General features: G+C 71.5%; 54 protein-coding genes (1 of these 54 cut by a window edge). 28 read left to right on the top strand and 26 right to left on the bottom strand.

What is annotated here, in order from left to right:
• From HLK59_RS10765 to HLK59_RS10745, 5 genes are all read left to right on the top strand, one after another.
• A protein-coding gene (locus HLK59_RS10765; RefSeq protein ID WP_171141113.1) for an extracellular solute-binding protein crosses the window boundary here: on the top strand, positions 1-646 show its 3' end. The gene continues 674 nt to the left of window position 1, outside the view; the window shows 646 of its 1320 coding nt (coding positions 675-1320); its start codon lies beyond the left edge, outside the window; the stop codon is at positions 644-646.
• 120 nt (positions 647-766) lie between these two features.
• The gene (locus HLK59_RS10760) at positions 767-1678 is read left to right on the top strand and encodes a sugar ABC transporter permease (protein ID WP_171141112.1); all 912 of its coding nucleotides are present in this window, start codon (positions 767-769) and stop codon (positions 1676-1678) included.
• Positions 1675-2577, top strand: a complete 903-nt coding sequence (locus HLK59_RS10755; protein WP_171141111.1) for a carbohydrate ABC transporter permease — start codon at positions 1675-1677, stop codon at positions 2575-2577. The genes HLK59_RS10760 and HLK59_RS10755 overlap by 4 nt, the downstream gene beginning before the upstream one ends.
• A 2-nt stretch (positions 2578-2579) precedes the next feature.
• Positions 2580-4304, top strand: a complete 1725-nt coding sequence (locus HLK59_RS10750) for a hypothetical protein (RefSeq protein ID WP_171141110.1) — start codon at positions 2580-2582, stop codon at positions 4302-4304.
• Between the two features lie 13 nt (positions 4305-4317).
• Positions 4318-6147 carry a hypothetical protein gene (locus tag HLK59_RS10745; protein ID WP_171141109.1) on the top strand — a complete coding sequence of 610 codons (1830 nt, stop codon included), beginning with the start codon at positions 4318-4320 and terminating at the stop codon, positions 6145-6147.
• A gap of 1 nt (position 6148) precedes the next feature.
• Here HLK59_RS10745 and HLK59_RS10740 read toward each other — a convergent pair whose 3' ends face one another.
• Together HLK59_RS10740 and HLK59_RS10735 are read right to left on the bottom strand one after the other, a co-directional pair.
• Complete coding sequence (locus HLK59_RS10740) at positions 6149-6739, bottom strand: hypothetical protein (RefSeq protein WP_171141108.1); 591 nt, start codon at positions 6737-6739, stop codon at positions 6149-6151.
• Positions 6740-6749: 10 nt separating this feature from the next.
• A complete protein-coding gene (locus HLK59_RS10735) occupies positions 6750-7595 on the bottom strand; it encodes an NAD(P)H-binding protein (RefSeq protein WP_171141107.1) in 846 nt (281 codons plus the stop codon).
• A gap of 103 nt (positions 7596-7698) precedes the next feature.
• On the opposite strand from HLK59_RS10735, the gene HLK59_RS10730 reads away from it, so the two are divergent.
• Positions 7699-8064 carry a helix-turn-helix domain-containing protein gene (locus HLK59_RS10730; RefSeq protein ID WP_171141106.1) on the top strand — a complete coding sequence of 122 codons (366 nt, stop codon included), beginning with the start codon at positions 7699-7701 and terminating at the stop codon, positions 8062-8064.
• Here the strand turns inward: HLK59_RS10730 and HLK59_RS10725 are convergent.
• Positions 8049-8711: a nucleoside/nucleotide kinase family protein gene (locus HLK59_RS10725; RefSeq protein ID WP_171141105.1), complete on the bottom strand. Its 663-nt coding sequence runs from the start codon at positions 8709-8711 to the stop codon at positions 8049-8051. The two genes, HLK59_RS10730 and HLK59_RS10725, sit on opposite strands and share 16 nt — an antisense overlap.
• 84 nt (positions 8712-8795) lie before the next feature.
• Here HLK59_RS10725 and HLK59_RS10720 point away from each other — a divergent pair, with 84 nt between their 5' ends.
• The 4 genes from HLK59_RS10720 (at position 8796) to prcB (ending at position 12745) form a co-directional block, all read left to right on the top strand.
• Positions 8796-9191, top strand: a complete 396-nt coding sequence (locus HLK59_RS10720; RefSeq protein WP_171141104.1) for an SgcJ/EcaC family oxidoreductase — start codon at positions 8796-8798, stop codon at positions 9189-9191.
• A 173-nt stretch (positions 9192-9364) separates the two neighbouring features.
• Positions 9365-10840, top strand: coding sequence for a hypothetical protein (locus HLK59_RS10715; protein WP_171141103.1), 1476 nt, complete (start codon positions 9365-9367; stop codon positions 10838-10840).
• Positions 10837-11781, top strand: a complete 945-nt coding sequence (locus tag HLK59_RS10710; RefSeq protein ID WP_171141102.1) for a lysylphosphatidylglycerol synthase domain-containing protein — start codon at positions 10837-10839, stop codon at positions 11779-11781. Before HLK59_RS10715 ends, HLK59_RS10710 begins: the two co-directional genes overlap by 4 nt.
• 109 nt (positions 11782-11890) lie before the next feature.
• Entirely contained in the window at positions 11891-12745 is an 855-nt protein-coding gene (gene prcB, locus HLK59_RS10705) for a proteasome subunit beta (RefSeq protein WP_171141101.1), read from the top strand.
• 12 nt (positions 12746-12757) lie between these two features.
• Here the strand turns inward: prcB and HLK59_RS10700 are convergent, their stop codons facing one another.
• The 3 genes from HLK59_RS10700 to sthA all read right to left on the bottom strand — a co-directional run bounded on the left by HLK59_RS10700 (position 12758) and on the right by sthA (position 16883).
• The gene (locus HLK59_RS10700) at positions 12758-13717 is read right to left on the bottom strand and encodes a hypothetical protein (protein WP_171141100.1); all 960 of its coding nucleotides are present in this window, start codon (positions 13715-13717) and stop codon (positions 12758-12760) included.
• 11 nt (positions 13718-13728) lie between these two features.
• Positions 13729-15201, bottom strand: coding sequence for an APC family permease (locus tag HLK59_RS10695; protein ID WP_171141099.1), 1473 nt, complete (start codon positions 15199-15201; stop codon positions 13729-13731).
• Between the two features lie 278 nt (positions 15202-15479).
• The gene (gene sthA / locus HLK59_RS10690; protein WP_171141098.1) at positions 15480-16883 is read right to left on the bottom strand and encodes a Si-specific NAD(P)(+) transhydrogenase; all 1404 of its coding nucleotides are present in this window, start codon (positions 16881-16883) and stop codon (positions 15480-15482) included.
• Positions 16884-16974: 91 nt separating this feature from the next.
• On the opposite strand from sthA, the gene HLK59_RS10685 reads away from it, so the two are divergent.
• The gene (locus HLK59_RS10685; protein ID WP_171141097.1) at positions 16975-18105 is read left to right on the top strand and encodes a sulfite oxidase; all 1131 of its coding nucleotides are present in this window, start codon (positions 16975-16977) and stop codon (positions 18103-18105) included.
• A gap of 39 nt (positions 18106-18144) precedes the next feature.
• Here the strand turns inward: HLK59_RS10685 and HLK59_RS10680 are convergent, their stop codons facing one another.
• The gene (locus HLK59_RS10680; RefSeq protein WP_171141096.1) at positions 18145-18351 is read right to left on the bottom strand and encodes a hypothetical protein; all 207 of its coding nucleotides are present in this window, start codon (positions 18349-18351) and stop codon (positions 18145-18147) included.
• Between the two features lie 141 nt (positions 18352-18492).
• On the opposite strand from HLK59_RS10680, the gene HLK59_RS10675 reads away from it, so the two are divergent.
• The gene (locus tag HLK59_RS10675) at positions 18493-20724 is read left to right on the top strand and encodes an MMPL family transporter (RefSeq protein WP_171141095.1); all 2232 of its coding nucleotides are present in this window, start codon (positions 18493-18495) and stop codon (positions 20722-20724) included.
• On the opposite strand, the gene HLK59_RS10670 is transcribed toward HLK59_RS10675, so the two are convergent.
• Positions 20711-21799 (bottom strand): PP2C family protein-serine/threonine phosphatase, encoded by a 1089-nt coding sequence (locus tag HLK59_RS10670; protein WP_346779697.1) that lies wholly within the window; start codon positions 21797-21799, stop codon positions 20711-20713. The two genes, HLK59_RS10675 and HLK59_RS10670, sit on opposite strands and share 14 nt — an antisense overlap.
• A gap of 222 nt (positions 21800-22021) precedes the next feature.
• Between HLK59_RS10670 and HLK59_RS10665 the strand changes: the two genes are divergently transcribed.
• The 3 genes from HLK59_RS10665 to HLK59_RS10655 all read left to right on the top strand — a co-directional run bounded on the left by HLK59_RS10665 (position 22022) and on the right by HLK59_RS10655 (position 24237).
• Positions 22022-22921, top strand: coding sequence for a GNAT family N-acetyltransferase (locus HLK59_RS10665; RefSeq protein WP_171141094.1), 900 nt, complete (start codon positions 22022-22024; stop codon positions 22919-22921).
• Positions 22922-22991: 70 nt separating this feature from the next.
• Positions 22992-23219, top strand: a complete 228-nt coding sequence (locus tag HLK59_RS10660) for a hypothetical protein (RefSeq protein ID WP_171141093.1) — start codon at positions 22992-22994, stop codon at positions 23217-23219.
• Positions 23220-23268: 49 nt separating this feature from the next.
• A complete protein-coding gene (locus tag HLK59_RS10655) occupies positions 23269-24237 on the top strand; it encodes a phosphotransferase (RefSeq protein WP_171141092.1) in 969 nt (322 codons plus the stop codon).
• A gap of 6 nt (positions 24238-24243) precedes the next feature.
• On the opposite strand, the gene HLK59_RS10650 is transcribed toward HLK59_RS10655, so the two are convergent.
• Positions 24244-25122: a Gfo/Idh/MocA family oxidoreductase gene (locus HLK59_RS10650; protein ID WP_171141091.1), complete on the bottom strand. Its 879-nt coding sequence runs from the start codon at positions 25120-25122 to the stop codon at positions 24244-24246.
• Between the two features lie 325 nt (positions 25123-25447).
• Between HLK59_RS10650 and HLK59_RS10645 the strand changes: the two genes are divergently transcribed.
• Positions 25448-26305, top strand: coding sequence for an aldo/keto reductase (locus HLK59_RS10645; protein WP_171141090.1), 858 nt, complete (start codon positions 25448-25450; stop codon positions 26303-26305).
• Between the two features lie 72 nt (positions 26306-26377).
• Complete coding sequence (locus HLK59_RS10640) at positions 26378-28150, top strand: ABC transporter ATP-binding protein (RefSeq protein WP_171141089.1); 1773 nt, start codon at positions 26378-26380, stop codon at positions 28148-28150.
• 14 nt (positions 28151-28164) lie between these two features.
• Here HLK59_RS10640 and HLK59_RS10635 read toward each other — a convergent pair whose 3' ends face one another.
• Entirely contained in the window at positions 28165-28497 is a 333-nt protein-coding gene (locus tag HLK59_RS10635; protein ID WP_171141088.1) for a hypothetical protein, read from the bottom strand.
• A 258-nt stretch (positions 28498-28755) separates the two neighbouring features.
• Between HLK59_RS10635 and HLK59_RS10630 the strand changes: the two genes are divergently transcribed.
• Positions 28756-29010: a DUF5133 domain-containing protein gene (locus tag HLK59_RS10630; protein WP_171141087.1), complete on the top strand. Its 255-nt coding sequence runs from the start codon at positions 28756-28758 to the stop codon at positions 29008-29010.
• 28 nt (positions 29011-29038) lie between these two features.
• Here HLK59_RS10630 and HLK59_RS10625 read toward each other — a convergent pair whose 3' ends face one another.
• Positions 29039-30010: a helix-turn-helix domain-containing protein gene (locus tag HLK59_RS10625; RefSeq protein WP_171141086.1), complete on the bottom strand. Its 972-nt coding sequence runs from the start codon at positions 30008-30010 to the stop codon at positions 29039-29041.
• 179 nt (positions 30011-30189) lie between these two features.
• Here HLK59_RS10625 and HLK59_RS10620 point away from each other — a divergent pair, with 179 nt between their 5' ends.
• Both HLK59_RS10620 and HLK59_RS10615 read left to right on the top strand, forming a co-directional pair.
• On the top strand, positions 30190-30645 hold the full coding sequence (locus HLK59_RS10620) for a DUF2269 family protein (RefSeq protein WP_171141085.1): 456 nt from the start codon (positions 30190-30192) through the stop codon (positions 30643-30645).
• Between the two features lie 102 nt (positions 30646-30747).
• The gene (locus tag HLK59_RS10615) at positions 30748-30963 is read left to right on the top strand and encodes a hypothetical protein (RefSeq protein WP_171141084.1); all 216 of its coding nucleotides are present in this window, start codon (positions 30748-30750) and stop codon (positions 30961-30963) included.
• Positions 30964-30966: 3 nt separating this feature from the next.
• Here the strand turns inward: HLK59_RS10615 and tgmB are convergent, their stop codons facing one another.
• The 3 genes from tgmB to HLK59_RS10600 all read right to left on the bottom strand — a co-directional run bounded on the left by tgmB (position 30967) and on the right by HLK59_RS10600 (position 32603).
• Positions 30967-31941 (bottom strand): ATP-grasp ribosomal peptide maturase, encoded by a 975-nt coding sequence (gene tgmB, locus HLK59_RS10610; protein WP_171141083.1) that lies wholly within the window; start codon positions 31939-31941, stop codon positions 30967-30969.
• 16 nt (positions 31942-31957) lie between these two features.
• Positions 31958-32149 carry a putative ATP-grasp-modified RiPP gene (gene tgmA, locus HLK59_RS10605; RefSeq protein ID WP_171141082.1) on the bottom strand — a complete coding sequence of 64 codons (192 nt, stop codon included), beginning with the start codon at positions 32147-32149 and terminating at the stop codon, positions 31958-31960.
• A 178-nt stretch (positions 32150-32327) separates the two neighbouring features.
• Positions 32328-32603 (bottom strand): YkvA family protein, encoded by a 276-nt coding sequence (locus HLK59_RS10600; RefSeq protein ID WP_171141081.1) that lies wholly within the window; start codon positions 32601-32603, stop codon positions 32328-32330.
• 266 nt (positions 32604-32869) lie between these two features.
• On the opposite strand from HLK59_RS10600, the gene HLK59_RS10595 reads away from it, so the two are divergent.
• On the top strand, positions 32870-33895 hold the full coding sequence (locus tag HLK59_RS10595; RefSeq protein ID WP_171141080.1) for a hypothetical protein: 1026 nt from the start codon (positions 32870-32872) through the stop codon (positions 33893-33895).
• Positions 33896-33954: 59 nt separating this feature from the next.
• On the opposite strand, the gene HLK59_RS10590 is transcribed toward HLK59_RS10595, so the two are convergent.
• The 5 genes from HLK59_RS10590 to HLK59_RS10570 all read right to left on the bottom strand — a co-directional run bounded on the left by HLK59_RS10590 (position 33955) and on the right by HLK59_RS10570 (position 38726).
• On the bottom strand, positions 33955-35022 hold the full coding sequence (locus HLK59_RS10590) for a hypothetical protein (protein WP_171141079.1): 1068 nt from the start codon (positions 35020-35022) through the stop codon (positions 33955-33957).
• Positions 35023-35275: 253 nt separating this feature from the next.
• Positions 35276-35671, bottom strand: a complete 396-nt coding sequence (locus HLK59_RS10585) for a universal stress protein (RefSeq protein WP_171141078.1) — start codon at positions 35669-35671, stop codon at positions 35276-35278.
• Between the two features lie 14 nt (positions 35672-35685).
• On the bottom strand, positions 35686-37185 hold the full coding sequence (locus HLK59_RS10580) for a tripartite tricarboxylate transporter permease (protein WP_171141077.1): 1500 nt from the start codon (positions 37183-37185) through the stop codon (positions 35686-35688).
• The gene (locus HLK59_RS10575; protein WP_171141076.1) at positions 37186-37725 is read right to left on the bottom strand and encodes a tripartite tricarboxylate transporter TctB family protein; all 540 of its coding nucleotides are present in this window, start codon (positions 37723-37725) and stop codon (positions 37186-37188) included. It lies immediately after the preceding gene.
• On the bottom strand, positions 37722-38726 hold the full coding sequence (locus HLK59_RS10570) for a tripartite tricarboxylate transporter substrate-binding protein (RefSeq protein ID WP_171141075.1): 1005 nt from the start codon (positions 38724-38726) through the stop codon (positions 37722-37724). The genes HLK59_RS10575 and HLK59_RS10570 overlap by 4 nt, the downstream gene beginning before the upstream one ends.
• Positions 38727-38823: 97 nt before the next feature.
• On the opposite strand from HLK59_RS10570, the gene HLK59_RS10565 reads away from it, so the two are divergent.
• Together HLK59_RS10565 and HLK59_RS10560 are read left to right on the top strand one after the other, a co-directional pair.
• Positions 38824-40473 (top strand): ATP-binding protein, encoded by a 1650-nt coding sequence (locus tag HLK59_RS10565; RefSeq protein WP_346779696.1) that lies wholly within the window; start codon positions 38824-38826, stop codon positions 40471-40473.
• Positions 40470-41147 carry a response regulator gene (locus HLK59_RS10560; RefSeq protein ID WP_171141073.1) on the top strand — a complete coding sequence of 226 codons (678 nt, stop codon included), beginning with the start codon at positions 40470-40472 and terminating at the stop codon, positions 41145-41147. Before HLK59_RS10565 ends, HLK59_RS10560 begins: the two co-directional genes overlap by 4 nt.
• A 231-nt stretch (positions 41148-41378) precedes the next feature.
• Here HLK59_RS10560 and HLK59_RS10555 read toward each other — a convergent pair whose 3' ends face one another.
• The gene (locus HLK59_RS10555; protein ID WP_346779695.1) at positions 41379-41972 is read right to left on the bottom strand and encodes a TetR family transcriptional regulator; all 594 of its coding nucleotides are present in this window, start codon (positions 41970-41972) and stop codon (positions 41379-41381) included.
• A 108-nt stretch (positions 41973-42080) separates the two neighbouring features.
• Here HLK59_RS10555 and HLK59_RS10550 point away from each other — a divergent pair, with 108 nt between their 5' ends.
• A complete protein-coding gene (locus tag HLK59_RS10550) occupies positions 42081-42797 on the top strand; it encodes an NAD(P)-binding domain-containing protein (RefSeq protein ID WP_171141072.1) in 717 nt (238 codons plus the stop codon).
• Positions 42794-43537 (top strand): dienelactone hydrolase family protein, encoded by a 744-nt coding sequence (locus HLK59_RS10545; protein WP_171141071.1) that lies wholly within the window; start codon positions 42794-42796, stop codon positions 43535-43537. The genes HLK59_RS10550 and HLK59_RS10545 overlap by 4 nt, the downstream gene beginning before the upstream one ends.
• A 2-nt stretch (positions 43538-43539) precedes the next feature.
• Here the strand turns inward: HLK59_RS10545 and HLK59_RS10540 are convergent, their stop codons facing one another.
• Positions 43540-44034, bottom strand: a complete 495-nt coding sequence (locus tag HLK59_RS10540) for a lamin tail domain-containing protein (protein ID WP_171141070.1) — start codon at positions 44032-44034, stop codon at positions 43540-43542.
• A gap of 94 nt (positions 44035-44128) precedes the next feature.
• Complete coding sequence (locus tag HLK59_RS10535; RefSeq protein ID WP_171141069.1) at positions 44129-45094, bottom strand: DUF1152 domain-containing protein; 966 nt, start codon at positions 45092-45094, stop codon at positions 44129-44131.
• A gap of 71 nt (positions 45095-45165) precedes the next feature.
• On the opposite strand from HLK59_RS10535, the gene HLK59_RS10530 reads away from it, so the two are divergent.
• Positions 45166-45801 carry a GNAT family N-acetyltransferase gene (locus tag HLK59_RS10530; RefSeq protein WP_171141068.1) on the top strand — a complete coding sequence of 212 codons (636 nt, stop codon included), beginning with the start codon at positions 45166-45168 and terminating at the stop codon, positions 45799-45801.
• Between the two features lie 213 nt (positions 45802-46014).
• On the opposite strand, the gene HLK59_RS10525 is transcribed toward HLK59_RS10530, so the two are convergent.
• Entirely contained in the window at positions 46015-47379 is a 1365-nt protein-coding gene (locus HLK59_RS10525) for an FAD-dependent oxidoreductase (protein WP_171141067.1), read from the bottom strand.
• Positions 47380-47592: 213 nt separating this feature from the next.
• On the opposite strand from HLK59_RS10525, the gene HLK59_RS10520 reads away from it, so the two are divergent.
• Positions 47593-48246: a sigma-70 family RNA polymerase sigma factor gene (locus tag HLK59_RS10520; protein ID WP_171141066.1), complete on the top strand. Its 654-nt coding sequence runs from the start codon at positions 47593-47595 to the stop codon at positions 48244-48246.
• The gene (locus tag HLK59_RS10515; protein WP_171141065.1) at positions 48239-49237 is read left to right on the top strand and encodes a CU044_5270 family protein; all 999 of its coding nucleotides are present in this window, start codon (positions 48239-48241) and stop codon (positions 49235-49237) included. The genes HLK59_RS10520 and HLK59_RS10515 overlap by 8 nt, the downstream gene beginning before the upstream one ends.
• Before the next feature lie 25 nt (positions 49238-49262).
• Here the strand turns inward: HLK59_RS10515 and HLK59_RS10510 are convergent, their stop codons facing one another.
• The 3 genes from HLK59_RS10510 to HLK59_RS10500 all read right to left on the bottom strand — a co-directional run bounded on the left by HLK59_RS10510 (position 49263) and on the right by HLK59_RS10500 (position 55404).
• Positions 49263-50063: a chitosanase gene (locus HLK59_RS10510; RefSeq protein WP_171141126.1), complete on the bottom strand. Its 801-nt coding sequence runs from the start codon at positions 50061-50063 to the stop codon at positions 49263-49265.
• 139 nt (positions 50064-50202) lie between these two features.
• Entirely contained in the window at positions 50203-52881 is a 2679-nt protein-coding gene (locus HLK59_RS10505; protein WP_171141064.1) for a SpoIIE family protein phosphatase/ATP-binding protein, read from the bottom strand.
• A gap of 72 nt (positions 52882-52953) precedes the next feature.
• Positions 52954-55404 (bottom strand): SpoIIE family protein phosphatase, encoded by a 2451-nt coding sequence (locus HLK59_RS10500; protein WP_171141063.1) that lies wholly within the window; start codon positions 55402-55404, stop codon positions 52954-52956.
• Between the last annotated feature and the right edge of the window lie 421 nt (positions 55405-55825).

Raw genomic sequence — 55825 nt, 5'->3', positions numbered from 1 at the left:
CGACTTCGGCAAGTTCTCGGTGGACGAGGCGACCAAGAAGGCCGTGAACACCTTCGTCGGATGGAACGACGACAAGGTCATGCCGAAGTCGGTGTGGACCAGCGGCGCCGACCCGTCGGCCATGTTCCAGAGCGGTGACGTCGTCGCCTACTGGTCCGGCGTGTGGCAGGTCGCCTCCTTCGCGGACAGCATCACGAAGTTCGAGTGGGCGAGCGTCCCGACCCCCGCCCAGCCGGTCCAGGCCAGTGACGTCAACAGCGGCGGCATGACGGTGGGCTTCAACAACAACGCCGACGCGGCCGCCGCCGCGAAGAAGTTCCTGTCCTGGCTGTACGAGCCGGCCCACTACCAGGCGCTGTGCGAGGCGTCCGGCTTCCTGCCCGTCGAGACCGGTCTGAACCCGACGTACCCCTTCAAGTCCGAGGCGGCGCAGGCGGCGTTCAAGCTCTACAACGAGTCGATCCCGCTCTACGACCCCATCTCCGGCTACTTCAACAAGGCCCAGACGAACTGGGTGCTGAAGGGCAAGAGCCTCGCCGACGACCCGACCAAGGCCGAGATCGGCAAGGCGATCAACGGTGAGCAGTCGGCCGACAAGGCCCTGGAGAACATCGTGGCCGGCTACAACCAGCAGGTCGGCGGCTGATCGTGGGCCGGCGGCCGGGCGGCGGCGACACGCCGCCCCCCGGCCGCCGGCGCCCCATGTGATGCCGGGCTCATGGCGTGAGCCCACCGCAATCCCATCCACCAGCACGGAGTCAGGAAGATGACAAAACGCGCCTCGGACGTGTCCGTGAGCCCGCCCAGGAGCCGCAGCAAGTACACCGTCGCGCCGCTCGTCCTCATCGCGGCCAATGTCGTGCTGTTCGCGCTGTTCTTCGTCTGGCCGGCGGTGATCGGGCTGGTCTACTCCTTCACGAACTACACCGGCGTGGGGGCGTTCCAGTTCATCGGACTGGACAACTACCAGAACCTGGCCGGGGACTCCACGTTCTACGACGCGCTGATCCGCACGCTGCTGTACACCGTGCTCTTCGTTCCCCTGAACTTCGTGCTCTCGCTGCTCATCGCCAACCTGCTGGTGAGCAAGCACGCCAAGGGCGCGTCGGTCGCCCGCGTCTTCTTCTTCATCCCGTGGCTGCTGTCGCCCATCATCGTGGGTGTCCTGTGGCGCTGGCTGTTCGGTGAGAACTTCGGACTGGTCAACTACCTCATCGAGAAGGTCGGCGGAAGCGCCGTTCCCTGGCAGTCGAACGCGGACCTGTCGCTGATCGTGGTCGTGGTGGCGGCGGCCTGGGCCTGGACGGGCTTCTCGATGCTGCTGTTCATCGCGGCGATCAAGAACGTACCGACGTCGTACTACGAGGCTGCGGCGCTCGACGGCGCCGGTCCGTGGCGCCAGTTCTTCAGCATCACCCTGCCGAGCATCGCGCCCACCTCCTTCATCGTCATCCTGCTCAACACGATCCACGCGATGAAGGAATACGCGGTGTTCGCCTCCCTCAACAACGGCGGACCCGGAACGTCGAACAACCTGCTGGTCCAGTACATCTACCAGACCGGCTTCAAGTCCGGCCAGATCGGCTACGCGAGCGCCGCGTCGTTCGTGCTCATGCTCATCCTGATGGGCGTCGCGGCCATCCAGATGATGGTCAACCGGCGGGTGGAGAACCGATGACAACCACAGACATGCCGCAGAAGGTCGATGCCGACTCCGCACGGGCCGTCTCCAAGAAGAGGCGCCGTGGCTCGGCGACCGGCGGGCTTCGGCGCGCGATCGCCCCGACGACTCTGCTGTGGTTCATGGCGGGCCTCTACGGGATTCCGGTGGCGTGGTTCGTCCTCAGCTCCTTCAAGCCGGCGGGAGACCTGTTCTCCCTGCCGCTGACGGTGTTCCCGGACAACCCCACCGTGTCGGGTTACAAGGAAGCGTGGGCGAGCGCCAACTTCGCCGGGTACTTCATCAACACGACCCTCGTGTGCGTGATCGCGACGATCCTCACGGTGGGAGTCAGCTGCTGCACCGGGTACGCGCTGGCCAAGTACGACAACAGATGGCTCAAGGCCTTCTTCCTCTGCATCCTGGCCACCACGATGCTGCCGGCCGAGGTCATGCTCGCCCCGCTGTTCCTGGTCGTCCGCGACCTCGGCTTCTACAACTCGCTCTCCGGCATCATCCTCCCGGCCCTGCTCACCGCGACCGGGTGCTTCATGTTCCGCCAGTTCTTCCTGACGGTCCCCGACGAGCTCATCGAGGCCGCCCGTATCGACGGCGCGAAGGAGCTGTCGATCTTCCTGAGGATCATGGTGCCGCTCTCCCGGCCCATCGCGCTGACGCTCGCCATCCTGTCGTTCCAGTGGCGGTGGAACGACTACATCTGGCCGCTGCTGATGCTGAACGACCCCGACAAGTTCACCGTGCAGATCGGCATCCAGAGCCTCGTCGGTGCGCAGAACATCAACTGGTCGGTGCTGCTGGGCGGTTCGGTCATCTCCATGATCCCGCTGATCGTCGTCTTCCTGGTGTTCCAGAAGTACGTCATGAACGCCGACATCAACGCCGGCCTGAAGGACTGACCTTGCCCGTCCCGCTCGACCACGAGTTCGGCCGCGCGGTGGCCCGCGCGGCCGACCGGCAGGCCGCCCCGCTGGCGGCCTGCCCGCTGGCGGACGGCCCGGACGTGGAACCCGTCGGCGTGACCCACCGCGTCCTGGCCCGCCGCGTGAAGACCCTGATCGCGGCGTACCGTTCCCCGGACTCGGTACTGCACGGCAGCGGCTGGGCCGTCGCCGCGGCGAAGACCCACCTCCGTGCCCTGCGGGCCGTGCAGACCGCCACCGGCCTCTTCGCGGGCGGCGACAACGTGCAGTCACCGCCGGACTCCGCCTTCACCGTCAACGACGTGTGCGACGCCCACGTCCTCGCCGCGGGCGCGGGTCCGGGACTGCGCGACGTCACGGACGCGCTCGCCGAGATCGCCGGCGCCGCCACCGAAAGTCTCCTCACCGGCGGGGTGCACACCCCCAACCACCGCTGGGAACTGAGCGCGGCGCTGGCCCGGCTGCACCGGTCCTTCCCCGACGGCCGGCTGCTCGACCGCGTCGAGGAGTGGCTCGCCGAGGGCGTCGACATCGACGCGGAGGGCCTCTACTCGGAACGTAGCGCCGTCTACGCTTCCCACGTGACGAACCCGTCGCTGCTCCTGCTGGCGGATGTGCTCGGCCGCGCCGACCTTCAGGACGCCGTCGAACGCAACCTCGCCACCACCCTGGACCTCATCAGGCCGGACGGCACGGTGGAGACCCTCCACTCGCGCCGCCAGGACCAGAAGCACCCGTTCCCGCTGGCGCCCTACCTGCCGCACTACCGGCTGCTCGCGATCCGCACCGGCCGGGGCGACTTCGCCCGCGCGGCGCTGCTGGCGGCCGCCGACGGCATCGACGACTCCGACCTGCTCGCCCAGACCCTCCTCACCCCCGACCTGTGCCGCACCCTGCCGGCCCCGGTGACGGAGACGCTCCCGCGCGACCGGTACCTCACCACCGCACGCCTCGCCCGACACGCCTCGGCCACCGCGCACACCGTGGTGTACGGCGGCTCCGACGTGCCCGAGCACCGGCGCATCCGCTCGGGCCTCGCCTGCAACCCCACCTTCCTGCGCCTGTTCGCAGGCGACGCCGTCCTCGACGCGGTCCGCCTCTCGCGCGGGTTCTTCGACCTGGGCCCGTTCCGTGCCGCCGACATGCGGCAGCTCGCCGACAACCGGTACCGGCTCACCCAGGCCCTCACGGCCGCCTACTACCAGCCGCTCGCGAAGAACGAGAGGCGGGACGACGGCGTCTACCGGCTGGTGGACGACGGACGCTTCTCGGCCTCGATGGCCTTCCCGGACCGGCCTCGGGACGAGGTCTCCCACACGACCCGCGTCGAGGTGGACCTGCGGGACGACGGGGCCGACCTGCGGATCGACATCAGCGGACCATCGGTGCCCTGGTCCCTCGAACTCACCTTCCGGCCGGGCGGCGAGCCGCAGGGCGCGATACCGCTCGGCGACGGACGCTGGTGCCTGACGACCGAGCCGATGACCTACCGCGTGGGTGACGACGAGATCCGGGTCGAGGCCGCCGTCGAGACGGGCGAACCCCTCGCGGGACCGGACCGGATCGACGTACTGCGCTACGACCCCGGGCAGGACCACACCGTGGTCGGCGGCACCGACGCGACGACCGGGAACCGCGTCTACCTCGGCGGGCACGGTCCGCAGACACTGACTCTCACACTGCGCGCCACCTCTCAGGCATGAAGGGCTGATCTCCTTGCACCTCCCACGCCAGCTCGGACCGCTGCACGACCTGCCGGACACCCCGCAGGCGTACGACGCCGTCCTCGCCGACGTCACCGAGCAGGCCCTCGCGCGCCTCACACCCGAGGGCAACCTCGAACACCCCGCCTGCGTCGACGACATCGGCGACACCTCGCTCGGCATCACCTCGCTCCTCGCACTCGACTGGCAGCGCGGCAAGGACCCGAGACTGCCGGAGGCGGTGAACGGCAGCCTCGCCTTCCATCTGCGGGAGCGGGTGTACACCGAGGACAACCCCGGCTACCCGAACCTGAAGGTGCGCGACTCCGGCCTCCCGTACGCCCGTTACACCCTCGCGGCGGGCGCCCACCCCATCGGCGACTGGCCGAGCACGGTGTGGGCGCTGCTCCAGGCCGTCAACGTGCTGGACCTCGCGGACGGCCTGGTCGAGGACGACGCGCGAGCCCAACTCCTCGACGTGGCACGCGGGTACTGGCGCTGGCTGACCGAGGCGACCTTCTTCAACCCGCAGGAGGCCGGCAACCAGGCCATCGGCTGCGTCGTCGGCGGCCTGATGCTGGCCCGCCATCTGCCGCCCGAGCAGGGGGAGTCGGTCCGGTCGCAAGCCGTCGAGCTGTACGTCGACGAGATCCGCGCCCACCGGGTCCGCGACCGGGGCGCGCTGCTGCCCCCCGAGCACGGTGGCGCCTACGACAACAACTACGGTCCGATCTCCCTCTCCTTCCTCGCCCAGGCCCACCGGATCAGCGGCGAGGAGATCTTCGCCGAGGACGGCGAGGCCCTCGCCCGCTACATCGACGCCCGCCTGACGGGCGGCGGCTTCGACAACGGCGGCCCCCGCTACAGCGAGCAGCACTCCGCCTTCGAATCGGTCCTGGGCCTGCGGTACTTCGGCGCCCGCATCGGCTCCGACCTGGGCCGCTACCGGGGCGACAGCCGCTGGGCGCGGCACGCGGTCAAGGAGGACGGCGGGGTCGACGGGCACTTCGCGTGGATGCTCGTCTGGCAGATCCAGGACAGCACGCGCTGGCACCGTACGCCCTCGGTCGCACCGGTCCGCCATCAACTCCGGGCAGGCACGGTGTCCGTGGCCTTCGACAGCCACCTGACGCCGGCGGTGGTCGAGGCGGGCGGCACCTACTACCTGCCCGCCGCCGTCAACCGCCAGCACGGCCACGGCCCGGTCGTCGACGGCTTCCTGTTCTGCCGGCCCATGGGCGAGGTCCGCGTCCGTGACGTCCGCGCCGAGGGCCTCGCGGCCAAGCTGGTCACCAAGCCGGTCGTCGGCCGCGACCACGTCCTGCGGCACGTGCGGTCCCTGTACGTCACCGACGGCACGAGCCTGTGGGTGACGGTCGCCGTGGAACGCCTCCCCGGCACCCCGTATCTGCTCGCCGGGATGCCGTACGCCACGGACGACGGCGACCGGGTCCGCCGGACCGCCGAGGCCCAGGTCGTCTCCGTCGGCGAACTCCGGCTGACCCATCCGCGGTCGGAGGGCGCCGACCACTTCGACGCCCGCTCCGACACCACCCAGGAGCAGGCCGCCTTCGCGCTGGCCGAGGACCCCCGTGGCTACGGAAACCCCGACGAGGGCTGGCGCCGTCTGGTCTCCTCGACGGCCCTGGAATCCGACCCGGCACCGGACGCCCCCGAGGACCTGCACGTCTTCGCCGTGCGCTACGGTCCCGGCGGCGCGCTCACGACGGTGGTCCGGCAAGGGGCCGAGGGCCTGACGGTCCGGACCGAGGCGTTCACCGCCCTGATCGGGGACATCGCGGGCGACGCCCACGGCGAACCGGAGCTGACGCTGCACGTCTGAGTCACAGCGGCAGGCCGACCAGCCCCCAACCCCGCCGGTCGGCCTCGCCCACCACCACCGCCCACTCGCGCAGCAGCACCGAGAACTCGTCGAAGTCCCCGATCCACCGTCCGGGACACGCGGCGTGCACGGCGAACGGCCCGCGCAGGGCCTCCAACAACGGTTCCACCAGGGCCCAGTGGGCAGCGAGCGCGGAGACGGCCGGCGGGGGACACACGAGCAGCAGCCCGGGGCGCCAGGGGTCGGGGTCGGCCGGGAAGAGGCCGGTGTCGTCCTCGTCCCAGAGCAACGGGCCCAGGAACCCGTTCAGTTGCTCGCGCACCACGGGGTCGGCGAAGTCGCGTACGTCCTCCCAGGCCTGTCCCGCCCAGAAGTGCGCCTTGTACGAGCCGCTGGTGCTGTGGAACTCGTACCGCCCGCACCACGGCACGTTCGGGGCAGCCGGCCACACCCAGCCCCGCCGCGGTTCCGCGTCCCAGTCGATCTCGTCCTCGGGAAGCGCCGCGTCCTCCAGCAGCCCGAGCCGCTTCTCGCGCGGTGTCGTCTCCAGCCGCTGCCAGTCGACGGCGAGCACGGTGATGTCCAACCCCATGCGGCAATTCCTACCGGAACGCGGCGGCGTTCCGCAGCGCCCAGTCGGCGAACGAGCCCGGGGCGCGGCCGGTGACGCGCTCGATGTCGGGGCTGACGCGCTGTTCGGCGGGGGTGGGGGCGCCCAGGACGTCGAGGGTGGTGTCGGCCACGGGTTCGGGCATGAAACGCAGCAGGTGGGTCCGGGCCTCGTCCCGGTCCAGCTCGACGAACCGGACCGGCTCGCCCAGCGACGCGCCGAGAGCCGCGGCCTGCTGACGGGGCGTCACCGCCGCCGGGCCGGTCAACTCGTAGACCTGTCCGGTGTGTCCGTCCTCGCGCAGCGCCACCGCGGCGACCGCGGCGATGTCCGCGGGGTCGACCGTGGGCAGAGCGACGTCGCCGAACGGGGCGGCCACGGTGCGGCCGGTGCGCACGGACTCGGCCCAGGCGAACGCGTTGGAGTGGAAACCGTTGGGCCGCAGGATTGTCCACTCCAGGCCCGACTGGCGTACGGCCTCGTCGATGGCCCGCCCGGTGCCGCCGTGCGAGACCGACTCCGGCCTGGTCACGACTCCGAGCGAGGACAGCAGCACGACCCGCCGGACCCCGCCCGCTTTGGCGACGTCCATGAGATGCGGAACGTCGAGCAGGTGCGCGGACAGACCGCCGTCATGCAGGAAGAGAGCGTCCGCTCCGTCGAGCACGGCCCTGAGACTCTCGGCGTCCGCCAGATCCGCCGGCCACGCGCGGACCCCCTGCGGCACGTCCCCGTCGGCGATCCGCCGGGACGTGGCGGTCACCAGCGTGCCATCGCCGACCAGCGCGCTCACGAGCTCCCGGCCGACGTTGCCCGTCGCCCCCGTCACCACGATCATGAACAACTCCCTTGTGAAATCAGCGTTGTTGCCGATGAAGGGACGCTAACAGCGTGGATATAGTAGGTACCTAGAGGAAAGTGGCTATCCCGGAGGGACGCGTATGAAGGCCGAGGCGACGACCGACCCCGCACTCGCCTGTCCCATAGGCCCGGTCGTGGACATCGTGTTCAGCCGCTGGACCACCCCGATCCTGTGGAGCCTGCACGCGCACGGCCGGCAGCGTTTCGTCGAGCTGGAGCGGCGCATCACGAAGATCACGCCGAAGGTCCTGACCCAGCGGCTGCGGCAGTTGGAGCGGGACGGGCTGGTCATCCGCACGTATCACCCCGAGGTTCCGCCCAGGGTCGAGTACGAGATCAGCGAGCTGGGCCGCAGCCTCGCCCCGCTCTTCGCCCACCTCGCCGACTGGTCCGCCGACCACCTCGACGAGGTCGAGCGGGCGCGGCAGGCCTACGACACCGCCTGACGGCGCTCCAGGATCCGGGTGGGGACGACGAGATCCGCGCGATCCCGGGTCGCCGCGACCAGGCCGGCGTTGCGCCGGTCCGTGCCCAGCGCCCAGGCCACGGCTTCGTCGTGCTCCTTGCCGAACCGCTCGTGCCGGGCCACCAGCCGCCGGACCCGCTCCGGCTCGTCCAACTCGCAGAACCACACCTCGTCCAACTGGCGCCGCACCCGCACCCACGCGCCCGTGTCCAGCAGCAGGTAGTTGCCCTCGGTCACCACCAGCCGGGCCGTCGGCGGCACCGGCAGAGCGCCCGCGATCGGCTGCTCAAGCACCCGCTCGAACCCGGGCGCGTACACGATGTCGTCGTCCTCCATCGCGCGCAGCCGGCGCAGCAGCGCGGCGTATCCCGCCGCGTCGAAGGTGTCCGGCGCGCCCTTGCGGTCCAGGAGACCGAGCCGCGCCAGTTCCACGTCGGCGAGGTGGAAGCCGTCCATGGGGACATGAGCGACCCATGGCTCACCGCCCGCGTTGAGCTCCCGCACCAGAACCTCGGCGAGTGTCGTCTTGCCGGCGCCGGGGCTGCCCGCGACACCGAGGATCGCGCGCCGGTCGTCGCGGGCCAGGGCCCGGGCGCGGAGGAGGAGGTCGTCGAGTGTCAGCGGCACACGCAGAGTGTGTCATCCCGCCGCCGGGCGGGGACCCGGACCGGCGGGGAGGATGGCGAGGGGACACAGGAGGGAGCCGCCACCGTGCCCGACGACGCCGCGCAGATCCGCGCCCTGATCACGAACTGGGCCGACGCCGTCCACCGGGGCGACCTCGACGGCGTACTCGCCGACCATGCCGAGGACATCGTCATGTACGACGTACCGCCGCCCCACCACGGCATCCATGGACTGGCCGCGTACAGCGCCGCCTGGCCGCCCTTCTTCGCCTGGCAGGCCCAGGGCGCCTGCTTCGACATCGAGCACCTCGACGTCACCGCCGGCTCCGAGGTCGCCTACGCCCACGCCCTCCTGCGCTGCGCCACCCCCGAGGAACTCGCCGAACACCCCGGCCTCCGGCTGCGCCTGACGTTCGGGCTGCGCAAACAGGACGGGCGCTGGCTCGTCGCCCACGAGCACCACTCGTTCCCGCACGACTGACGCATAGTTCGCACAGTTGCGCTGATTATCGGACGAAATATCAGGCACCTGGCCGAACTTCCCGCTGCGCACAGACCGGACGCGGGTTAATTTGTCCATGTTTTCTCTATTTCCCCAGCTCATGGCCGTGGGGTCTCGGAAACCCTGCGACGCGTAGGGGTAAGGGGTGGACGATGGTGCACGGCGCGAACGCGACGCTCGTGAGTGTGCGACGGCGCGACACGGCGACCGTGCCCGGCACGGACCGGCGGCGGCACGGTGACGTTCTGCTCGCCGTGGTGGCCGGTGCGTTCGTCCTCGCCCAGCTGGTGCTCGTACGGCCCTGGATGGGCCTCGGCTGGGACGAGACCGTGTACGTCAGCCAGGTCGGTGCCCAGGCGCCACCCTCCTACTTCAGCGCACCACGCGCGCGTGGCATCTCGCTACTGGTGGCGCCCATCGCGTCCTGGTCCACGTCCACCGCACTGCTGCGCGTCTACCTCGCCGTGCTGTCGGGCATCGGCCTCTACCTCGCCCTGCGCGTCTGGCGCGGCGTCTTCCCGTCCCGTGTCCTCGCCGGCGCCGGCGCGCTCTTCGCCTCCCTGTGGGTGACGCTCTACTACGGCCCGCAGGCCATGCCCAACTACTGGGTGGCGATCGGCGCCCTGGTCTGCGTCGGCTCCTTCCTGCGCGCCCCGGCCAACCCGTGGGGCATCGCGGCGGGCGCCGCCCTCATGGCACTCATGCGGCCCACCGACGCCGTCTGGGTGACGCTGCCCCTCCTCGTCCTCGCGATGGCGCTCCGCCACTGGAGGCTGCTCCTCGCCCTCTTCGCGGGACTGGCCCTCGGCGCCGCCCAATGGGTCGTCGAGGCGTACCTCAACTACGGCGGTCTGGCGCAGCGGCTGCACGACGGCTCCCGCATCCAGGGCGGACTCGGCTGGAACCTCGCCGTCGACGACCAGATGCGCAGCCTCGTCGGACGCACCCTGTGCCGGCCGTGCACCGGCTCGATGCCCCACCCGGCGATCACCGCGTGGTGGTACGTCCTTCCGCTGCTCGCCGTTCTCGGCCTGCTCGTCGCGGTCCGCGCCGGCCGCACCGCACGCACACTCGTCACGCTGGCCTGCGCCGCGTCGACGGCCTTCCCGTACCTGTTCCTGATCGGATACGCGGCGCCGCGCTTCCTGCTGCCCGCCTACGCGCTCCTGGCCATCCCGGTCGCCGACGCACTGCGCCACCTGGTCACCGCACCGGGCGGCGGGTGGCGCCCGCTGGCCACGACGCTGGTCGCGCTGGGACTGGCCGGACACCTCGCCGTGCAGTACTCGGTCCTGGAGCGCACGGTCACCCGCAGCACCGCCGACCGGCAGGCCTGGGAGCGCACCGCCGCCGACCTGCACCGCCTGGGCATCCGGCCGCCCTGTCTGCTCACCGGGGAGGAGTCCCTCCCCATCGCCTTCTACACCGGGTGCTCCTCCGCGGCGGTGAGCGGTCCCAACAAGAACTCCACGCCGGCTCGGATCCGGGAAGACGCCCGCCGGATCCCGGTCGCCCACCTCGTCCCGGCACACGGCGGCCCGGCCGGGTACGCCCGCGACTGGACCCCGTACGGGATCGACGGGATCCAGGTACGGATCGGTCCGGCGGCGGAGGACGGTGGTCCATGACGTCCGAACCGGTCGTCGTCGCCCCCGGTCGAAGGCGCGTCTACTGGCACACCGCACTCGCCCTCCTCGTCCTGGTGGGCGTGGCCTGTCTCGCCCAGCGGCACTGGCCGGTCCTGGAGCGCGGGGCCGTGCGGCTCGCCGTCGCCGACCAGGGCTGGCTGCTGGTGGGCGGCACGGCGGCCGCCGCGACCTGGGTCTGCGCGGCGCTCGCCCAGCAGGGCGCGGTCGTCCGGCGGCTTCCCCAAGGGCGGCTCGTGGCCGCGCAGTTCGCCGCCTGCGCCGCCAACCATCTGCTGCCCGCCGGGCTCGGCGCGGGCGCGGTCAACCTGCGCTTCCTCATGCGCTGCGGGCTGTCGGCAGGGCGCGCGGCGAGCGCCCTCGCCGTCAAGGGCACCGCGGCCGCCGTCGTACGGGTCGTGCTGGTCGTGGCGCTCGCGCTGGCCTGTCCGGGCGCGCTGCGGTGCCCGCGCCCGTCCGGGGCGATCCTCGTCGCCCTCCTCCTCGCCGCCGCCGTCTGCGTCGCCGGCGTGCTGGCCCGGTCCCGGTCCCGATGCAGGCGCGCCCTGGCCGCCATGGCCGCCGACATCAGGGCCGTGCACGCCAACCCGCCCCGGGCAGCCGCTCTGTGGGGCGGTTCGCTGGCCTTCGCCGTCCTGCACGCCCTCGTCCTGATCGCCGTCACCCAGGCCGTCGCCCTCTCCCTGCCGCCCGCCCGGGTGGCACTGCTCTACCTCGCCGCCAGCAGCGCCGCCGCCCTGCTGCCCACCCCCGGCGGCCTCGGCTCCCTCGACGCGGCCCTGGCCTTCGCCCTGACCACCGCGGGCGCCCCGGCCGCCGCGGCCGCCTCCGCCGTGCTCGGCTACCGGCTCCTGACCGTGTGGCTGCCGCTGGTCCCGGGCCTGGTGGTGCTCGGCGTGCTGGTGCGGCGCAAGGCCCTGTGAGCGCAACGGGCGGGTCCACGGCGTGAGTGGTGATCCCGACCGCGGGTTTCCCGTCGGTCCGCTTCAGGTAGGACTCGGATGTCGGCCCGGGGACACGAGGGGGAACAGCATGACGGAGAGCGAGCGCGGCGGACGGCTGGGGGAGGAGTTCTTCACTCCCGGCACCGCGTCCTTCACCGAGTTTCTCACCGCGCACCGGCCCGCCCTGCTGCCCACCCGCAGACCCTTCCCCGACGGTGTGCGTGCCGCCCCCGACCGGTTTCCGCACGGCACCACCGTGCTGGCCCTCGCCTACCGCGACGGCGTGCTGATCGCCGGCGACCGCAGGGCCACGATGGGCAACCTCATCGCGCAGCGCGACCTGGAGAAGGTGCACCCGGCCGACGACCACACCGCCGTCGCCTTCGCGGGCACCGTCGGTCTCGCGCTGGACATGGTGAAGCTGTACCAGGTCGAGCTCACGCACTTCGAGAAGATCGAGGGCGCGCCGATGACCCTCAACGCCAAGGCCCGGCGCCTGGCCGGCATGATCCGGCAGAACCTCGGCCAGGCCATGCAGGGCCTCGCCGTCGTCCCCCTCCTCACCGGCTACGACCACACGGCCGCCGACGGTGAGAAGGGACGCATCTTCAGCTTCGACGTCGCCGGCGGCCTGTACGAGAAGACGGACTTCCATGCCGAGGGCTCCGGCTCGCCCTACGCCCGGGGCGCGCTGAAGAAGCTGTTCCACCGGGGCATGTCCCGGCGCGACGCCGCGCTCGCCGCCCTCCAGGCCCTGTGGGACGCGGCGGACGACGACTCCGCGACCGGCGGCCCCGACATCAACCGGCGGATCTTCCCGATCGTCTCGGTCATCACCGAGGACGGCTTCGAGCGGCTGCCCGAGGCGGAGACGGAGCAGCTCACCCGCGAGATGGTCGAGCAGCGCAGCAGCCGGCCGGACGGCCCGAACGCGACACCGTGAGGAACCGCCTGTTCAGGCGCGCAGCCCCACCTCCTTGCGCCACTTGGTGATCTGCTTTTCCGGTTCCCCGGTGTAGGACCAGGGGGTCCGGGTGGCCCGCCGCCCCAGCAGCCGGAACAGCGGGCCCGCGACATCCGTGAGGCCCGCGTGACAGGCCGCGTGCGTCAGGTAGTTGAGGTCTCGCAGCTCGGCGGGGGCGACCGGGGCCTCGGGCCGCCCGGCGATCCAGCGCTGCCAGGTGCGGCGTACGTCGCTGACGGCGCCGTCGTTGCTCCAGTGCTGGGCGAGCGCCACCGAGGACTGCCGGCCCTTGGCCGCGTCCAGCGCGAACCGGTACTCCTCGACCCGGGCGTACTGCACCAGCACCGGCAGTGCGCAGCCGGGCGGGGCCACTCCGGCCGCGTCGCGGGCGAAGTCGTACATCAGGCCGTGGGTGCCGTGCCAGCGGGACGAGTAGTAGTGCAGCACCTGGAGGTGGCCCTCCACGCTGTACGGGTCGCGCTGATGCAACTCGTCCCACCAGCGCGCCAGTTCCTGCCTCCGGACGCCCGCCGGGTACAGCCGTGCCACGGAGATCAGGGAGATCCACGGGGTGGGGTCGTCCGGATACGCGTCGGCGGCCTGGAGGCTCGCCATCACCGCGGCGTCGACGCGGTGCTGTTCGATCGGCACACCGCGGCCCGCGGCGATCGCCAGGTTGAACGCCCGGGCCGTCTCGGTCGCCGCGCGCAGTACGAGCGCGTCGGCGCTGTGCGGTTCGGCGGCCAGCCACGACTCGGCCGTCGAACTGCTCGCGCAGGCCTGGGCGAGCAGCCGGACCCGGTGGCCGCGGACCGGCCAGTCGGGGCCGGTCGCCCGCAGCAGTTCCCTCAGCCCCTGCCAGCGTCCGATGACGATGTCCTGGCGGGCCGTGGTGAGGGGTACGTCCCCGCAGTCGGGGTCGAAGTCGGGCGCGAAGCGATCCCGTGTCATCGCCACACCCCTCAGAAGTCGGTGGAGAGACCTTCGTGGACACGGGACTGCGCGGGCACGGCACCGTCGGGGACGTAGTCCGCCTCGACGGCGCGGGTGGCGTCCAGCTTGGCGGGCCGGTAGTAGTCGCTGCCCTTCTTCCAGTACCAGAGCATCGGGACAAGGCCGACGGCGAGTCCGCCGACGCCGATCGTGATCGCGGCCCGGCTCAGCTCGCCCAGCGACTCGACGAAGATCCAGAACATGAACAGGGCGCCCAGCAGCGGCCACAAGCCGCCGAAGAAGAAGTTGGCGGCGGACTTCAGCAGCATCTTGCGGTAGGCGACGACGGCCGCGAGGCCCGCCAGACCGTAGTAGACGGCGATCTGCAGACCGATCGCCGAGATCGCGTCGGAGAGGATGTCGCCCACCGAACCGAGCGCGTTGGAGGCGATGAACATCACCAGCGCCACCGCGCCGACCACGGCGATGGCGACCCAGGGCGTGTTCCACTCGCGGTGCACCTTGCCCAGCGCGGAGGGCATCGTGCGGTCGCGGCCCATCGCGAACAGCGAGCGGGTGACCTGGATCAGCGTGGTCTCCAGGGTGGCGATGGTGGACAGCATCACCGCGACGATCAGCAGCTTGCCGCCCCAGCCCGGCCAGATCTCCTCGCCCAGCACCGCGAGCACGTTGGCCTCGTTCTCCCGCACCTGCGCCGAGGACAGCACGACGTTCACCGCGATGGTGAACACCTCGAACAGCAGGAAGACGATGCCGACCCCGATCAGGCCCGCGAGTCCGGTCGTACGACGGCTGTTGCGGGTCTCCTCGCTGAGGTTGCTGGTCACGTCCCAGCCCCAGTAGTAGAACGCGGCGATCAGCGCACCGGACGCGAAGCCGGCCATGCCGTCGAACTGGCCGAAACCGAACCAGGACCAGTCGAAGACACGGGCGTTGTCCGTGTGGAAGAAGGCCAGGACCGCGAAGAGGGCGAGTATCGCGAGCTCGACGCCGGACATGAGGAGCTGGGCCCGCACGGTGAGCCGGGCGCCGCCGAGCACGACCAGCAGCATGGCCACGAACCAGGCGGCGCCGACGACCGTGGACAGCGCGGTGTTGTCGGCGAGGCCCTCGTCGAACAGGGCGAGCGTCATCGAACCGGCCGGGAGGGAGCCGGCCACCATGAAGATGGTCGCCGACACCACCAGCGCCCAGCCGCTGAGGAAGCCGAGGAACGGGTGGAGCGTACGTCCCACCCACGAGTAACTGGCGCCCGCGTTCACGTCGATACGGCTGAGGTAGCTGAACGCCAGCGCGATGCCCAGCATGGGGATCGCGCAGTACAGGAGTGCGGCCGGGCTGGCGAGGCCCACCGCGCCGACGAGGACCGCGGTGGTGGCGGCGATCGAGTAGGCCGGAGCGCTGCCCGCGACCGCCATCACCACTGTGTCGAACGTGCCGAGGGCGTTGGCCTGCAGCCCTCTGCCCCTGCTGTTGCTCATGCTGAAGCTGCTTTCCGTCGTGCACGACGCGAGGACGACCAGGCCTCGACGGCGTTGAGGAGTGGGGGGTGGAACCCGCCGCGGACCGAGGAAGGATGGCCTCGGCCAGCGGCGGCACATTGGGGGGCGGCGGACACCGTTCAGCATCGCGTCGGCAGACGGTCACGCACCGTGTGTGCGAGTGATGATAGCCCTACCGGATCTCCTTTCAAGATTGACCGGAGGGTAATCTCCCGCATCCAACTCCGCCGCAGGTCAGGGCCGTTGTTGACCGGAGTTCAGTCGCCGATGCGGTCGATCTGACGGAGCTTGTTCGTGGCGTCGAGGGCGGCGACCTTGTAGGACTCGGCGAGCGTCGGGTAGTTGAACACCGCGTCGACGAGATAGTCGACCGTGCCGCCGCAGCCCATCACGGACTGGCCGATATGGATGAGTTCGGTGGCGCCGGTGCCGAAGCAGTGCACGCCGAGCAGCGTGCGGTCCTCGGGTGAGACCAGCAGTTTCAGCATGCCGTGCGAGTCACCGATGATCTGCCCCCGGGCCAGTTCGCGATACCGGGAGATACCGACCTCGAACGGGACGCTCTCCTCCGTGAGTTGATCTTCCGTCCGGCCCACGAAGCTGATCTCGGGGATGGTGTAGATGCCGATCGGCTGGAGCTGGTGCATCCGCCCGACGGGTTCCCCGAAGGCGTGGTACGCCGCCGAACGCCCCTGCTCCATCGAGGTCGCGGCCAGCGCCGGGAACCCGATGACGTCGCCGACGGCATAGATGTGCGGCACCTCGGTGCGGTAGAACTCGTCGACCGTGATCCGGCCCCGCCGGTCCGCCGACAGACCCGCCTTGTCCAGGTCGAGTCCGTCGGTGAGACCCTGCCGGCCCGCCGAGTACATCACCGCGTCGGCGGGGATCTTCTTGCCGCTCTCCAGGATCGTCAGCGTGCCCCGAGGATGGCGCTCGACCGCGGCCACCGTCTCCCCGAACCGGAAGGTCACGGCGAGGTCCCGCAGGTGGTACTTGAGCGACTCGATCACCTCGATGTCGCACATGTCGAGCATCTGGGCGCGCTTCTCCACCACCGTGATCTTGCTGCCGAGCGCGGCGAACATGGACGCGTACTCCATGCCGATGACCCCGGCGCCGACGATGACCATGGACCGCGGAACCCGTTCCAGGGCGAGGACGTTGTCCGAGTCCATGATCGTCCGCTCGTCGAACTCCACGCTGTCCGGCCGCGCGGGACGCGTGCCCGTGGCGATGACGATGTGCTCGGCGCTGAGCAGCCGTTCGTGACCTGTCACCTCGCGCAGGGCGACCGTGTGGGCGTCGACGAAGCGACCGGTCCCGGCGTAGAGGGCGATGTGGTTGCGGGAGAGCTGGCTGCGGATGACGTCGACCTCACGGCTGACCACGTGCTGGGTACGGGCGGTCAGGTCCCCGACCGTGATGTCGTCCTTCAGCCGGTAGCTCTGGCCGTACAGATCGCGCTGGGTGAGACCGGTGAGGTACAGCACCGCCTCGCGCAGGGTCTTGGAGGGAATGGTGCCGGTGTGGATGGAGACCCCGCCGACCATGTCGGGGCGGTCGATGACGGCCACGCGGCGGCCCAGCTTGGCCGCGGCGATGGCGGCCTTCTGGCCACCCGGACCGGATCCGATGACGAGCATGTCGAAGTCGGGCATCTTCCGCAGTCTGGCAGTTCGAGGGCCCCGTTCGAAAGGGTGAACCGGCAGGCACCGTGCAAGGGTTGGCTCGCGGCGCGACACTGGTGTCATGGGTCATCGACTCGGAGACGCGAGCGCACCCGCCCGGCTGGCCGGCCCCGACGAGGGCATCGGCCCGGACGAACTCGCCCTCGCCACCCGCAACCACGGAATCCCCCTGGAAGCCCTGCGCCACGACCTCACCCCGCCGGGCCTGCACTACGTGCTGACGCACTACGACATCCCCTACGTCCCCGACGACACCGCCTGGCAGCTCACCGTCGGCGGCCTGGTCCGCCGCCCGCTGCGCCTGGACCTGGCCGCACTGCGGGCGTTCCCGCAGGTCACCACCCGGGTGACGCTGGAGTGCGCCGGCAACGGACGGGCCCTGCTGACCCCCCGGCCGGTGAGCCAGCCCTGGCTCGTCGAAGCGGTCGGCACCGCCGAGTGGACGGGCGTGCCGCTGCGGCTGCTGCTGGCGGAGGCCGGCGTCGGGGCCGGCGCCGTCGACGTGGTCTTCACCGGCGCCGATCACGGCGTGGAACGCGGGGTCGAGCAGGACTACCAGCGCTCCCTGCCCGTCGCCGACGCCACCGGCGGCGAGCCCGAGGTCCTGGTGGCGTACGCGATGAACGGCGCCCCGCTGCCGCCGCAGCACGGCCGTCCGCTGCGCCTGGTGGTGCCCGGCTGGTACGGCATGGCCCACGTGAAGTGGCTGCGTGACGTGAACGTCGCGGGCGAGCCGTTCACCGGGTTCCAGCAGGCCGTCGCCTACCGCCTGCGGGAGCACCCCGAGGACCCGGGCGAACCCGTCACCCGGATCGCGCCGCGCGCCCTGCTGGTGCCGCCGGGCTTCCCGGACTTCATGTCACGGACCCGGGTGGTCCGGCCGGGCCTGATCCCGCTGGAGGGACGTGCCTGGTCGGGGCGGGCGCCGGTGACCCGGGTCGAGGTGAGCGCGGACGCCGGACGCACCTGGCGGGAGACCGCGCTGGAGCCGGACGGCGGACACCGCTGGGCGTGGCGCCGCTGGCACTTCACCTGGACGGCGACGCCCGGCGAACACCTGCTGAGCGCGCGGGCCACCGACGCCGAGGGACACACCCAGCCGCTGGACCAGCCCTGGAACCGGGGCGGGTTCGCCAACAACCTCGTGCAGCGGGTTCCGGTGCTGTGCCTGGACGAGGACGCACCCGACTGACGGGCCCGGCCGGACGCCGGGCCCGGACCGTGGGGGAGTTCAGGGCAGCAGCTTCTCCAGGGCGGCCGGCCCCTCGGCCGCCAGCTTGCGCCGGGCCCACTCCAGATTGGCCGGGGTCAGGTCCCGGCCCGCCGCGAGGACCACGTCCTCGGGCGACACCTCGGTGCCGGTACGGGTGTGGAGCAGGGCGTCCGGGGTGACGCGGTCCTCGGACGGACCGGACGCGTCGGGCTGTGACGTCGGCATGATCTCTGCTCCTCGGGTCGTCATCGGGTCCGCTCTCACCATTCACCCCGGGAGCGTCGCGTGCATCCGGAGCGGACTCGCCCGGGATGCCGAGGTGATCGGGCGGGCGTGTAATGGGGGTACCGAACGAAGGTCCAGGACATGTCACCCACTCGAAGTACCGCAGGGGACGAGGGGACCGCCGCCATCGGGGCACTGCGACGGCTGGGCCAGTGGTGTGCCCGGCATTTCGTGATCGTCATCGTGGGCTGGCTGGTCGCCCTGGTCGCTCTCCAGGTACTGAACCGGTCGGTCGGCGGAGAGTACGAGGACAACTTCTCCCTGCCCGACGTGCAGTCCCAACAGGGCCTGGACGTCCTGAAGAAGCACGACCCGGCGGCGGGCGGCTACAGCAGCCAGATCGTCGTGCACGACGGCGACAAGGCGCTCACCTCGCTGGGCTCCCAGATGTCGACGACCGTCGGCGACCTCCAGAAGCTCCCGCACGTCCTGGCTGTCCAGAACCCGCTGACCGCCACCGCCTCGCCCGTCGGACCGCTGTCCTCCGACGCGAAGACCGCGTACATCACGGTCCGCTTCGACGTGCAGCCCTCCACCCTGGGCGACGACTACCTGCACGGGGTGGACACCTCGGTGCAGCCGCTGCGGTCGGCCGGAGCCGACGTCGAGTACGGCGGACCGCTCGGCGAGCTGGCGCGGCCCGCCGCCGACGACCGGGTGAGCGAACTGATCGGTTTCGCGGTGGCGATCGTCGTCCTGCTCATCGGCTTCGGCAGCGTGATCGCCGCGGGCCTGCCGCTGGTGACCGCGTTGATCAGTGTGATCGGCGGGCTCGCCTGCCTCGGACTGCTCGCCGCCGCGTTCACCTTCGCGACCGTCTCGCCGACCCTGGCCACGATGATCGGACTCGGCGTCGGTATCGACTACGCGCTGTTCCTGATCACCCGCCATCGGCAGTACCTGATGAACGGCGCCGACCCGGTCACCGCCGCGGGCCGGGCCAACGCGACCAGCGGGCGTGCCGTGCTCGTCTCGGGCTGCACGGTCATCGTCGCGCTCGCGGGCCTGTCCGCCTCCGGCGTGTCGTTCATCGGCAAACTGGGCCTCGCCGCCGCCGTGACGGTCGTCTCCGCCGTGCTCGGCGCGCTCACCCTGGTCCCGGCCCTGCTCGGGCTGATCGGCACCCGTATCGACCGCTACCGGGTGCGCCGGCCCGTGGCCGAGACCGACGCCGAGGAGGGCGCCGAGCCGCACGGCACCTGGCACCGCTACGCGCTGCGCGTGGAACACCACCCGCTGCGCTACCTGGCCGCGGGTGTCGTGACCGTCGCCGTCCTCGCCATCCCGGTCTTCTCCATCCAGCTCGGCCACATCGGCGACGGCGCCGACCCCACCTCCTTCACCGACCGGCGCGCCTACGACCTGATGACCGACGCGTTCGGGCCCGGCTCCAACGGCCCGCTCACCGTCGTCATCGACCAGACCTCCGTACCGGACTCCGGGCGCTCCGCGCTCAGTTCACAGGCCCAGAAGACCCTCGACGGTGTCTCCGGCGCGGCCGTCGTCACCCCGCTGACGGCCACCCAGGACGGCGACGTCCTGATCGGCACGGTCTACTCGAAGACGTCCCCGCAGAGCGCCGCCACCACGGACCTGACCAACCGCCTGGTCGACGACACCCTGCCCGCCGCGGTCTCCGGGACCGACGCCCACGGCTACGTCACCGGCACGACCGCCGCGCAGGTCGACTTCCGCGACATCGTCTCCAGCAGGCTGCCCCTGATCATCGGTGTCGTGGTCGCGCTGGCCTTCCTGATCATCCTCGCGGTCTTCCGCGGACTGCTCGTCGCGATCAAGGCGGCCGTCCTCAACATCCTGTCGATCGCCGCTTCCTACGGTGTCGTCGTCGCCGTCTTCCAGTGGGGCTGGGGCGGACCCGCGCTCGGCGTCTCCGGCAAGGTGCCCATCGAGAGCTATGTCCCGATGATGATGTTCGCGATCATCTTCGGGCTGAGCATGGACTACGAGATCTTCCTGCTGTCCCGGGTGCACGAGGCCTGGCTGCGCACCGGGGACGCCAAGGCGTCGGTCGCCCATGCGCTGGAGATCACCGCGCGGGTCATCACCTGCGCGGCGCTGATCATGGTGAGCGTCTTCGCGGCGTTCATCGTCAGCGACAACATCGTGGTCAAGATGCTCGGTCTGGGACTCGCCGTGAGCGTGTTGATCGACGCGACCGTCGTGCGTCTGCTCATGGTTCCGGCGGTGATGACGCTGCTGGGCCGGCACGCCTGGTGGACACCGAGGTGGCTGGACCGGATCCTGCCGCACATCGACGCCGAGGGGGAGCACGAACAGGTCAGGCAGGGCTGAGGACGAGCATCGTCACATCGTCCAGGACGGTCCCGCAGTGCCCCGTCAGGTCGCGCCACACATGCCGCACCATGACCGCCGGCTCGTCGTCGGTGAACCCGGGGAGCCGGTCGAGCAGCGGGTAGAAGGCACCGTCACCGCCGCGGGCCTCGGAGACACCGTCGGACGCGAGAAAGAGCCGGTCACCGGCGCGCAATGAGACCGTGACCCCCACCGCCGGGCCCGCCCCGGACAGCCCGAGGCCCAGCGGCACACCCGCCGGCACCGCCAGCTCCACCACCCGCCCCTCGCGCAGCAGCAGCGGCGCCGGATGCCCGCACACCACGATCCGCACCTCCCGCGCGTCCGCGGAGAACTCCAGCACCACGGCCGTGGCGAACAACTCGGCGTGCGGCACGTCCGCGGAGTCCACGACCAGCCTGCGGTCGAGCCGCGCCGCGACCGATTCCGGATCCGGCTCGTCCAGCACCGCCTCCCGGAACGCGCCCAGCAGCGAGGCGACCGTCGCCACGGCCGACAGCCCGTGCCCCTGCACATCACCCATCACCGCACGCACGCCGTGCGGTCCTCGCCGTACGTCGAAGAAGTCACCGCCGACGAGCGTGCCGCGCTGCGCCGCCCGGTACAGCCCCACACACCCCACCGGCCCGACCCGCTCCGGCAGCGGCGGCACCACGGCCCGCTGGGCGGCCTCGGCGACCGCCCGTTCGGTGACCAGCTGGGCGTCCCGACGGCTCCGGACGAAGGACACCAGCACACTCAGCGCGGCGACGAAGGACACGGTCAGCAGATCGGTGGTGCCGGGATCGTTCAGCCGGAACGCCGGGACGACCAGCACGCTCACCACGAGGGCGCCGAGCAGCGCGGTCCCCGCGGGGCCGTAGGACAGCACGGCCAGCGGAGGGATGGCACCCAGCAGGAAGCCGATGTCCAGGGGCTCGGGGCTGGCCAGGGTCGCCGCGCACACCCCCGCGAGCAGGGCGGGCGGCAGCACGCGTACCCAGCCGGGCGGCGGTGCGCCGTGCAACCAGCCGCGCCGCTCCCGGTGGTCCCGTGCGACCCGCGCCTTTCCCACGCCTCTACGGTCCTCCGAGCCGGTGCGCCCCGCACGCCGGGAAATCGGCTGGACACCCAGCCGGAGCCGCTTCTAGCATGACGCCGTCACGCCCCGAGACCTACGGAAGGAGGCGAGTGCCGTGCAGTACACCGACATCCCGCGCTCCCTTCCCGTCGTCCCCGGCGTGCGTCTCTGAGCTTCCCGGGAGCGCTTCACGCAGCATGCATCCCGGAGGAATCCATGACCGCACCGGTCATCCGCCAGCTCGACGACAGCACCGCCCACGAGTTCGACTCCCTGCCCGACCCGCTCGGTGTGCGCGCCGCGCACCCGCTGACCCGGCACCGCCCCGACTGGCAGCGCGTGGCGCTGCGCGACGGCCGGATCGTCGCCCGTGCCGCCTGGTGGGGAGGACCCGACGACACCGAGCCGCTCTGCGTCGACCGGCTCGACATGGCCGACGGCGAGACCGAGGCGGCCGCGGAACTCCTGCGCTCGGCGCCCTGGCAGGTCGACATCGACTTCAGCCTGCCGCCCCGCTGGCGCGAGGACCCGGCCCTGCGCACCGCCGTCGAGGCCCGTTTCACCGCCGCACGGGCGGCCGGATACGAGCTTCTGGTCGAACGCTTCAACTACCGCTGGACCCCCGCCTGCGGGCTGCCCGAACGGCCCGGACGTCTGGTCTTCGGCGCCGAACCCGACGACGCCGTCTTCTTCGACGCGCTGCGCCGCATTCACTCCGCCACCCTGGACGCCCACGCGCTGAAGGCCGTCGAGGAGGGCGGTGTCGACAAGGCGGCTCAGGAGGAGCTCGACTTCTTCCGCTGGTGTCCGTCGCCGCGCGAGTGGTGGCAGGTCGCGCGCACGCCGGACGGAGAACTCGCGGGGATCCACATCCCGGCCCGCAACCACCAGGCCCCGATCATCGGCTTCATCGGGGTCGTGCCCGGACAGCGCGGCCACGGCTACGCCTACGACCTCCTGACCGAGTGCACCCACTACCTCGTCGCACAGGGCGCCGAGTTCATCGTCGCCGCGACGGACCAGGGCAACGTCCCGATGGCCGCGCACTTCGCCAAGGCCGGGTATCCGGTCACCCGCGAACGCGTCAACTTCCGTCTGCCCACCGGCGCGCGGTAGCCCGAGGCGCCGCTGTCGGTGCCGGATGGCAAGGTGTCCACGAGAGTCGGCACCGGGTGACGCAGGCGCAGTGGGGTTCGACGGCCAGGTCTGGCACCTGCACAGCGGCGACGTCCTGATCGGGGAGATCCTGATCGACGAAGCCGACTTCCCCTGGCTGTCGGGCCACTTCACGCCCGCTGCGGCCTTCGGCACCCTGCGGGAGCTGTTCGCCCGCGAACTCGCCCTGACCGAGGACCCGGGAGAGGAGGGCGACCGGGCCCGGTTCCGCTGGAGCGACAAACCCTTCGACGCATAGGTGCCCTCCCTGCGATCTTGGGTGGCCGAGAACCCTGGAGAGGACCTGCATGCAAAGCCACGCGGAGTTGATCGCCGACACCTACGGACTCGGTGCCGGGCCCTGGACGATGACGCCCGTCACCCGCGGCGCCCTGGGGCAGATCTGGAAGCTGACCGGGCACGGCACCTCATGGGCGGTCAAGGAGCTGCTGTTCGGCGGCAGCGAGGAGGACAGCCGGCAGGAGATCGCCCTGCGCGCCGCCACGCAGGAACTGGGGATCTCCGCACCCCGGCTCCTCCCCAACCGCGACGGCGGCCACGTCTCGCAGCTCGACGGATCCGCCGTGAAGCTCTACGACTGGGTCACCGGAACCCCGGCGGACCCCACCGACCCGGCCACCCTGAGCTGGTGCGGCCGGACCCTGGCGCTTCTCCACCGGGCGGGCGAGGGCGCGACCGGGACACCTCATGTCTGGTACGAGGAGTGCCCCCGGGACACCGACTGGGCGGTGCTCCACAAGGAGGTCCGCCGGGCCGGGATGCCGTGGGCCGACGACCTCGGCCGGTTCATCGACACCAGGGCGCCCCAACTGGCCCGGTACGTCTCCCCGTCCGGACCCGGTGACGTCGTGCTGTCGCATCTCGACATGCAGCCGCAGAACGTTCTGGTCGGCGCGGCCGGCCCGACACTCCTGGACTGGGACAACGCCGGGCCCATCGCGGCGGACCGCGAACTCGCCAGTGCCCTGTACGTCTGGGCGGGCCGCAACGACTTCACCGCCGGGTCCGCCCGTCTGCTCGTGCGGGCGTATGTGGACGCCGGCGGCCCTGCGACGGTCAGGAGCCTGGACTCGTTCTCCATGCTGTTCGCGACGGATCTGAACTTCGTCAAGGTCCAGGCCGAGGGCGCGATCGCCCCCGACGCGAGCGCCGAACAGCGCGAGTTCGCGAGCGGCAAGGTCGTCGACACACTGGCCGGCCTGCCGGACCCGGCCGCCGTCTCCCGGCTGACGGAGGCGGTCGGGAGCGAGTGGTGAGCGGCGTCAGCCGCCCAGCATCGCCTCCGCCGTTGCCAGGATCTCCGTGACCCGCAGCCCGAACACCGCGTCGCACGGATGCGGACGGCCGCTGCGAGCGGCGGCGAGCAGCGCGTCCGCGGCACGTTCGAGCGCCGGAACCGCACCGTCCGGACTGCGCGGGAGGAGCGTCACCCCGCCCTCGCCGCGCAGTTCGACGGCCGCGCCCGCCGCGGCGGGCGGCGCCGTCAGGCTCAGCGTCAGCGTGCTCGACGCGCCACCGGCGTGGTCGAGGACCAGGTGCACGGTGTCCGCGGGACCGTGCGCGGCGGCAGCGACCCGCCGTACGTCGCCCAGGACCGGCAGCAGCACCGACAGGGCGTGCGGTCCCACGTCCCACAGCGCGCCCTTCTCCCGCCGCCACGGCGAGGACCCGAACGGACTGTCCGTGGTGAACACCGCGCCGAGCCACTCGGCCCGCGCGGTGAACCAGCCCTCGACGGCGGCCTGTTCGGTGATCCACGCCTCGGTGACACTCTGGAAACGGGTCGTGAAGAAGACGACCGAGGCGACGCCCGCCTCCTGGACCGCCGCCACCACGGCCCGGCCCTCCTCGACCGTCGGCGCGAGCGGCTTGTCCAGCAGCAGATGGCAGCCCGCACGGGCCGCCCGCACCGCAAGACCGGCCTGCACGGTGGGCGGCAGCGCCACCGCGACGGCGTCCACGTCGGCGAAGAGGGCGTCGACGTCGTCGTAGGCCCGCGTGCCGAAGCGGGCCGCCAACTCCTTGGCGGCCTCCGGACGACGGCCCCACACCCCGACGAAATCCAGCTCGCCGTGTCGGCTCAGAGCGGGCGCGTGCGCCCCCTCGGCCCACGGGCCCGTACCGAGCAGTCCGATGCGCATGCCCCCGCCTTTCCACACCCCGAAGGTCCAGACCGAGAGTGCCACAGGCACCCGCGGGCCGCGCAAGCGGAATGCCGGGAAAGATCGATGCCATGCCGAGGCCTGATGCCGAAGCGTCCGGATACGTCGCAGACGGCCCGGTTCGGTGACGGTCGCTGCGCGGCGAGGCCCCCGGTGATTCAGTCCTCGCACTGCTGAATACGTTCGCGTTCTTCTATTGGACCTGCGGGCCGAGGCGGGTTCAGGCTGGTGTGCGACCGGCGCGGTGCAACCGCTTGCCGGCACCCATCGTCCCGCGCGACAGCCCGGAAGAGGTCACGAGCCCATGCACACGCGACGCATCGGTGATGTCGAGGTCAGCGCGATCGGTCTGGGCGGGATGCCCATGTCGATCGAGGGGCGGCCGGACGAGGCCCGTTCGCTGGCCACGCTGCACGCCGCCCTCGACGCGGGCGTGACACTGATCGACACCGCGGACGCCTACCACCGCGACGCCGACGAGGTCGGCCACAACGAGTCCCTGATCGCCAAGGCCCTCGCCTCCCACGACCGGGGCGCCGACGTCCTGGTCGCCACCAAGGGAGGCCATCTGCGTCCCGGTGACGGGAGTTGGACCCTGGACGGCAGCCCGCGGTACCTCAAGGAGGCCTGCGAGGCGTCCCTGCGCCGGCTCGGGGTGGAGGCCATCGGGCTGTACCAGTTCCACCGCCCCGACCCGCGCGTGCCGTACGCGGACTCGGTCGGCGCCGTGCGGGACCTGCTGGACGAGGGCAAGATCCGGCTCGCGGGCATCTCCAACGCGAACCCGGAGCAGATCCGCCAGGCCCAGGACATCCTCGGCGGACGACTCGTCTCCGTGCAGAACCAGTTTTCCCCGGCGTTCCGCTCCAGCGAGCCCGAACTGGGCCTGTGCGACGGACTCGGGATCGCGTTCCTGCCCTGGAGCCCCCTCGGCGGCATCTCCCGGGCCCGCGAACTGGGCTCCGCCTACGCGCCGTTCGCCCGGATCGCCGAGGCGCACGGGGTGAGCCCGCAGCGCGTCTGCCTCGCCTGGATGCTCGCCAAGTCGCCGGTCGTCGTGCCGATCCCGGGCGCCAGCCGCCCGGAGACGATCCTCGACTCGGTCGCCGCGGCCGACCTGGTCCTCACGGCCGACGAGATCTCCGAACTGGATGCGGTGTAATCCGGCACTCCTTGGGGAGAAAGCGCTCGCCACAGGCCCCCTGATCCGAACCCTCGGAAGGAACCGTCACCAATGGCCTCGCCGTTGGAGAGACCGCTCGACCACCGCTACCGGGGCGAGCACCCCATCCGTACCCTCGCCTACCTGTTCCGCGCCGACCGTCGCCGCCTCGCCGCGGCGGTCGGCATCTTCGCCGTCAAGCACAGCCCCGTCTGGCTGCTGCCGCTGATCACCGCGACCATCATCGACACCGTCGTCCAGCACCGGGCGATCACCGAACTCTGGCTCAGCACCGGGATCATCCTGCTGATCCTGCTGGTCAACTACCCCCTGCACATCCTCTACGTCCGTCTCCTGTACGGCAGCGTGCGCCGCATGGGCACCTCCCTGCGCTCCGCGCTCTGCACCCGCATGCAGCAGCTGTCCATCGGCTACCACTCCCGCGTCAGCGCCGGCGTGCTCCAGGCCAAGGTGGTGCGGGACGTCGAGACCGTCGAGCAGATGGTCCAGCAGACCGCCGAGACCGGCCTCGGGGCGGGCACCGTACTCATCGGCGGCCTCGTCATCATCGGCATCCGCACACCGGAGTTCCTGCCGGTCTTCCTCGTCGTGGTCCCCGCCGCGGCCCTCGTCGTGGCCCGCCTCCGCGCCCGGCTGCGCACCCACAACGAGCACTTCCGGCACGAGGTCGAGACCCTGTCGTCCCGCGTGACGGAGATGACCCGGCTCATCCCGGTCACCCGCGCCCACGGACTGGAGGGCAAGGCGCTGCGCCGCATGGACGGCACCCTGCACCGGCTGCTCACCTCCGGTATGCGCCTCGACCTGGTCAACGGCCGTTTCGGGTCGCTGGCCTGGGTGGTGCTCAACGTCGTCGGGGTCCTCGTCCTCGCCGGCGCGGCACTGGTGTCGTACTACGACGTCTGGGGCGTCACCCCCGGCGACGTCGTGATGCTCAGCGCCTTCCTCACCACGCTCACCAACTCCACGACCACGCTGGCAGGTCTCGCCCCCGTCATCACCAAGGGCCTGGAGTCCGTCCGCTCGGTCGGAGAGGTCCTCCAGGCGCCCGAACTGGAGGACAACGCGGGCAAGTCGCAGGTGTCCGAGGTGCGCGGGGCCGTCGCCTTCGAGCAGGTCGGCCACGCCTACGGGGCCGGCGAGCGGCCCGCCGTGCACGACTTCACCCTCTTGGTGCGGCCGGGGGAGACCATCGCCCTCGTCGGCGCGTCCGGGGCGGGCAAGTCCACCGTGCTCAACCTCGTCATCGGCTTCATCCGCCCCACCTCGGGCCGGCTGCTGCTCGACGGCACCGACATGAACACCCTCGACCTGCGCACCTACCGGCGCTTCGTCTCGGTCGTGCCGCAGGAGTCGATCCTCTTCGACGGCACGATCCGCGAGAACGTCGCCTACGGCATGGAGGACGAGGCCGACGAGGAGACGGTGCGCACGGCCCTGCGGGACGCCAACGCGCTGGAGTTCGTGGAGCGGCTGCCGCAGGGCCTGGACACCCTGGTCGGCGAGCGTGGCGCCCGGCTGTCCGGTGGGCAGCGCCAGCGCCTCGCCATCGCCCGCGCCCTGATCAGGAACCCCAGGGTGCTGGTGCTCGACGAGGCGACCTCCGCCCTCGACACCCGCTCCGAGGCCCTGGTGCAGCAGGCGCTCGCCAGGCTGCTGCGCGGACGGACCACGTTCGTGGTGGCGCACCGGCTGTCCACCGTGCGGGGCGCCGACCGGATCGTGGTGATGGGCGACGGCCGGGTCCAGGAGATCGGCACGCACGACGAACTCCTGCGCCGGGGAGGGGCGTACACGGCACTGCACAGCGGGCAGGTCGCCTGATCGCACCGCACCCGTCAGGCGGCGCTGCTCCGGGGGACGCGGTGCGGGCAGGTCGCGTCGTGCTCGGTGCCGCAGCTCGTCCACCAGCGCTCGCAGCACGCGGCGTCGAGTTCGATGCGCACCACGTCCTCATCGGCATCGGACCCGACGGAGCGCAGTCGCCGTGCGATCGCCGGCTCACGGGGCTCGGCCTCACGGACCAAGGCGACCAGGGGGACGAGGCTCGCGGCGGCGAAGAGACACGCGGCCCACCAGGGGCCGTGACGGAACTCGTGGACCGTGGTCAGGGCGAGTCCGGAGCTCGTGCCGACGTAGAGCGCGCAGAGCAGGCGCTGGGGGTGGTTCATGGGCGTACACCGTTCGTGCGTTCATGCGTCCGTGCTGAGGGGCTGCCCCCTGTTCAACTGTCCGCGGCCCCCGGGAGAAGCGGGTCGACGCCGTACCCGCCGTAACGTCACTCCTGTGGGTTTCGCACCGGTGGGATTCGAGCGTCAGTCGGGTGCCCGGCGACAGGATTCCGTCAATCGCGAGCCGGAGGGCGGGAGATGGGATCGGCCTCCCCCTGCTCGGGCATACGCAACGGAAAATCGAGAGAGGGGCTCTCCGTGCTCGTTCCGGATCCGAAGGTCGTCAGAAGGCTGCTGACGCGGTACGCATCGCTGCGGATCGCCGACGCGGAGCGGGGCGACCCGGCGACGACAAGGGAGTTGGAGGACGTCAGCTACACACTCTGCGTCATGATGGGCACCACCGGTATCCGCGACGCCGTCGCGAAGGCGGACACCCTGCTCCTCGGCGTGGGCCGGACGGCGTCCGCGGTGCCGGAACCGGCGGGACGCGGCGGCCTGTTGGCCGTGTGAGACCTCCTCGGCACCGGAGTCCGCAGGCTCAGACGCGCGTTGCCGGGGGTCCCGGCCTCCCGTGGAAAGCCGAGCGGTAGGCCTGCGGACCGGTGCCGACCACCCGGCGGAACCGCTCGCGGAACGCGGTCGGGGATCCGAACCCCGCCTGCCGCGCGATCCGTTCGATCGGGTGGTCGCTGTTCTCCAGCAGGTACTGGGCGCGCCGCACGCGCGCCCGCAGCAGCCATTGCAGCGGTGTGGTGCCCGTCTGCTCACGGAACCGGCGGCTGAAGGTCCGCTCGCTCATCCCCGACCGGGACGCCAGCGCGGCCAGGGTGATCTCCCGGGCCAGATTGTCCTCGATCCACTCCAGGACCGGTTCGAGCGTCGAGCCGCGTGGCACGGGCGGATGGTCGTGAACGATGAACTGGGCCTGTCCGCCCTCCCGTTCGAGCGGCATGACGGACATCCGGGCGGCGTCCGCGGCGACCGCCGAGCCGAAGTCGCGGCGGATCATGTGCAGACACATGTCGAGGCCCGCGGCGGCGCCGGCCGAGGTGAGGATCTGCCCGTTGTCGACGTAGAGGACGTCCGGCTCCACCCGTACGTCCGGGAAGCGGCGGGCCAGTTCCTTCGCGGCCACCCAGTGCGTCGTGGCGCGCAGCCCGTCCAGCAGTCCGGCCTCGGCCAGCACGAAGGCACCCACGCACACCGAGGCGATCCGGGTGCCCGCCGCGGCCGCCCGGCGCAGCGCCTCCAGAACGGGCGCGGGCGTCGGCCCGGCCGCCGGGGAGCAGCCTGGCACGACGACCGTGTCCGCGTCCGCCAGCGCCTCCAGGCCGCGCTCGACGCGCAGCGAGAAGCCGCCGTCGGCCCGGACCTCCGGTGCCGCGGCGCACAGCCCGATCCGGTAGGGCGAGCGGCCGTCGGGCAGCCGTGTCCAGTCGAAGACCTGCATGGGCGCCGCCATGTCGAACGGCACCACCTGGTCGAGAGCCAGGATCGCCACGGTGTGCATGAACGCCACGATAGGCGGATTCCCGCCAGCGCCACCACAGTGCCCCGGGGTAAGGAGAGCAGGTCACAGCGGTTGGCGGGAATCCGTTGGAAGCTGTCGTTTCAGCCTCTGTGCGATCCGGCACCGGGGTCCCTAGCGTGGGCGGCCGAACACCTCCGAACCACCCTGGACGCCTCCCCATGACGAAGTTCCTGCTGTCCCTCCATGTCCTGGCCGCCATCGTCGCCATCGGCCCCGTGACCGTCGCGGCCAGCATGTTCCCGCCCGCCGCGCGCCGCGCGGACCCCTCCGGGACGGCGGCGGACACCGTCGCCCTGCTGCACCGCATCTGCCGGGTCTACGCCCGCCTCGGCGTGGCCGTGCCCGTGTTCGGCCTCGCGACCGCCGCCGCGATGGGTGTCCTGGGCGACGCCTGGCTCGTCACCTCCATCACCCTGACCGCCGTGGCCGCCGGCATCCTGGTCGCCTTCGTGCTGCCCCGCCAGGAGGAGATCCTCGAGGAACTGGGCGCCCGGCAGACCGTCGAGCGCGCCCACACCGTCCAACTCGCCATGTTCACCGGGATCTTCAACCTGCTGTGGGCCACGGTCACCGTTCTGATGATCGTCCGCCCCGGTTCCACGACGGGGGCCTGAGTCAAGCCGAACGGTGGAATTCACCCCGCAGGGTGCAGGGGCGCCTAGACTCGGCAGCTGCGCCCATACCTATGGGCCGTGACACGAAAGGCACGTTGACGGGTGTTCCAGGATTCCCCCATCTATGACCGACTCATCGCGGAGCGCGGCGACGTACCCACTCAGGTTCGCAGGGAGGCCGAGCGAGTCAGCAGGGAACTGGAGTTCGTCATGCAGCCTCTCCAGTCGACCAGCCGCTCCCACTACGGAGAACTGCCCTCCACACCGCCCGCCCCGCAGTGGCAGCGGGCGGCCCTGCCCGGCCCCGGGCAGCTGTGAGGCTCAGGGAACCACGGTGTCCCTGCCGTTGACACGCTGGGCACCCTCCGGCACGGGCCGGGCCAGCCACTCGGCGATCGAGCGGGCGATCGGCTGACCCGTCTCCACCTCGACGAAGCCGAACTGCCCCGACTGATTGCACTCCAGGAACCACCACGTCCCGTCGGCGTCCTCGGCGAAGTCGAAGGCGCCATAAGCCAGTTCGGCGTCCCGTACATAGGCGCGCACGCCCTCGGCGACCCGTGGCGGCACATCGGTGGGACGCCACGGAGAGGCGGGCGAGGCGAAACGGACGTCCACCTCGTCGTCCTCCGCGGTCGTCTTGCGCGCGGCCAGCATCCGCTCGCCCACCACCGTGAGCCGTATGTCCGCCCGCTTGGCGACCCGCCGCTGGAGCAGCGTGGGACCGAACGCGACGGCGGAGAAGTCCGTGTCCGGCGCGACCCGGCTGGTCGGCACCGCCCTCGGCGGGTCCTGCGGATGCGCCCCGGAGACCGGTTTGACCACCAGGTCCGGATAGCGCGCCGAGAACTCACGGGCGGCCTGCGGAAACGTCGTGATCAGCGTGGCCGGCACGGGCAGCCCGGAGCGCTGGGCGTGCCGCAGCTGCCAGGGCTTGTGCCGGGCCCGGAGGGAGGCGTCGGGATGGTTCATCCAGCGCGCCCCCGAACTGCGGAGCATCCCGTACAGCGCCTGTGACGACTCCTCGGTCAGCCATCCGGACGGCTCGGCCGCCCGGGTGGCCGCGGTGCCCGGCCGGCGCACCCAGACGGACCGCAGTCCGTTGATGCTCACCAGCCGGCCTCCCGCCGACAGATGGCCGCGGAAGGCGCCGTGCACGTACTCGCCGGACAGCGCGACCCCCTCGGTCAGGTCGGCGGGGTCGAGCCGGACCACCGGAACCCCCGTCGTATTGAGGTGGACGACCACCATGTCGGCGGTGACGTCCGCTTCACAGGTCAGGATCAACACGGTCATCAGTGCCTGCCTGTGTTCAGTCGTCGAAGTGCGTCTTCGACCCCGCGGTGGAGGTCGTGGTCCCGAGCTCTCTCAGCAGCGCCTGGTCACGGGCGGCGATCCGCCCGTCCGAGAGCACGTTCAACTGCAGTCCGGTGTCGTAGGCGTACGGAGCGGTGACCTCCGACTGCGCTGCCGGACGTGCGTAGTTGAGCGCGAACGGTTGCATCGTCTCTCCCTCGTGGGTCCTGCGCCGATCCAGCGATGGTCACCTTGCGCCGTCGCTCGGGCCGCCGACTCCCGTCGGCTTCCTGAGACTTATACGAATCGAACGGGTGATTGGTTTCCTTACGCTGCGTAGTCATAGGCGGTTCATGGTCCGGACAATGGGGGAGACGTGGGTGAAGTCAGGCAGGTTCACTGCCCGAGTGCCTGCGCATCGTGCGCAACGCGAGCAGCAGGACGCCGATGTCGTCGAGGTACACGGGGTCGGGCACCAGGTCGGCCGGCAGGAAGAAGTACGCGAGCGCACCCCAGAAGACCCAGCGCGGGCCGGTCGGAAGTCCGGCCTCGCGCAGCCCGCGCCGGGCCCTGACCAGCCGTACGAACACCGCGACGGCAACGGCCAGGACGGCCGCCGCGAGGAGCACGGCGACGGCGATCCATCGGGTGGTGATGTCCAACGGCCCTCCTTGTTCCGGGGCGCCCGTGAAGGGCGCACAGACAATCGGATTCCCGCTCGGGGCGCCGGTATTGCCCATCAGGGCCAAACCGGTGCACTCGAACACCAGTGGGGGTGACGGGGTGGGGGCGGCGAGCGGGACTCATACCCGTGGCTCACCCGAGTGGCGCCCGCGGCGCGGACACCCGGTAATGGTCACCGTAAGGTCGCCTGTCGCGCGTCGGGGGCGCAGCAGCGGCCAGCAGCCCCTTGCTTGGAGAACCGCGCATGACCACTCGCTCGTCCACCCCGCAGCCGAACGACCCCGCCATACCCGCGACGCAGAACGCCGGCACCCTGAGCCCGGCGCCCGCCGTCGGCGACGGGAGCGGTTCGGCCTACGACGATCCGGTGGACGGCCTCGTGCGCGCCGCCGTGGCCGACCGCCCGCTGGAAGAGGTGGCCCAGCTCATCACACTCCTCGAACAGTCCCCCCTGTACGCGGGGGCCACGATCGACGCGCTCCGCGCGGTCGGCGTGAACCGCTCCGTGGACGACGTCACCCGGCTGGTCGTCCTGCTCACCCGGCCGCCGCGCCACGGGACGAGCGTGGACGAAACGATCCGCGCCGCGGCCCGGAACCGCCCGGTCGAGGACGTGACCCGGCTGATGGCGCTGCTGCGACAGGCGCCGCTCGACCCGCACTGCGGGCAGGAGGCGGTCAGGGCGGCCGCCACCGGCCGGTCCGTCGAGGAACTCGTGGAGCTGATCGGACGACTGTCCGAGGAACGAAAGGGCACTCCTTCGCCGCAGGCCACGGAACCGGCCGAGACGGCGGACGACATGGACGACGCCGGCCAGGACCGCGACCCGGCGGACCTCACCGGCCTCGTGCGCCGCCGGCCCGCCGGACCTCCCCGCCTGCCCGGCCGCCTCACCGTCCTGGCCCTCCTCCTGTGCGCCGCCGCCCACTTCCCGGTGCACCAGGACGGGGTGTCCCTGCGCCGCTACGGACTCGTCCTCGGCCTGTCCGGGCTGTGCATGCTGATCGGCCTGCTGGTGGCCGTGCGTCCGGCGGTGCCGGTCCTGGCGGCGGCGGTCCTGGTGCCGGCGGCCCTGGCCGCGGCCCAGCTGTACGCGAGCCGGTTCGCCTCGGGCCGGCTGTCCGGGGCCCTCGACCTCACGCTCGCACCGGCCTGGGCCGCCGGCCTCACCGCCGTCTGCGCTGCCCTTGCGGCGCTGACCGCGCTGGTCGTCACTCTGGCCTCGCACACACCCGCGCGGAGCGCGGCGGACCGTCTACCGGTGGGGTGAGCGTGCGGCGGGCGCCGCGGCAGACCGGCCTGCCGCCATGACCGCGGCGCTCGCTGTGGCTAGCCGACGCCTTCCTCGTCCCGCGGGGGTCGCCGGGGCTTGAAGCGCTCCAGGGTCCGGGTCAGCTGCCGCAAAGGCGTCCCCGGCTGTTCCGCGGGCGGTCCCGGAGTCGCCTCGGCGCCCGCCTCGCGGTAGGCGGCCAGCGCCTCGTTGGCGCGCTCGGCGGCCTCCCGGTACAGGTCCCGGGACTTCGTCATCGCGTCGAGCGCCTCGGCGTACATGGCGACGAGCTCGCGCTGACGGACCAGCTCCTCCTCGGCGGTCGTCAGCCGCCACCGCTCGCGCAGCGCGGTGAGCGCCTCCTCGGCGTCTTCCGGCAGCGGCCTGGGCAGCGCGGCGAAGCGGGTCACGGCGTCGGTCAGTTCCGTGGGCCGGGTGCCGTCGAGGAAGACACTGCGCACGGAGAAGTCGTCGGCGTCGGTGCCGTGGTCGAGCGACAGCGGGGGCAGGACGACGGCTCCGCCGCGCGGGACCTGGACGTCGAACTCCTTCAGCGCCCAGTTGACGGCCCGCAGCTGGTGGGGCGCGGCCCGGTGCTCCACCACGCGGTGGCGCAGCCCCGGCGGCAGATGCTCGGTCAGCGGCCGCAGTCCACGGTCGTCGGGGGTCATCGCCTCGTGGACGACGATGTGCACGGCCCAGGAGTCACGCACACACTCCCGCAGCAGACGCCGCAGCTCCTTGTCGTCCTCGGGCAGCCGGTTGACCTCCCGGAAGCGCAGCCCGGCGACGGTGTGGTGGTCCCAGTCCGCGTCCGGGCCCAGCGGCCAGAACATGCCGACCGGGGAGGCCCAGGCCGGGTTCCACGGCCGTTCCGCCTCCGCGAGCAGGACCCACTCCTCGCCGGACCCGAGGGCGAGCCGGGCCCGTACGGTCACCTCCCCGTCGACCCGCCAGCGGGCCTCGAAGACCCGCTCCTCCTTGAGTTCGAGGAAGTCGTCGACGACGGCGCCGTCCTTGAGCTGCTGGAGGTTGACGCGGAGCACGTCAGCGGCGGCGGATCCGACGTGGCGGCCGCGGGCCGGCCACACGGTGGGGGGAAGAGTGGCGGAGGAGGAGGTCTGCATGAGTCCATCTGTGGGGCGGGGTTCCGTGCGCCCACCAGTATCGTCACCGCCGGTCCGCGAGGTCCGGGCGGGGTCGGTGTCCCGCCGGCGGCCCCGTGCGGACCGCGCACTCGGGGTGTGCTCGATCCACTTCGGGTGGCCACCGTTCACCCATGTCCGGGGTGCGATCCGCCCACCACAATGTCTGGGACGAACAGGGCCCGCCCACCATCCGCATTGGGGCGGGCCCTGTTCCCACCGACGCGCGCCGGCGCTACACCGCCGCCTTCACGGCGAGGACCGGGCAGCCGGTTCCCAGCAGGATCTGCTGTGCGGCCGACCCCGTGATCAGCTTGCCGACCGCGCTGCGCCGCCGCAGTCCGATCACCACCAGGGACACGTCCGCCTGCTCCGCCAGCTCGATGATCTCCTCGGCGGCGTCGCCCCCGCCGAGCACCTGACGGAGGTCGAACTCGACGCCCAGCGCGGCCAGATCCTCCCGGACATGGGCCAGGTCCGGCTCCTGCGCGAACCGCGGGTCCACATAGGCGTCCCCGCGCGAGGTGTTCACCACCAGCAGCTTCTCCCCGCGCAGCCGGGCCTCGTCGATCCCTGCCCGTAGCGCGGCCTCACCCTCGGGTGAGGGAACGTATCCGACCAGTACGGTCATGTCTGCTCTTCCTCTCAGGCACTTCGCTCACGCAGGGGACGGACGAGGAACCGCCGGACCAGCGGCCAGACGAGCACCAGGACGATCGTGGTGTAGACGGCGTAGGAGACCGGCCCGCCCACCAGCCCCGACAGTTCACCCCCGGACAGTTGCAGGGAACGCCGCCCCTGCAGTTCGGCCCGCGGGCCGAGGATGACGCCGACGATGAGCGGCAGCACCGGCAGTCCGAACCGCCGCATCCCGAAGCCGAGGAGGCCGAGGAACAGCAGCAGGAACAGATCCAGGGGCTGGGCGTTGACGGCGTACGCGCCCATCGACGCGAAGAACAGGATCCCGGCGTACAGATACGGGCGCGGTATCCGCAGCAGCTTCGCCCAGGCGGGCGCCAGCGGCAGGTTGAGCAGGAGCAGCAGCAGGTTGCCGATGAAGAGGCTGGCGATCAGCACCCACACCAGGCTCGCCTCCCGCTCGAACAGCAGGGGCCCCGGCTGGATGCCGTACGACTGGAAGGCCGCGAGCATGACGGCGGCGGTGGCGTTCGTCGGCAGGCCGATGGCCAGCATCGGGACCAGGGTGCCGGCGGCGGAGGCGTTGTTCGCGGCCTCCGGACCGGCCACCCCCTCGATGGCGCCCTTGCCGAACTCCTCGGGGTGTCTGGTCAGCCGCTTCTCCGTCGCGTACGACAGGAAGGTCGGGATCTCCGCGCCGCCGGCCGGCAGCGCGCCGAACGGGAAGCCGAGCGCCGTGCCCCGCAGCCAGGGCTTCCACGACCGCTTGAAGTCCTTCCTCCCCATCCACGGTGTGCCGACCGGGATGATCTCGGCGGGCCTGCGCCGCAGATGCGCGGCCACCCACATCGCCTCGCCGACGGCGAAGATGCCGACCGCGACGACGACCACGTCGATGCCGTCCGCGAGCTGCGGGATGCCCAGGGTGAGCCGCTGCTGTCCGGAGACCGCGTCGATGCCGACCAGGCCGATCGTCAGACCCAGCAGCAGCGAGATCAGACCCCGGATCCGGGAGGCGCCCAGCACGGAGGTGACCGCGATGAACGACAGCAGCATCAGCGCGAAGTAGTCCGGCGCGCCCAGGCCGACCGCGAAGTCGACCACGAACGGGGTGACCAGGACCAGCAGCAGGGTGCCGATGGTGCCCGCCACGAACGAACCGATCGCGGCGGTCGCGAGCGCCTGAGCGGCCCGGCCCGACTTGGCCATCTTGTTGCCCTCGATGGCCGTCACCACCGAGGACGACTCCCCGGGGGTGTTCAGCAGGATCGAGGTGGTCGAGCCGCCGTACATCCCGCCGTAGAAGATGCCGGCGAATATGATGAACGCCTGCACCGGCTCCATGCCGTAGGTGACCGGCAGCAGCAGGGCCACCGTCATCGCCGGGCCGATGCCCGGCAGCACGCCCACCGCGGTGCCGATGACGACGCCGATGAGGGCCAGCAGCAGGTTCATCGGGGCGACGACGTCCGCGAAGCCCTGCATGAGGTTGTCGAGGTTGTCCATCTACAGGATCCCTTGCAGCACACCGGCCGGGAGGTTGACACCGAGCCCGATCGCGAAGGCGTAGAACGTGGTGAGGGACAGCGTCACCGCGATCAGCAGACTGCGTACGTAGTGCCGGTTGCCCAGCGCGAAGGCCGTCCCCCAGAACAGCAGCGCGCCGCTGATCACCCAGCCGAGCCGCTCGATCAGCACCGCGTTCACCACGAACGCGGCGATCAGCAGCAGCACCGTGCGCCAGTCGCCGCCCTGGGACAGGTCGACGTCCTCCCCGGCCTCCGGCTCACCGCGGCCGCCGCGGGCCACGTCGACCGCGTACACCGCCGCGGCCACCAGGAGCAGCACGCCCAGGATCACCGGCACCGCGCGCGGTCCGACCGGGTCGGTGCTGCTGGTGAGGTGCGGGATCCCGAGCCCGTCCACGATCACCGCGGTGCCCAGCAGGGCGAGGAACGCGCACACGCCGTACTGTGCGCGGTCCCCGTCCCGGGCCGGACGGGCGTCCGCCACGGACCGTCCGTCGTCCGTCACCTGGGAGCTCATGCCAGCCCGAGCTCTGCCAGCAGATCGGCGACGGACTTGTCCTGGTCCTTCAGATAGGTGCCGAACTCGTCACCGGTGACGAAGGCGTCGGTCCAGCCGCGCTTGGTCAGCTCGGCCTGCCACTCCTTCGACTCGTGCATCGTGCTCAGCGCGTCGATCCAGGACGCCTTCTGCGCGTCGGTGATCCCCGGAGGGGCCACGAAACCACGCCAGTTGGTGAAGACCAGGTCGATCCCGGAGCCCTTGAGGGTCGGCGCGTCCTTCACCGCCGCGATCGGCTCCTCGCTGGTGACCGCCAGGACCCGCACCTGCCCGGCCTCGATCTGGTCGAGGAACTCGCCGAACCCGCTGGCACCGAAGGCGATCTTGTTGCCGAGGATCGCGGGCAGCAGCTCGCCGCCGCCGTCGTAGGAGACGTAGTTGACGTCCTTCGGCTCGATGCCGACGGCCTTCGCCAGCTGCATCGGCAGCAGGTGGTCAGGACCGCCCGGGGACGAACCGCCGCCCACGGCGACCTTCTTGGGGTTCTTCTTCCACGCCGTGACGAGGTCGCCGATCGTCTTGTACGGGGAGTCCTTCGACACGACGATCGCGCCGGCCTCCTCGATCAGCTTGGCGAGCGGCGTGGTGTCGGTGAGCGTCGCCTTCGACTTCGAGGTGTACGCGGCACCCACGACACCCAGGCCCATCTGCATGGCCAGCTTGCCGTTGCCCTTCTCGTTGACCAGTCGCTGGAGCCCCACGGTGCCGCCCGCGCCGGGCAGGTTGTACACCTGGACCCCGGACGCCACCTCGGAGTCCTGCATCACCTGGGCGACGGTCCGGGCGGTCACGTCGTACCCGCTGCCCGGGGTGTTGGGCACCATCAGGCGCAGACCGGTGGCCGTCTTCGAGCCACCGCTGCCCGAGTCCTCCTTCTCGGCGGTGGCACCGCAGGCGCTCACGGCGATCATCGACACGGTGGCAAGAGCGCCGAGAAGTGCGGCTCTGCGAGTTCTCATGGCTCATCTCTTTCGCTCGGGCTGGTCCGGCGCCATGATTGTGCGAATTCCCGGACAGTCCGTCTGCCTTGTGTGGGCATTGAAGGTTGAGTTCATTGTGGTCGTGAGATCGCGTCGCCCCACGCTCGCCGGTGAGCTGCTGGTACTGCAGCTCGCCATCGTGGTGATCGTGCTGGTAGCAGTGGCCGCCGTCTCGCTGGCGCAGTCCAAGGCCACGTTCGACCGGGTCGAGGGCCGCCGGGTCACCGCCCTCGCCGAGGAGATGGCCGGCAACCCCCTGCTGCGCACCCAGCTCGTCCTGCCCGCGCCCGGTGAAGTGCTGGCGCCGCTGCTCCAGACCACGCGGACCCGGTCGAACGTCACCTCGGTCACCGTCGCCGACGCGGACGGCAGGATCGTCGCCGCCACCAACCCCACCCTGATCGGCACCCGGCTCCCGGTCGAGGGGACGAACGTCGCGCGGGCCCGCGGCTGGTCGGGGGAGCTTCCGGTGGCCGGCGGCCGGGAACTCGTGGCCCAGGCACCGGTGCTCGCCGAGCACGACGACCATGTCGGCGAGCACATCGGCACGGTCATGATCGGACGGGCCTCACCGTCGGTCTGGCAGCGCCTGAGCGGTGCTTCCTCCTACCTGCTCGCCTACCTCGGCATCGCGAGCGTGCTCGGCGTGGCCGGGTCCTGGCTGCTGGCCCGCCGCATCAAACGACAGACCCTCGGCCTCGAACCACGGGAGATCGCCGGCCTCGCCGAGCACCGCGAGGCCATGCTGTTCGGGCTCGCCGAGGGCGTGATCGCCCTCGACCCGCGGCAGCGGCTCACGCTGGTCAACGAGGTCGGCCGCGCCCTGCTGGACCTGCCCGAGACCTGCGTCGGGATGAGCCTGGCCGACCTGGGGATCGAGGGCAGGCTGTACGACGTCCTGGCCGGGACCGGCGGTGAGCGCGGCGCCGGGCAGCGTGACGAGGTGGTCGTGCGCCGCGGCCGGGTGCTGGTGATGAACCGCATGGAGGTCACCAAGGACGGCCGGCGCCTCGGCTCGGTGACGACCCTGCGCGACCGCACCGAACTGGCGCGGATGGAAAGGGAGTTGGGGTCCTTCCGCAGCAGCACCGAGCTGCTGCGGGCCCAGGCGCACGAGTTCTCCAACCAGCTGCACACCATTTCCGGGCTCATCCAGATCGGCGAGCACGACGAGGTCGTACGGTATGTCCGCGCCCTGCGCAAGCACCGCGACTCGCTCGATCTGACCCTCACCAGCAGGGTCCGGGACCGGGCCGTCGCCGCGCTGCTGATGGCCAAGTCCGCGCTGGCCGCGGAGCGCCGCGTGCGGCTGCGGATCTCCGAACGCACGGCCCTGGACCGGCTGGAGCCGATGGACTCCGCGGACGTGGCCACCGTGCTCGGCAATCTCGTCGACAACGCCCTCGACGCGGCGGCGGCCTCGGAACGTGCCGAAGGCGCCTGGGTGGAGGTCGAGCTCAGCCAGGACGCCTCCTGCGTGGAGATCGTGGTCCGTGACTCGGGCCCCGGAGTGGCTCCCGAGCTCGCCCAGGAGGTCTTCACCCACGGCTTCACCACGAAGGCCGCGCGGGGCGGCGACCGGGGGATAGGCCTGGCCCTGACCCGGCTTGTCTGTACCCGCAGGGCCGGCGAGGTGTCGGTGACCAACACAGAGACGGGCGCGGTGTTCACGGCGCGGATGTCCGTGGGCCGGCCGGCCGAGCGGGAGACGGAGGAGGTCCGGTGATCGACGTACTCGTGGTCGAGGACGACTTCATGGTGGCGCGCATCCACCGCGGATTCGTCGACAGCGTCGAGGGCTTCCGTGTCGTCGGCACGGCGAACTGCGGGGAACAGGCCCTCACCGCCGTCGCCGAGCTGGAGCCCGACCTGGTGCTGCTCGACCTCTATCTGCCCGACATGTTCGGCCTGGACGTCGTCCCCCGGCTGCGGTCCGCCGGACACGACTGCGACGTGATGGTGATCAGTGCCGCCCGCGAGTCGGAGGCGGTACGCCGTGCCGTACGCCAGGGGGTCGTGGACTACCTGCTGAAACCCTTCGACGCCGAGGAGCTCAAGGACCGGCTGGAACGCTACAGCGCCCGCCGCGGCGACCTGTGCGTCGGGACGGTGAGCGGACAGGCCGAGGTGGACCGGGCGCTGGGCCGGGTCGCCGCGCCGACGGTGGCGCCCACGCTGCCGAAGGGCATGAGCGTGGAGACCTCCGAGCTGGTCGAGCGTGCGCTGCGCGCGGTCGAGGGACACCTGTCCGCCGCGGAGTGCGCGGAACGGGTCGGCATCTCCCGGGTCAGCGCGCGCCGCTACCTCGAACACCTCGCCGTCACGGGCCGGGCAGTGGTGTCCCTGCGCTACGGCCACGCGGGGCGGCCCGAACGCCGGTACCACTGGCACGGCGGGTGAGTGAACGGGTGGGCGGGCGGCGGTGGTTGGCCACGACGGGTGGGTGCGGGCGTTGGTGACGCCGCTTGGGTGTCGAGTGGTGGTGGCCGGTGGTGTCGGCGGGGTGGGTGTGTTGTCGGGTGCGGGTGCGTGGGGGCTGGTCGCGCGGTTCCCCGCGCCCCTGGGTGGGTGTCGGCAGCGGCTGTTCGGCGGTTCCCCGCGCTTCCGGGTGGGTGCGACCGTGACCGTCGTTCAGCGTGGTGCGAGCGCGGCGAAGGCCTCGTCGAGGAGGGTGACGAGGTCGAGCCGGCCGTCGGAGGCCGTCCAGTGGTCGAGGGCGACCTGGAGGCAGTCGATCGCCGCGGCCGCCCGCACCGTCTGACCCAGTGCCGGGTGCCCCTCGCTGCCGGACCGCTCGGCCAGCGCCTCGACCAGCGCGGGCCGCCAGCTGTGCTGCTTCTCCAGATGCCGGGCGCACAGGGCCGGGGTCTCCCGGACCAGCCGGGTCGTGGCCAGCGAGCCCTCCGGGTCCTCGTGGTACCGCTCGATGACGGTGTCCATCGCACCCCGTAGCGCCGACCACTCGTCCTCGTCCGCGGGCCGGGCCCGCAGCGCGTCGGCGACCCGGCGGTCGTGGCCCTCGAAGGCGCCCAGGACGGCGTCCTCCTTGGTGCCGAAGTAGCGCAGGAAGGTGCTGCGCGACACCCCGGCGGCCGTCGCCAGATCGTCGAGGGTGACCTTGTCGAACCCCTCGCGACGGAACAACTCGAAGGCCACCTGGGCCAGTTCGGCCCGTACGGCGGCCCGGGCGATGTCTCTGGTGTTCGTACGCGCTGCTCCGGTCACCCCGTGATCGTACCGCCAACCCGACTCTCACTTGCAAGAGTGAAACTCGATGGCTAGCGTGACACTCAGTTCCACATTGGACATCAAGAACCGTGGAGGCGTGACCCCGTGCCCCAGACCCTCGGACTCATAGGCAGCGGAATGATCGGCGGCGCCATCGCCCGGATCGCCGTGGCCGCCGGACTGGACGTCGTCCTGAGCAACTCCCGCGGCCCCGGGACCCTCGCCGACCTCGTCGCCGAACTCGGTCCGCACGCCCGCGCGGCGACGCCCGCGGAGGCCGCCCGGGCCGACCTGGTGGTGGCCGCCGTACCGCTGAAGGCCTACGAAACGCTCTCCACCGCCGAGCTCGCCGGCCGGACCGTGATCGACGCGATGGTCCATCACCCGCAGCGCGACGGAGACATCGCCGCGATCGACTCGGGCGAACTGACCTCCAGCTCGCTGGTGCAGCGGCACCTGGCCGGCTCCCGGGTGGTGAAGACCTTCGCCACCATCGACTTCCACCACCTGGTCACCCTCGCCCGTCCCGCCGGCGCCGCCGACCGCAGCGCCCTGCCGGTCGCCGGTGACCACGCCGGGGCCAAGGCCGACGTGGTCGCCCTCCTCGACGTGCTCGGCTACGACGCGGTGGACATCGGCGGCCTCGCCGACAGCGGACGCCTCAGGCCCGGCAGCCCCGCCTACGTCCAGCCGTACATGGGGGAGCGGCCCGAGGGGCTGAGCCCGGAGGAGGCGCAGCGGTGGTTCTTCGCGAGCCCCGGGGTGCCGGTCCCGGCCGCCCGGGTCAAGGAACTCGTCGAGTCGGGGAGCGCCGCCGTATGAGCACGATGATCGACATCCCCACGCAGGACGGCACCGCCGACGCCTATCTCGCCCACCCGGACGACGGCGTCCCGCACCCCGCGGTCCTGCTCTACATGGACGCCTTCGGGCTGCGCCCGCACCTGAAGGGCATGGCGGACCGCCTCGCCTCGGCGGGCTACACCGTCCTCGTCCCCAACGTCTTCTACCGTTCCGGCCGGGCGCCCCTGGTGGAGCTGCCCGACTTCATCAACCCGGCGGAACGCCCGGAGATCATCGCGAGCCTGCGCCCGGCCGCCCTCAGTCTCACCCCCGAGGGGGCCATGCGGGACGCGGCCGTCTATCTGGACTGGCTCGCCGCCTCCCCGCTGACCACCGACGGCAAGGCGGGAGTGACCGGCTACTGCATGGGCGCGGGGCTTGCCCTGCGCACCGCGGGCACCCACCCCGACCGCGTCGCCGCGGCGGCCGGCTTCCACGGCGCCTTCCTGGCCACCGACGCCCCCGACAGCCCCCACCTCCTCGCCGACCGCATCACCGCCGAGCTCTACTTCGGCCACGCGGACCAGGACTCCACCAACCCCGCCGACCAGACAGCCCGCCTCGACAAGACCCTCACCACAGCCGGCGTCCGCCACCGCGCCGAGGTCTACCCCGGCGCCCACCACGGCTTCACCCAGGCCGACACGGCGATGTACAGCGCCGAGGCGACGGACCGCCACTGGACGGCACTGCTGGATCTCCTGGGGCGCGCTCTCTGAGCTCAGCTGTGGAACTTGATGTAACCGTTCCGGTCCGGGTCGGAGCCGCTCTTGGTGTAGGAGTGGACGTCGGCCCGGCTGCCGGACGGCTTGTAGAGGTAGATCGTGTCCTTGTCGTTGTTCCAGATGAAGTTGCAGTTGTCGCGGTAGACGACGTTCTTGGCGTCGGAGTCGCTGCCGTTGCCGCCGCGGAGCTTCACGTAGTCACCGGGCTGGAGGTAGTGGTTCGCGGTGAACTCGAAGAAGTTGCCGACCGCGTCCTCGACGACGTAACCCTTCAGGTTCACGGTCTTGGTCGAGGAGTAGTTCTTGACGGTCACATACTCCTCGCGGGTGTTCCCGGTGGCGCAGTTGTTGGAGTCGCTGCCGGGCGCGTCGTACTGGACCCCGCGGATCTTCAGCGCGGACGTGTACTCGGCGGCCTGGGCCGGTACGGCCGTGAGCGCGATCAGTGTGCCCGCGGCGGCTGCGGTCGTGGCAGCAAGGCGTATACCCATGACAAGGCCCCCCTTGTGAAGGTTCGGTGAAGAAGAACCTGGAGCGTATACAGCCTTGCTGTGCGATCACGGCTGATTCCCCGAAACGTGACCTTCAGTGCGGATACGCGCGTGGCGGCCGCTGTCGTGGCAGTTCGTCACGGAACTCCGCGATGACGGAACTGATCTGGCGCATCAGCGCGGTGTCCTCCAGCCGGTCCAGGTAGAGGTTGCGGCGGGCGAGGGTCGGGGCGTCCACGCAGAAGTACAGGGCCATGAGCGGATTGATGAACAGCTCGCTGTTCCGGGTCCGTGCGGTGAAGCGGACGTCTCCGAAATCGCCGCGCACGGCCGCCGCGACGGAGCCGTTGACGATGCTCGGATACTCCGGGGTGCACTCCTGGGCGTGGGCCACCGCGTCGAGATAGAGGGCGCCTTCGCGGCTCGCGTGCGGCAGCGAGAACGCGCCCAGGTAGCCGCCCTCGCGGTCCAGCGCGGCCAGGTTCTCCAGGACCAGGGAGTGGTTGACCCCGTGGTAGGCGTCCACCCCGAACCCGAGGCAGGCCACCAGTCGTTCGGGTATCTCCGCCAGCCCCGCCACCGCGGCCAGGCTCGCCATGTCCTCCTCCGGGGTGCCGAGCCCGTGCTCGTCGCCGCGCAGGAGGATGTCGGTCCCGCCGTCCACCAGCACGATCGCGTCCACCGGGCCCAGATGGTCGAGGAGTGTGCGGTACGCGGCCCGCAACGGCTGTACGCCGGAGCGCGGGAAGGCGTACACCGTCGCGGGCAGGCCCTGGAGATCCAGCCACCGGGCGAGGGCGCGCTCGGGGAAGTAGTCGCCGCGGGCGGCGGTGTCGGGGCGCACGGCCGCGACGTCCTCGCCCAGCCACACGTCCAGGTCGAGGCCGTACAGATCCGCGAACGACAGGTTGGCCAGGTGCACTTCCTTTCCGGCCGACCTCAGCGCGAGGGCCAGCGGAAGACCCGCGTAGATGTCGAAACCGCCGCCCGCACCGGCGACGAGCACCCGTCGCGCGGCACGCAGACGGGTGAAGAGGGCAGGCTCATGGAGGGAGAACACCGCAGGACGCTAACAGGTGATCTTCTGTCCACGGGGTTGTGGGAGCGCTCCCAACTCTGCAGGATGCTGCGATGACTTCGTCAGCCGTGATTCGCCCGTACCGTCCCGAGGACCGGGCCGCCCTCGAGGACATCTGCATCCGCACCGCGCACAACGGCCTCGACAGCCGTCCCGTGTATGCGGACCCCGGAATCCTCCCGGTGATCTTCGCGACCCCCTACGCGGAACTGGAGCCGGACCTCACGTTCGTGCTGGACGACGGGCGGGGGCAGGCGGTCGGTTACATCCTCGGCACCGCCGACACCGTCCGCTTCGCCGACGACTTCCGCGCGAAGTGGCTCCCGCTGGTCGCCGACCGCTATCCGGAAACCAGCGGCCCGCCCACCACCCCGGACGAGGTGATGATCCCGTTGCTGCACCACCCCGAGCGCATGGTCGTCCCCGAACTCGCCGGCCATCCCGCCCACTTGCACATCGACCTGCTCCCCGATCACCAAGGCCGCGGTCACGGCCGCGAGTTGATGCGGACCTTCCTGCGGGCGCTGCGGGACCGCGGGGTGCCGGCCGTGCATCTGGTGATGGCGACGGCCAACGTCCCGGCCCGCGCCTTCTACGACCGCCTCGGCTTCCAGGAGATCGACGTTCCGGACTTCGGGGGGCACGTGGCCTGCCTCGGACGTACGACGGGAGAACTCGACCGTCTCTGACGGGCGCTGAAGTACCGACCGGCATCGTGCGGTGCCATGAGAACCCGGCGGTCGGCAGGAACGACTTCGGGGTCCGCGCCGCCGCATGGAGGCGGGCTCGCAGGTCGGGAAGATCGTCGTCACCGTCGTCGCCGTCGAGCACGGAAACGCGTGGCGGGCGGGGCCAGGGGTGCACCCCCGGTCCCGCCCGCCACGTCGTACGGCCGAACTCGCTTACGCGCCGCTTGCCTTGAGCATGTCCTCGCGCTCGACGAGCTTCACGCGCTCGCGGCCCTGCGGCTCGCCCAGTGCCTTCTCGGCGGCGTCCAGCTTGTACCAGCCCTCCCAGGTGGTGACCCGGAGCTCGCGCTCGGCGAGGAACGCCTCCACGGCCTCCGGCTCGGGGGAGGCCGGCGTCTGAAGTCGGCTGTTCGCGAAGTCGTCCAGCAGGTTCGCCACGGTCTCGTTGGCGTCGCCCTTGGTGTGGCCGATGAGGCCCACCGGACCGCGCCGGATCCAGCCGGTGACGTACACGGACTGAAGGTGCGCGCCGCTCTCCTGGATCACGCGGCCGCCCTCGTCCGGGACGGTGCCCGAGCCGATGTCCCAGGGCAGCTTGGGGAGCTTGTCGGAGAGGTAACCGACCGCGCGGTAGACCGCGTTCACGTCCCAGTCGGTGAACTGGCCGGTGCCCTTGACGTTGCCGGTGCCGTCCAGCTCGGTGCGCTCGGTGCGCAGACCGACGACCTGGCCGTCCTCGCCGAGTATCTCCGTCGGGGACTCGAAGAAGTGCAGGAAGAGCTTGTGCGGACGGTCGCCGATGTCGCGGATGGCCCAGTTCTCCAGGGTCTTGGCGACCATGTCGACCTGCTTGTTGCCCCGCCGCTCGGCGATCGAGCCGTCGTCGTAGTCGATGTCCTCGGGGTTGACGATGACCTCGATGTTGGGGGAGTGGTCCAGCTCGCGCAGCTCCATCGGGCTGAACTTCGCCTGCGCCGGGCCACGGCGGCCGAAGACGTGGATCTCGACGGCCTTGTTCGCCTTGAGGCCCTCGTAGACGTTCGGCGGGATCTCCGTCGGCAGCAGCTCGTCCGCCGTCTTCGCGAGGATGCGGGAGATGTCGAGCGCCACATTGCCCACGCCCAGGACCGCGACCTTCTCGGCCTTGAGCGGCCAGGTACGCGGGACGTCCGGGTGGCCGTCGTACCAGGAGGCGAAGTCGGCGGCGCCGTAGGAGCCGTCGAGCTCGACACCGGGGATCTTCATCTCGCGGTCCGCCATGGCGCCGGTCGAGAAGATCACACCGTCGTAGAACGCGCGCAGGTCGTCGAGGTGGATGTCGGTGCCGTAGTCCACGTTGCCGAAGAGACGGACCTGCGGCTTGTCGAGGACCTGGTGGAGGGCCTTGATGATGCCCTTGATGCGGGGGTGGTCGGGAGCGACGCCGTACCGGATCAGCCCGAACGGGGCGGGCATCCGCTCGAAGATGTCGATGGACACACCGGGCTCGGTGGCCACGTCGGACTTGAGCAGAGCGTCGGCGGCGTAGATGCCGGCCGGGCCGGCGCCGACGATGGCTACCCGCAGGGGGCGGGGCATGATCAGGTTCCCTTCGAGTGGCGACAAAGCGATCTCGTCGGGAAGCCTAAACTAAGGCAAGCCTAAGCTGGTACGCGGGTCCGATCTATGAGCTCATAAGGCTACTTTATGACCTCGGCGGGCTGTGCGAGCACTCTCTCATGCCGGACGGGAACCCGATCGCGGCCATCGGCCAACAGCAGTCGACCATGCCCATGACTTCGAGGGAACCGCATGCAATCGACAAGCGATCCGCGCGTCCGGGACCGCCCGGAGGCCGCCTCCCAGGAGGACGCCCTCTGCGACGCCTCGGTCGTCGAGCGGTCCTGGGAGGAGCCCGATGCCTTCGAGATCCTCTTCCACCGCTACGCCGACGACATCCACCGCTACGTGGCACGACGGCTCGGTGTCGAGGCCGCCGACGACCTGATGGCCGAGACCTTCGTCGTCGCCTTCCAGCAGCGCCGCCGCTACGACCTGTCGCGGCCGCAGGCCCGTCCGTGGCTGTACGGGATCGTCACCAATCTCGTCGGCCAGCACCGACGTGCCGAGGCGCGGCGGCTGAGGGCCTTCTCGCGTGTCGCCTCGACGGGGACCGGCGACGGCGGCGAGGCGCTGGCCGACCGGGTCGTGGCGAGGGTCGGTGCCGAGCACTCCCGCGCCCAACTGGCAGGCGCGCTGGCGAAGTTGCCCGCGCGCTACCGGGACGTGCTGCTGGTGATCGCCTGGGGCGATCTGGACTACGCCGAGGCCGCGGAGGCCCTCGGTATCCCCGTGGGCACGGTGCGCTCACGGCTCAACAGGGCGCGGACCAGGCTGCGCGACGCACTGGGCGGGGTCGACCCCACAGCCCTTCACGAGCAGAACGAGGAGACCGATCGTGGATGACCTCACCGTGGTACGCGAGTTCGAGGCCGACGTGGCCCCGCTCACCGACGACGCCCGGGGCGCCGCCCGGGTCCGACTGCGGCGCGCCATCATCCAGGAGGGACGTCCGGGCGCGCTGTCACGGCGGCTGATGCTCAGGGTCGCGGTGGTCGGGACCGCCACGGCGGCGGTCGCGGGCGGCGTGGTCGTCGCGGCCCGGCACGACGACGGCGGGGGCACGGACGCCCCGCGGATGGCGACGCTGAGCGCGGCCGAGCTGCTGCACAAGGCCGCGGCGCGATCGCGTGCCGACAGTGCCGGGACGCCGGTTCCGCGCGACGACCAGTACGTGTACACCAAGATGTTCATCACCCGGACCTATGTGAAGGGCGGGAAGCGCAGGACCTGGACGGACGAGAGCTGGACGTCCGTGGACGGCTCCAAGCCCTCCAGGCGACAGGAGTACGGCAAGATCCACAACGATCCGCCGCTGGGCAAGCACCAGGTGATGTGGCCGCCGACCGAGTACGCCGAGCTGGCGAAGTGGCCGACAGACCCGGACAAGCTCCTGGACAGGCTGCGGATGGGGTTGAGCACCGACGACAAGTTGGCGAATGCGACGGTGGGATCGGACGAGGTCCACGAGGTGCCGATGAGGCAGGAGGACATCGACCGTGTGGCGTTCGGCGGCGCCGTCCAGTTCTTCGCGGTCCCTCGGATCATGCCGCCCGGACTGGAGGCGGCCACGTTCGAGGCGATCGCGCGGATCCACCGCATCCGGATCGACCGGGAGGCGGTGGACGGCCTCGGCCGCAAAGGAGTGGCCGTCTCCTACCCGGGCCTCGACTTCGCGTTCATCTTCGACGTGACCGACTACACGTACCTGGGGCTGCGTCTGAAGGGGAGCACCGCGGACGTGGTCGACGGGAAGTTCAAGCATCGCGACTGGTACCACGAGCTGCGCGCCCGGCAGGAACTGGGCGTCGTGGACCGCATCGGTCAGCGTCCGTGACCAGGTCCGCGGTGCCCGGGGACGGTCAGCCGATGTGGTAGCTGTCCCCGTACACCTTCCAGTCCAGAGGCGGGTTCAGGTCGAGGTTGCCCGCGCGCAGGAAGACCCGCTGGGCGGTGTCGACGCGGCTGGTGTCGCTGTGGGCCTCCTCCTGCTTCATGGCCCACACCCGCGCGTCGAGGAAGGCGTTCAGGTAGGTCACCTCGTTGCCGCCCTGGGCCGGGGGACGGGCCCGGTTCAGGGCACGCCCCCGGATGTTGCGGAAGCTGGTCGGGTCGGTGCCGTCGCCGTGCATGACGATGGCGTCGTAGTAGGCGAACTGGCCCAGCACGCGCAGCCCGTCGGCCTTGCCCTGGCGCACGGCGGGGTCGAAGTACACGCGGTCGCGCTCGTCGTTCTGCGCCTGCCGGAACGCCTGGTCCTGGGCGGCCCGGCGCCAGTCCCGGGGGAAGTTCGGGTCGAGTCCGGCGTGCGAGTCCGTGCCGTCGACCCGGCGCAGCGCCGGCAGGTAGGGGGCGAGGACGTTGCCGGGGCGGCGGTCGGCGTAGAGCTCGACGAGGTCGAGCATGTCGCCGGTGCCGGAGCAGAAGCCGATGATGCCGGCGGTGTAGCCGCGGCCGTCGCCGATGTCCTCGATGTACTGGTACTGGGCCTTCCAGTCGAGCGAGGAGTTCTCCGCGCTCGACACCAGCTGCATGGCGATCTCCTTCTTCGCCGGGTCGTCGAGTCCGGTCGCGGCGGCGCAGACCGCGGTGGCCTCGGAGGTGAGCAGGGGGACGGTGACGGCGGACGCGCCGATCAGGGTGAGCAGGGCGCGGCGGGACATGTGTTTCACGGCGGCTCCAAAAGGAGGTGGGGGGTGGGGAGTTGGCCGTACGTGAACTGATAGGAAGGTTTACTATCAGAGGCGCGTCACAATGAACACCCGTCGCGTCAAAGGTTCGTACCTATGAACAAGTCGCCGCCTACGGCAGCGGCTGCTCCGCCCAGATGACCTTGCCCTCGGGCGTGTACCGCGTGCCCCAGCGCTCGGCGAGCTGCGCGACGAGGAACAGACCGCGGCCGCCCTCGTCCGTCATCGCCGCGTAGCGCAGATGCGGCGAGGTGCTGCTGCTGTCGAAGACCTCGCAGATCAGGCTGCGGTCGCGCAGCACCCGGACGCGGATGGGCTCACCGCCGTACCGGATCGCGTTGGTCACCAGCTCGCTCAGGATCAGCTCGGTGGCGAACTCCAGCTCCTGAAGCCCCCATCGGGACAGCTGCCGGGTCACATCGGCACGCACCCGTGCGACGGCCGCCGGATCGGACGGCACGTCCCACTCGGCGACCCGGTCCGCGCCGAGCGCCCGGGTGCGCGCCACGATCAGGGCGATGTCGTCGCCCGCCCGGGAGGTGAGCCGGGAGTCGAGCACCGTACGGCAGGTGTCCTCGGGCGAGTCACCGGCCCTCTCCAGCGCGGCCCGCAGGAGTTCGAGGCCCACGTCGATGTCCCGCTCCCGGTCCTCGACCAGCCCGTCCGTGTAGAGCACCAGGCGGCTGCCCTCGGCCAGTTCGAGGTCGGCCGTCTCGAACGGCAGGCCGCCAAGACCGAGCGGGGGACCGGCGGGCACGTCCGGGAACTCCACGCTGCCGTCGGGGTGGATCAGCGCGGGCGGCGGATGGCCGGCGCGGGCGACGGTACAGCGCCGGGAGACCGGGTCGTAGACGGCGTACAGACAGGTCGCCCCGGTGACCGGGGCGCTCTCGCCGTCCTGGGTCTCGTCCTGGTCGATGCGGCCGACGAGTTCGTCCAGCAGGACCAGCAGTTCGTCCGGCGGGAGGTCGAGGGCGGAGAAGTTGTGGACCGCGGTGCGCAGCCGGCCCATCGTCGCCGCCGCGTGCAGTCCGTGGCCGACGACGTCTCCGACGATGAGCGCGACCCGGGCACCGGACAGCGGCAGGACGTCGAACCAGTCGCCGCCCACACCCGCCTGCGCGGGAAGGTAGCGGTAGGCGATGTCGAGGGCGTTCTGCTCGGGCAGGTTGCGCGGCAGCAGGCTGCGTTGCAGCGTCACCGCCATGGTGTGCTCGCGGGTGTAGCGCCGGGCGTTGTCGATGGAGACCGCGGCCCGGGCCACCAGCTCCTCCGCCAGGGCGAGTTCGTCGGTGTCGAAGGGCGCGGGCTTCTCCGAGCGCCAGAAGTTGACCACACCCAGGACCAGGGCGCCTGCGCGCAACGGCACCGTGATCAGCGAGTGGATGCCGAACTCGAGGACCTGCGCGGTGCGTTCGAGATCCTGGGCCCGCCAGCCCGGGGACTCGGCCAGGCGCGTTTCGAGGACCGCCTGCCCGGAGTGCAGCGCGCGGATCTGCGGGGAGGACGGAACCAGCCGCATCCGGTCGCCCACCGAGTGGAGCGGCGCGTCCTTGCGGATCCCGCTGAACGCCGTGCGGCGCAGATCGGTGCCCGAATCGGGCTGCCCGCCGCTCAGTACGGCGTCGAAGAGGTCCACGGTGACGAAGTCCGCGAACCGGGGCACGGCCAGCTCGGCCAGTTCCTCGGCGGTCCGGGTCACGTCTAGGCTGGTGCCGATGCCCACCCCGGCGTCGTACAGCATGTTCAGGCGCTCCCGTGCCGTCTCGGCCCGGCCGGACAGGGCCCGCAGCTCCGTCGAGTCGCGCAGGGTCGCCACACTGCCGGCCGGGCCGCCCTCCAGGTCCGTGAGCCGCTGGTTGACGGCCAGCAGCCGGTCGCCGACCAGGTGCACCTCGTCCGTGGCGACCCGCCCGGACGACAGCAGGTCGGCGGTGTCCGCCGGAAGGCCGAGTTCGCGGACGTGCCGGCCCTCGGCGTCGGCGGGCAGATGGAGCAGCCGCTCGGCCTCGTCGTTGGCGAGCAGCAGTACACCCTCGCCGCTCACGATGAGCACGCCCTCGCGCACGGCGTGCAGCACGGCGTCGTGATGCTCGTACATCTTGGTCATCTCGTGCGGCCCCAGACCGTGCGTCTGGCGCCGCAGCCGCCTGCTGACCAGTGCCGTGCCCGCCGTGGCCAGGGCCAGACCGCCCGCCGCGGCGCCCAGCAGGAGCGGCATCTGCTCGTCCGCGGTACCGCCCACGTGCTCCGTGGTGATGCCGGCCGACACCAGGCCCACGACCTTCCCGTCGGGCGCCTTGACGGGGACGACGGCCTGCACCAGCCGGCCGATGGTCCCGTCGATCTCCTCCGTCACGACCTGCCCCGCCAGCGCGGGCGCCAGCGTGCCGACGAACTTCTTCCCGATGCGGTCCGGCTTGGGATGCGTGTAGCGGGTCCCGTCGGTGTCGAGGACCACGATGAAGTCCACGCCGGTCGCCTTGCGCGCCGCCTCGGCCCGCGGCTGGAGGACCGCCGTGGGATCGGGCGAGCCGAGGGCCTCGACGGTGCCCGGCGCGTTGGCGAACGCCTCGGCGACGGCGACCGAACGGTTGCGGGCCTCGGTCGTGCTGTCGTGCCGCACCTGCAGCACCAGCGCCACCACCGCGGCCACGACGAGCAGCAGGACGATCACGACCTGCGATACGAACACCTGTCCGGCGACGCTGCGTCCGCCCAACGCGGACCGGACTTCGGCGACTCGCCCGCGCCGCGACCGGCCGGCGTCACGCTGCGAGAGTCGGGCCATGTGCCATGTCTACACTGCACGGCCCCAGGAGGCGAGGGGCGTCACACACCGTGACAGAACAGGTACGGCGCCTCACCGCTGCCGCCGGCGGGTGGCGAGCAACAGCGCGATGTCGTCGGGCCGGTCGGCGGCGTGCCGGGCCGCCGCGGTGAGCCAGTCGGCCACCCCCGCCAGACGTGCCGTGGGGGCTCCGGCCCGGGCGAGGGCCACGCGCAGCGCGCTGATGCCGTCGTCGATGTCGATGCCCGGCCGCTCGACCAGACCGTCGGTGTAGAGCGCCAGCACGGCACCCGGCTCGATCCGCAACTCCGTGACCGGGTAACGGGCGCCCGGGTCCACACCGAGCACGACGCCGCCGGGCACGTCGAGGACCCGGGTGCTGCCGTCGGGGTTGCGCAGGAGGGGCGGTGGGTGGCCCGCGCGGGCCACCCGGGCCAGCCCGGTGACCGGGTCCAGCCGGATGTAGCAGCAGCTGGCGAACTGGCCGGGGTCGAGGTCGATGAGGAGATGGTTGGTGCCGCTCATCACCTCGTCGGGCGGCCGGTCGCCGAGCGCGAACGCCCGCACCGCGCTGCGGAGTTGACCCATCGTCGCGGCGGCCTGCACCCCGTGTCCCTGGACGTCCCCGATGACCAGGGCCAGACCGTCGCCCGCCTCGACGACGTCGTACCAGTCCCCGCCCACCTCCATGCCCTGGGTGCCGGGCAGATAGCGGCCCGCCGTCTCCACCAGCGGATGCTCCGTCAGCCGACGCGGCAGCAGGGCCTGTTGGAGACCACGGGCGAGCGCCGCCTCGCTCTCGTAGCGCCGTGCCTTGTCCATGGCGTGGGCGATCAGCCCGGCCAGCGCGGTGAGGACCGAGCGCTCCTCGCCGCTGAAGGCGCGGGGGCGGTCGAAACCCAGGATGCAGGAGCCGACCGGGCGCCCGGAGGCGATCAGCGGCAGGAATGCGCGGGCGCCCTCCGTCGCGTCCAGCGCGATGCCCGGGTAGGCGTCGGTGAGTTGCTGCATCGAGTCGAAGAACAGCGGCTTGCCGGTGGTGAGCGTCTCGACGCCGGGCAGATGCGCGTCGAGGCCCACCCCGTCGAACGGGGCGAGGAACCCCGGCGGGAATCCGGACTCCCACGCCAGGTACAGATGCCGGTCCTGGAGCAGGTAGATCGCCAGCCGGCGCCCCCCGAACACGGGCAGCAGCTCCTTCATCACCACGGCCGACACCTGACGGGCGGTGACCGCCTCGGTCAGCGCGATCGCCAGCACGATCGGGCGGTACAGCGGCGCCAGGGACGAGGTACCGGCCTCGGTCACCTCGGCGGAGTCCGGCACCCGGCTCGTCGGCTGAACCGTGCAGGTCAGCACGTCCGGGCCGGGGTAGACCGACAACGCGAGCCAGTCGCCCTCGTAGGCGGCGTCCAGGTCGGGCGGCCGCCGCACATGCAGATGCACCGGCTCGGGGGACAGCAGGGCGCTGCGCAGATGGTCCTCGAAGTCGGGCTGGGCCAGCCAGGGCACGCCGTCCCACAGCGGGCGGCCCAGGAGCACGTCACGCGGCCGGTGCAGCAGCTGGGCGGCACGGGGATTCGCGTAGGCGACCAGCCCCAGCCGGTCCAGGCAGAACACACCCTCCGGCAGCAGATCGGCGGCGGCGTCGGCCGCCGAACCGGGCCCGGGATCGAGGACGAAACCCCGGACGGGCCGTGCGCCGGACGCGCCCTGCGCGGTCTCGGGGGTCCAGAACTCCATGAGCCGCAGCCCGCCGTCCGCGGACCGCACGTACAGCGGCAGCGACGGCGTGCTCGCGGCGGCCTCCCGCAGTGCGGCGAGCACACGCTGGGTGTCGTCGGGGGCCACGGCCCGGGCCAGCGCCTCGACCGTGCCGCCGAACTCCGTGGGCGCCACGCCCAGCAGGGCATGCAGATGCGCGTCCGCGGTCACCACACCGGTCGCCGGATCCCAGGCGAACCGTCCGAGCCGTCCCGCCGACGGATGCGCGGTCGGCGGCCGCACGCACAACGGCTCACCGTCCCAGGCGACCGGGTCGGTGTCCCGCAGCTCCTCCAGACGCCGGGCCAGATCCTCCGCCACCCCCGCCACGCGCTCCCGCTCGGTGAGCACCTCGGTGGCGTCGGCGGCGGAAGGCCGCAGCACGGTGAGCACGCCGAAGGTCGTGGACGGCCCCACGACCGGTACGTACAGCGACCCGAACTGGAACGGCAGACCCGCCGCGAACTGGGGGTAGCGGCGCATGGTCTCCGTGGCGTTCGGCAGCACGACCTGCACCCCGAGCCGGTAGGCGTCGGCGACGGGGAAAGGGCGGTCGGCGTGCAGCCGCCACCACGGCCGGAACAACGGCCCCGGGAGTCCGGCGAGCACGGCGAGGCGCAGCATTCCGGACGTGTTCGAGCGCAGGTAGACGCCGCCGGCGTGACCACCGCCCGCGCCGATCGCCTCCGTCGAGGCGTCGATCAGCAGCGCGGCCAGCCGTCCCGGCGTCCGGTGCGTGTCCTCGCCGCTCCCAGTCATCGGCCTGCCTCGTCCTTGCGCCGCCCCTGGGCGACACAGCAAGAATGCGCCACGAGGGGCCTGCGGCGCATCCGGGTGGGGCAGATGCGGTGGAAGTCGGCCGGTGGGTTCGGCGCCCGCGCGGTCGACCGGTGAGCAGGCCCGGGTCGGGTACCGGCGGAACGGGCGAGCCACGGGTCCTCGGCCGGGGGCGGCCCCACCAGACCACGCTGCCGTGGGCCGCGTCGCGCGCGGCGACCGCGGTCGCGACCCGCTCCCTCCGCCCGGACGCCGACCAGCGCCCCCGGGAGCGGGGGCCCCCGCGGGGCCGCGGTCGCAAGCCCGGCCGCGTGGCGTGGCGGAGGGGGAAGGTGGGGTGGGGGGGGAGGTGCAGGGGCGTGTCGCGGATGAGTGTCTCGCGGCGGATCAGCCGCATCTCGTG

The organism is Streptomyces sp. S3(2020), assembly GCF_013044505.1.
Taxonomy (GTDB): Bacteria; Actinomycetota; Actinomycetes; order Streptomycetales; family Streptomycetaceae; genus Streptomyces.
Note: the sequence above shows the minus strand (reverse complement) of the source record. Positions and strands in the feature narration are given on the sequence as shown.

Bases quoted from the DNA above. Each gene is read 5' to 3' on its own strand.
- tgmA (WP_171141082.1), bottom strand. From the start codon at position 32,149: ATGCAACCGTTCGCGCTCAACTACGCACGTCCGGCAGCGCAGTCGGAG.
- HLK59_RS10530 (WP_171141068.1), top strand. From the start codon at position 45,166: ATGACTTCGTCAGCCGTGATTCGCCCGTACCGTCCCGAGGACCGGGCC.
- HLK59_RS10510 (WP_171141126.1), bottom strand. From the start codon at position 50,063: ATGTCCCGCCGCGCCCTGCTCACCCTGATCGGCGCGTCCGCCGTCACC.
- tgmB (WP_171141083.1), bottom strand. From the start codon at position 31,941: ATGACCGTGTTGATCCTGACCTGTGAAGCGGACGTCACCGCCGACATG.
- HLK59_RS10655 (WP_171141092.1), top strand. From the start codon at position 23,269: ATGCAAAGCCACGCGGAGTTGATCGCCGACACCTACGGACTCGGTGCC.
- HLK59_RS10755 (WP_171141111.1), top strand. From the start codon at position 1,675: ATGACAACCACAGACATGCCGCAGAAGGTCGATGCCGACTCCGCACGG.
- HLK59_RS10625 (WP_171141086.1), bottom strand. From the start codon at position 30,010: ATGCACACCGTGGCGATCCTGGCTCTCGACCAGGTGGTGCCGTTCGAC.
- HLK59_RS10710 (WP_171141102.1), top strand. From the start codon at position 10,837: ATGACGTCCGAACCGGTCGTCGTCGCCCCCGGTCGAAGGCGCGTCTAC.
- HLK59_RS10695 (WP_171141099.1), bottom strand. From the start codon at position 15,201: ATGAGCAACAGCAGGGGCAGAGGGCTGCAGGCCAACGCCCTCGGCACG.
- HLK59_RS10645 (WP_171141090.1), top strand. From the start codon at position 25,448: ATGCACACGCGACGCATCGGTGATGTCGAGGTCAGCGCGATCGGTCTG.
- prcB (WP_171141101.1), top strand. From the start codon at position 11,891: ATGACGGAGAGCGAGCGCGGCGGACGGCTGGGGGAGGAGTTCTTCACT.
- HLK59_RS10525 (WP_171141067.1), bottom strand. From the start codon at position 47,379: ATGCCCCGCCCCCTGCGGGTAGCCATCGTCGGCGCCGGCCCGGCCGGC.
- HLK59_RS10575 (WP_171141076.1), bottom strand. From the start codon at position 37,725: ATGAGCTCCCAGGTGACGGACGACGGACGGTCCGTGGCGGACGCCCGT.
- HLK59_RS10675 (WP_171141095.1), top strand. From the start codon at position 18,493: ATGTCACCCACTCGAAGTACCGCAGGGGACGAGGGGACCGCCGCCATC.
- HLK59_RS10590 (WP_171141079.1), bottom strand. From the start codon at position 35,022: ATGCAGACCTCCTCCTCCGCCACTCTTCCCCCCACCGTGTGGCCGGCC.
- HLK59_RS10505 (WP_171141064.1), bottom strand. From the start codon at position 52,881: ATGGCCCGACTCTCGCAGCGTGACGCCGGCCGGTCGCGGCGCGGGCGA.
- HLK59_RS10545 (WP_171141071.1), top strand. From the start codon at position 42,794: ATGAGCACGATGATCGACATCCCCACGCAGGACGGCACCGCCGACGCC.
- HLK59_RS10520 (WP_171141066.1), top strand. From the start codon at position 47,593: ATGCAATCGACAAGCGATCCGCGCGTCCGGGACCGCCCGGAGGCCGCC.
- HLK59_RS10595 (WP_171141080.1), top strand. From the start codon at position 32,870: ATGACCACTCGCTCGTCCACCCCGCAGCCGAACGACCCCGCCATACCC.
- HLK59_RS10760 (WP_171141112.1), top strand. From the start codon at position 767: ATGACAAAACGCGCCTCGGACGTGTCCGTGAGCCCGCCCAGGAGCCGC.
- HLK59_RS10585 (WP_171141078.1), bottom strand. From the start codon at position 35,671: ATGACCGTACTGGTCGGATACGTTCCCTCACCCGAGGGTGAGGCCGCG.
- HLK59_RS10715 (WP_171141103.1), top strand. From the start codon at position 9,365: ATGGTGCACGGCGCGAACGCGACGCTCGTGAGTGTGCGACGGCGCGAC.
- sthA (WP_171141098.1), bottom strand. From the start codon at position 16,883: ATGCCCGACTTCGACATGCTCGTCATCGGATCCGGTCCGGGTGGCCAG.
- HLK59_RS10740 (WP_171141108.1), bottom strand. From the start codon at position 6,739: ATGGGGTTGGACATCACCGTGCTCGCCGTCGACTGGCAGCGGCTGGAG.
- HLK59_RS10570 (WP_171141075.1), bottom strand. From the start codon at position 38,726: ATGAGAACTCGCAGAGCCGCACTTCTCGGCGCTCTTGCCACCGTGTCG.
- HLK59_RS10540 (WP_171141070.1), bottom strand. From the start codon at position 44,034: ATGGGTATACGCCTTGCTGCCACGACCGCAGCCGCCGCGGGCACACTG.
- HLK59_RS10500 (WP_171141063.1), bottom strand. From the start codon at position 55,404: ATGACTGGGAGCGGCGAGGACACGCACCGGACGCCGGGACGGCTGGCC.
- HLK59_RS10700 (WP_171141100.1), bottom strand. From the start codon at position 13,717: ATGACACGGGATCGCTTCGCGCCCGACTTCGACCCCGACTGCGGGGAC.
- HLK59_RS10635 (WP_171141088.1), bottom strand. From the start codon at position 28,497: ATGAACCACCCCCAGCGCCTGCTCTGCGCGCTCTACGTCGGCACGAGC.
- HLK59_RS10650 (WP_171141091.1), bottom strand. From the start codon at position 25,122: ATGCGCATCGGACTGCTCGGTACGGGCCCGTGGGCCGAGGGGGCGCAC.
- HLK59_RS10680 (WP_171141096.1), bottom strand. From the start codon at position 18,351: ATGCCGACGTCACAGCCCGACGCGTCCGGTCCGTCCGAGGACCGCGTC.
- HLK59_RS10640 (WP_171141089.1), top strand. From the start codon at position 26,378: ATGGCCTCGCCGTTGGAGAGACCGCTCGACCACCGCTACCGGGGCGAG.
- HLK59_RS10730 (WP_171141106.1), top strand. From the start codon at position 7,699: ATGAAGGCCGAGGCGACGACCGACCCCGCACTCGCCTGTCCCATAGGC.
- HLK59_RS10685 (WP_171141097.1), top strand. From the start codon at position 16,975: ATGGGTCATCGACTCGGAGACGCGAGCGCACCCGCCCGGCTGGCCGGC.
- HLK59_RS10620 (WP_171141085.1), top strand. From the start codon at position 30,190: ATGACGAAGTTCCTGCTGTCCCTCCATGTCCTGGCCGCCATCGTCGCC.
- HLK59_RS10735 (WP_171141107.1), bottom strand. From the start codon at position 7,595: ATGATCGTGGTGACGGGGGCGACGGGCAACGTCGGCCGGGAGCTCGTG.
- HLK59_RS10665 (WP_171141094.1), top strand. From the start codon at position 22,022: ATGACCGCACCGGTCATCCGCCAGCTCGACGACAGCACCGCCCACGAG.
- HLK59_RS10580 (WP_171141077.1), bottom strand. From the start codon at position 37,185: ATGGACAACCTCGACAACCTCATGCAGGGCTTCGCGGACGTCGTCGCC.